Source organism: Aeromonas sp. 602658, from assembly GCF_049173005.1.
Lineage (GTDB): Bacteria > Pseudomonadota > Gammaproteobacteria > Enterobacterales > Aeromonadaceae > Aeromonas > Aeromonas veronii_A.
Genome location: NZ_JAAKRF010000005.1, coordinates 111,265 through 163,431, shown reverse-complemented (window position 1 = coordinate 163,431; position 52,167 = coordinate 111,265). Strand labels below are relative to the sequence as shown.

Annotated in this window: 47 protein-coding genes and 1 pseudogene (1 of these 48 only partly in view); 21 read left to right on the top strand and 27 right to left on the bottom strand. The window is 61.1% G+C overall.

Going from position 1 to position 52,167, the window contains the following annotated elements; translation table 11 throughout:
• Positions 1-470: 470 nt before the first annotated feature.
• A complete protein-coding gene (tmaR, locus tag G5253_RS07190; RefSeq protein WP_216947452.1) occupies positions 471-788 on the top strand; it encodes a PTS system regulator TmaR in 318 nt (105 codons plus the stop codon).
• A gap of 208 nt (positions 789-996) precedes the next feature.
• On the top strand, positions 997-4,080 hold the full coding sequence (locus G5253_RS07185) for a transglycosylase domain-containing protein (protein WP_421203010.1): 3,084 nt from the start codon (positions 997-999) through the stop codon (positions 4,078-4,080).
• Positions 4,081-4,191: 111 nt separating this feature from the next.
• On the opposite strand, the gene yidA is transcribed toward G5253_RS07185, so the two are convergent.
• The 4 genes from yidA to G5253_RS07165 all read right to left on the bottom strand — a co-directional run bounded on the left by yidA (position 4,192) and on the right by G5253_RS07165 (position 9,474).
• Entirely contained in the window at positions 4,192-5,001 is an 810-nt protein-coding gene (gene yidA / locus G5253_RS07180; protein WP_113739910.1) for a sugar-phosphatase, read from the bottom strand.
• Between the two features lie 114 nt (positions 5,002-5,115).
• Complete coding sequence (locus G5253_RS07175; RefSeq protein ID WP_304520483.1) at positions 5,116-6,783, bottom strand: DUF342 domain-containing protein; 1,668 nt, start codon at positions 6,781-6,783, stop codon at positions 5,116-5,118.
• Positions 6,784-7,033: 250 nt separating this feature from the next.
• On the bottom strand, positions 7,034-8,182 hold the full coding sequence (locus tag G5253_RS07170) for a CinA family nicotinamide mononucleotide deamidase-related protein (protein WP_421203008.1): 1,149 nt from the start codon (positions 8,180-8,182) through the stop codon (positions 7,034-7,036).
• A 53-nt stretch (positions 8,183-8,235) separates the two neighbouring features.
• Positions 8,236-9,474 carry an HD-GYP domain-containing protein gene (locus tag G5253_RS07165; protein ID WP_201937853.1) on the bottom strand — a complete coding sequence of 413 codons (1,239 nt, stop codon included), beginning with the start codon at positions 9,472-9,474 and terminating at the stop codon, positions 8,236-8,238.
• Between the two features lie 144 nt (positions 9,475-9,618).
• Between G5253_RS07165 and metA the strand changes: the two genes are divergently transcribed.
• Positions 9,619-10,566, top strand: coding sequence for a homoserine O-succinyltransferase MetA (gene metA / locus G5253_RS07160; RefSeq protein WP_421203006.1), 948 nt, complete (start codon positions 9,619-9,621; stop codon positions 10,564-10,566).
• Here metA and G5253_RS07155 read toward each other — a convergent pair whose 3' ends face one another.
• Positions 10,567-11,085, bottom strand: coding sequence for a cyclin-dependent kinase inhibitor 3 family protein (locus G5253_RS07155; protein WP_421203004.1), 519 nt, complete (start codon positions 11,083-11,085; stop codon positions 10,567-10,569). It lies immediately after the preceding gene.
• A 143-nt stretch (positions 11,086-11,228) separates the two neighbouring features.
• On the opposite strand from G5253_RS07155, the gene G5253_RS07150 reads away from it, so the two are divergent.
• Positions 11,229-11,699 carry an Lrp/AsnC family transcriptional regulator gene (locus tag G5253_RS07150; RefSeq protein ID WP_005336001.1) on the top strand — a complete coding sequence of 157 codons (471 nt, stop codon included), beginning with the start codon at positions 11,229-11,231 and terminating at the stop codon, positions 11,697-11,699.
• A gap of 92 nt (positions 11,700-11,791) precedes the next feature.
• Here G5253_RS07150 and G5253_RS07145 read toward each other — a convergent pair whose 3' ends face one another.
• Entirely contained in the window at positions 11,792-13,756 is a 1,965-nt protein-coding gene (locus G5253_RS07145) for an LTA synthase family protein (protein WP_421203002.1), read from the bottom strand.
• Between the two features lie 259 nt (positions 13,757-14,015).
• Between G5253_RS07145 and G5253_RS07140 the strand changes: the two genes are divergently transcribed.
• Complete coding sequence (locus G5253_RS07140; protein ID WP_005335997.1) at positions 14,016-14,273, top strand: DUF2442 domain-containing protein; 258 nt, start codon at positions 14,016-14,018, stop codon at positions 14,271-14,273.
• Here the strand turns inward: G5253_RS07140 and G5253_RS07135 are convergent.
• Positions 14,270-14,530, bottom strand: a complete 261-nt coding sequence (locus G5253_RS07135; protein ID WP_127006022.1) for a hypothetical protein — start codon at positions 14,528-14,530, stop codon at positions 14,270-14,272. The two genes, G5253_RS07140 and G5253_RS07135, sit on opposite strands and share 4 nt — an antisense overlap.
• Here G5253_RS07135 and G5253_RS07130 point away from each other — a divergent pair.
• Positions 14,519-16,486 carry a TonB-dependent copper receptor gene (locus G5253_RS07130; RefSeq protein ID WP_266134721.1) on the top strand — a complete coding sequence of 656 codons (1,968 nt, stop codon included), beginning with the start codon at positions 14,519-14,521 and terminating at the stop codon, positions 16,484-16,486. The two genes, G5253_RS07135 and G5253_RS07130, sit on opposite strands and share 12 nt — an antisense overlap.
• Before the next feature lie 109 nt (positions 16,487-16,595).
• Entirely contained in the window at positions 16,596-18,224 is a 1,629-nt protein-coding gene (locus G5253_RS07125; RefSeq protein WP_266134722.1) for an alpha-amylase family protein, read from the top strand.
• Between the two features lie 83 nt (positions 18,225-18,307).
• On the opposite strand, the gene G5253_RS07120 is transcribed toward G5253_RS07125, so the two are convergent.
• The gene (locus tag G5253_RS07120; RefSeq protein WP_043826000.1) at positions 18,308-19,747 is read right to left on the bottom strand and encodes a RimK family protein; all 1,440 of its coding nucleotides are present in this window, start codon (positions 19,745-19,747) and stop codon (positions 18,308-18,310) included.
• Between the two features lie 186 nt (positions 19,748-19,933).
• On the opposite strand from G5253_RS07120, the gene G5253_RS07115 reads away from it, so the two are divergent.
• The 3 genes from G5253_RS07115 to G5253_RS07105 are packed head-to-tail and all read left to right on the top strand — an operon-like array spanning position 19,934 to position 21,536.
• Positions 19,934-20,455 (top strand): GNAT family N-acetyltransferase, encoded by a 522-nt coding sequence (locus tag G5253_RS07115; protein WP_421202999.1) that lies wholly within the window; start codon positions 19,934-19,936, stop codon positions 20,453-20,455.
• 31 nt (positions 20,456-20,486) lie between these two features.
• Positions 20,487-20,732 (top strand): DUF3624 family protein, encoded by a 246-nt coding sequence (locus G5253_RS07110; protein WP_421202998.1) that lies wholly within the window; start codon positions 20,487-20,489, stop codon positions 20,730-20,732.
• A gap of 57 nt (positions 20,733-20,789) precedes the next feature.
• The gene (locus G5253_RS07105) at positions 20,790-21,536 is read left to right on the top strand and encodes an SDR family oxidoreductase (protein ID WP_421202996.1); all 747 of its coding nucleotides are present in this window, start codon (positions 20,790-20,792) and stop codon (positions 21,534-21,536) included.
• Between the two features lie 61 nt (positions 21,537-21,597).
• Here G5253_RS07105 and G5253_RS07100 read toward each other — a convergent pair whose 3' ends face one another.
• On the bottom strand, positions 21,598-23,070 hold the full coding sequence (locus G5253_RS07100) for a C69 family dipeptidase (RefSeq protein ID WP_421202994.1): 1,473 nt from the start codon (positions 23,068-23,070) through the stop codon (positions 21,598-21,600).
• Positions 23,071-23,544: 474 nt separating this feature from the next.
• Between G5253_RS07100 and G5253_RS07095 the strand changes: the two genes are divergently transcribed.
• Both G5253_RS07095 and G5253_RS07090 read left to right on the top strand, forming a co-directional pair.
• Positions 23,545-24,000, top strand: coding sequence for a hypothetical protein (locus G5253_RS07095; RefSeq protein ID WP_019446593.1), 456 nt, complete (start codon positions 23,545-23,547; stop codon positions 23,998-24,000).
• A 143-nt stretch (positions 24,001-24,143) separates the two neighbouring features.
• Entirely contained in the window at positions 24,144-25,295 is a 1,152-nt protein-coding gene (locus tag G5253_RS07090; protein WP_421202992.1) for an iron-containing alcohol dehydrogenase, read from the top strand.
• Positions 25,296-25,384: 89 nt separating this feature from the next.
• Here the strand turns inward: G5253_RS07090 and G5253_RS07085 are convergent, their stop codons facing one another.
• The 3 genes from G5253_RS07085 to G5253_RS07075 all read right to left on the bottom strand — a co-directional run bounded on the left by G5253_RS07085 (position 25,385) and on the right by G5253_RS07075 (position 26,842).
• On the bottom strand, positions 25,385-25,843 hold the full coding sequence (locus tag G5253_RS07085; protein WP_005354960.1) for a methylglyoxal synthase: 459 nt from the start codon (positions 25,841-25,843) through the stop codon (positions 25,385-25,387).
• Positions 25,844-26,014: 171 nt separating this feature from the next.
• Entirely contained in the window at positions 26,015-26,491 is a 477-nt protein-coding gene (gene bfr / locus G5253_RS07080; protein ID WP_005354959.1) for a bacterioferritin, read from the bottom strand.
• Positions 26,492-26,635: 144 nt separating this feature from the next.
• Positions 26,636-26,842: a bacterioferritin-associated ferredoxin gene (locus G5253_RS07075; protein ID WP_005335965.1), complete on the bottom strand. Its 207-nt coding sequence runs from the start codon at positions 26,840-26,842 to the stop codon at positions 26,636-26,638.
• A gap of 136 nt (positions 26,843-26,978) precedes the next feature.
• On the opposite strand from G5253_RS07075, the gene G5253_RS07070 reads away from it, so the two are divergent.
• Complete coding sequence (locus tag G5253_RS07070; protein WP_151285844.1) at positions 26,979-27,290, top strand: HlyU family transcriptional regulator; 312 nt, start codon at positions 26,979-26,981, stop codon at positions 27,288-27,290.
• Positions 27,287-29,353, top strand: coding sequence for a tRNA(Met) cytidine acetyltransferase TmcA (locus G5253_RS07065; RefSeq protein WP_421202988.1), 2,067 nt, complete (start codon positions 27,287-27,289; stop codon positions 29,351-29,353). Before G5253_RS07070 ends, G5253_RS07065 begins: the two co-directional genes overlap by 4 nt.
• On the opposite strand, the gene G5253_RS07060 is transcribed toward G5253_RS07065, so the two are convergent.
• Entirely contained in the window at positions 29,340-30,059 is a 720-nt protein-coding gene (locus G5253_RS07060; RefSeq protein WP_421202987.1) for an SDR family NAD(P)-dependent oxidoreductase, read from the bottom strand. The genes G5253_RS07065 and G5253_RS07060 overlap by 14 nt on opposite strands.
• Before the next feature lie 201 nt (positions 30,060-30,260).
• Between G5253_RS07060 and G5253_RS07055 the strand changes: the two genes are divergently transcribed.
• From G5253_RS07055 to G5253_RS07045, 3 genes are all read left to right on the top strand, one after another.
• The gene (locus tag G5253_RS07055) at positions 30,261-31,277 is read left to right on the top strand and encodes a chemotaxis protein (protein WP_005335957.1); all 1,017 of its coding nucleotides are present in this window, start codon (positions 30,261-30,263) and stop codon (positions 31,275-31,277) included.
• Between the two features lie 175 nt (positions 31,278-31,452).
• Positions 31,453-31,932: a hypothetical protein gene (locus G5253_RS07050; RefSeq protein ID WP_421202985.1), complete on the top strand. Its 480-nt coding sequence runs from the start codon at positions 31,453-31,455 to the stop codon at positions 31,930-31,932.
• A gap of 17 nt (positions 31,933-31,949) precedes the next feature.
• Complete coding sequence (locus G5253_RS07045; protein ID WP_421202983.1) at positions 31,950-32,564, top strand: superoxide dismutase; 615 nt, start codon at positions 31,950-31,952, stop codon at positions 32,562-32,564.
• 83 nt (positions 32,565-32,647) lie between these two features.
• Here the strand turns inward: G5253_RS07045 and G5253_RS07040 are convergent, their stop codons facing one another.
• From G5253_RS07040 to G5253_RS07005, 8 genes are all read right to left on the bottom strand, one after another.
• Positions 32,648-33,595, bottom strand: a complete 948-nt coding sequence (locus G5253_RS07040; protein ID WP_421202981.1) for an ElyC/SanA/YdcF family protein — start codon at positions 33,593-33,595, stop codon at positions 32,648-32,650.
• 186 nt (positions 33,596-33,781) lie between these two features.
• On the bottom strand, positions 33,782-36,541 hold the full coding sequence (locus tag G5253_RS07035) for a collagenase (protein WP_421202979.1): 2,760 nt from the start codon (positions 36,539-36,541) through the stop codon (positions 33,782-33,784).
• Positions 36,542-36,760: 219 nt separating this feature from the next.
• The gene (gene menE / locus G5253_RS07030) at positions 36,761-38,188 is read right to left on the bottom strand and encodes an o-succinylbenzoate--CoA ligase (protein WP_421202977.1); all 1,428 of its coding nucleotides are present in this window, start codon (positions 38,186-38,188) and stop codon (positions 36,761-36,763) included.
• A complete protein-coding gene (gene menC, locus G5253_RS07025) occupies positions 38,181-39,110 on the bottom strand; it encodes an o-succinylbenzoate synthase (protein ID WP_005335937.1) in 930 nt (309 codons plus the stop codon). Before menC ends, menE begins: the two co-directional genes overlap by 8 nt.
• Complete coding sequence (gene menB, locus G5253_RS07020; RefSeq protein ID WP_005363149.1) at positions 39,110-39,970, bottom strand: 1,4-dihydroxy-2-naphthoyl-CoA synthase; 861 nt, start codon at positions 39,968-39,970, stop codon at positions 39,110-39,112. Before menB ends, menC begins: the two co-directional genes overlap by 1 nt.
• Entirely contained in the window at positions 39,963-40,760 is a 798-nt protein-coding gene (gene menH, locus G5253_RS07015; RefSeq protein WP_421202975.1) for a 2-succinyl-6-hydroxy-2,4-cyclohexadiene-1-carboxylate synthase, read from the bottom strand. The genes menB and menH overlap by 8 nt, the downstream gene beginning before the upstream one ends.
• Entirely contained in the window at positions 40,720-42,477 is a 1,758-nt protein-coding gene (menD, locus tag G5253_RS07010) for a 2-succinyl-5-enolpyruvyl-6-hydroxy-3-cyclohexene-1-carboxylic-acid synthase (protein ID WP_421202973.1), read from the bottom strand. The genes menH and menD overlap by 41 nt, the downstream gene beginning before the upstream one ends.
• A 32-nt stretch (positions 42,478-42,509) precedes the next feature.
• Positions 42,510-43,832: an isochorismate synthase gene (locus G5253_RS07005; RefSeq protein ID WP_421202971.1), complete on the bottom strand. Its 1,323-nt coding sequence runs from the start codon at positions 43,830-43,832 to the stop codon at positions 42,510-42,512.
• 208 nt (positions 43,833-44,040) lie between these two features.
• Between G5253_RS07005 and G5253_RS07000 the strand changes: the two genes are divergently transcribed.
• Complete coding sequence (locus G5253_RS07000; RefSeq protein WP_064340110.1) at positions 44,041-44,946, top strand: 1,4-dihydroxy-2-naphthoate polyprenyltransferase; 906 nt, start codon at positions 44,041-44,043, stop codon at positions 44,944-44,946.
• 73 nt (positions 44,947-45,019) lie between these two features.
• Here the strand turns inward: G5253_RS07000 and G5253_RS06995 are convergent, their stop codons facing one another.
• Complete coding sequence (locus tag G5253_RS06995; RefSeq protein ID WP_421202969.1) at positions 45,020-46,414, bottom strand: PepSY-associated TM helix domain-containing protein; 1,395 nt, start codon at positions 46,412-46,414, stop codon at positions 45,020-45,022.
• Between the two features lie 270 nt (positions 46,415-46,684).
• Here G5253_RS06995 and G5253_RS06990 point away from each other — a divergent pair, with 270 nt between their 5' ends.
• Positions 46,685-47,092 (top strand): hypothetical protein, encoded by a 408-nt coding sequence (locus G5253_RS06990; RefSeq protein ID WP_421202967.1) that lies wholly within the window; start codon positions 46,685-46,687, stop codon positions 47,090-47,092.
• A gap of 27 nt (positions 47,093-47,119) precedes the next feature.
• On the opposite strand, the pseudogene G5253_RS06985 reads toward G5253_RS06990, so the two are convergent.
• The 3 genes and pseudogenes from G5253_RS06985 to dbpA form a co-directional block, all read right to left on the bottom strand.
• A pseudogene (locus G5253_RS06985) lies at positions 47,120-47,212 on the bottom strand (YkgJ family cysteine cluster protein); the annotation flags it as partial.
• Positions 47,213-47,264: 52 nt separating this feature from the next.
• Complete coding sequence (locus G5253_RS06980) at positions 47,265-47,555, bottom strand: YkgJ family cysteine cluster protein (protein ID WP_005341481.1); 291 nt, start codon at positions 47,553-47,555, stop codon at positions 47,265-47,267.
• Positions 47,556-47,644: 89 nt separating this feature from the next.
• Positions 47,645-49,024 (bottom strand): ATP-dependent RNA helicase DbpA, encoded by a 1,380-nt coding sequence (gene dbpA / locus G5253_RS06975; RefSeq protein ID WP_005335919.1) that lies wholly within the window; start codon positions 49,022-49,024, stop codon positions 47,645-47,647.
• Positions 49,025-49,568: 544 nt separating this feature from the next.
• Here dbpA and G5253_RS06970 point away from each other — a divergent pair.
• Entirely contained in the window at positions 49,569-50,774 is a 1,206-nt protein-coding gene (locus G5253_RS06970; RefSeq protein WP_216952829.1) for a NupC/NupG family nucleoside CNT transporter, read from the top strand.
• Positions 50,775-50,837: 63 nt separating this feature from the next.
• Here G5253_RS06970 and G5253_RS06965 read toward each other — a convergent pair whose 3' ends face one another.
• The gene (locus G5253_RS06965) at positions 50,838-51,338 is read right to left on the bottom strand and encodes a metal-dependent hydrolase (protein ID WP_216980260.1); all 501 of its coding nucleotides are present in this window, start codon (positions 51,336-51,338) and stop codon (positions 50,838-50,840) included.
• Between the two features lie 125 nt (positions 51,339-51,463).
• Entirely contained in the window at positions 51,464-51,913 is a 450-nt protein-coding gene (locus G5253_RS06960; protein ID WP_005335916.1) for a YaiI/YqxD family protein, read from the bottom strand.
• A 140-nt stretch (positions 51,914-52,053) separates the two neighbouring features.
• Here G5253_RS06960 and zntB point away from each other — a divergent pair, with 140 nt between their 5' ends.
• Positions 52,054-52,167, top strand: partial view of a zinc transporter ZntB gene (zntB, locus tag G5253_RS06955; protein WP_162895478.1) — the 5' portion only. It continues 852 nt past the right edge of the window; the window shows 114 of its 966 coding nt (coding positions 1-114); the start codon lies at positions 52,054-52,056; its stop codon lies beyond the right edge, outside the window.

The window sequence follows — 52,167 nt, the reverse complement described above, 5'->3', positions numbered from 1 at the left end:
TTAGAATACCGGCCTGTCACGCCGGGGGTCGCGGGTTCGAGTCCCGTCCGCTCCGCCACTAATTTGAAGGCCTTCCCGATTGGGAAGGCCTTTTTGCTATGGGCTGTTTTTGCCAACTGACCCCGATGGTTGCACACCGGAACCAACACAAAGCCCGGGTTCATAACCGGGCTTTTGTATTTTTAGCGTGTTAAACCGCCAGTGTTAGCATTTATCTGCAGGAAGAGAACTAAAAATCCTGTCATTTCCTCCATTTTCTATCTATATCAAGCCCTTATCTGATGGATTACTGGCTATTTTAACTGGTTTACTTTTGGCCAAACTCTGTTCATGGCGCGCGATTAGGGTTGTATCTCGCTTATAACTCGGTAGAGTAAGGGCATCTTGAGTTTGCCTGTCCCGCGCCGAGTTTGCCGGGTTCCAGGTGTAACTTGGCCAGTTTTTATCAACCTTAAGTCAGTGGTATCGATATGGAACAAGTAAACAAGTCCACCTTCAGCGATGTACTGGAATATGTGCGTATGTCCCGTCGCCAGAACAAACTCAAGCGTGAAATTGCGGATAACGAGAAAAAGATCCGTGACAACCAGAAGCGCGTGCTGCTGCTCGACAACCTGAGCGACTACATCAAGCCGGGCATGAGTATTGATGATGTGCAGGCGATCATCGCCAACATGCGTGCCGACTATGAAGAGCGCGTGGATGACCACATCATCAAGAACGCCGAGCTTTCCAAAGAGCGTAAAGAGCTGAGCTCCAAACTGAAGGGCATGAGCTCTCACAAGTAAGCGTTCAGCTTTTGCTTAAAAGACACCGGCCACTGGCCGGTGTTTTGCTATCAGCTCTGATCTCTGCCACTCCTGCAACAATCGGCTCCCCTTTTTAGAATTGCCCTGTTACCATCACTACAAAGCGGTCAATAGTTTCAAGCCATTGACTTGAAAAGACTAAGCTTGAGTGAAACACAATAAATTGCGCAACCATGGTGGGGCTGATATGGGCGCATCAGAACAGACGGATTTGACACAAGTGGCATCTCAAGATTCATCTGTCCAGACCTCGGACGGGAACCCAAAGCGCAAGCGTCGTCCCTGGTGGCGTTGGCTGTTCTGTTTTCTCTTTTTATTGTGCCTGGGGGCGGTGATCGCTCTGGTTGGCTATGAGATGAAAACCTCGAAGCTGCAATCTCAGGAGATCTCCCGCTATGCCGCCAAGCTCACCTATCAGGTCGAGCCAGGCCAGAGCAAGCAGATCGCTTTCCCTGAGGATGGCCCGTTCGACAAGCGGCTCGGCTATGTGCAACTGCCGATGATGCAGGAGCGTTTGCTGCAGCGGGGCTATGAAGTCAGCAAGCAGGTGCATTTCTCCGACGCGCTCTATGACTACGCCAGTCGTGGCTTCTTCGTGCCCTATACCGAGAAGGTGCAGGCTGGCCTGACGTTGCACGATTGCCGCGCAGAACCTTTCTATCAATTCAAGTATCCGACCCATCACTATCCGGATTTTGACTCCATTCCGCCTCTTGTCATCCAGTCGCTGCTGTTTATCGAGAACCGCGACTTGCTGAGCAACGAAGAGCCGTTGGCCAACCCGGCGGTCGACTGGCCCCGTTTTGCCAAGGCCGCGCTCTCTCAAGTGGGCAAGGCGCTCGATATGCAGGATCAATCTGCCGGTGGCAGTACCCTGGCGACCCAGGTGGAGAAGTATCGCCACTCGCCGGATGGCCTGACCCTGTCGCCGACCGAGAAGATCCGTCAGATGGCCTCTGCCAGCGTGCGGGCTTATCGTCTCGGGCCGGAAACCCTCGAAGCGCGCAAACTGGTCGCCTGGGCCTACCTCAACTCGGTACCGCTCTCGGCTGCGCCGGGATATGGTGAAGTGCATGGTCTGGGAGATGGCCTCTGGGTCTGGTTTGGTGCCAATGTCGATGACGTGAACCGTCTGCTGGATCCCGCCCGCAACCAGAATGCGCCGCTGGCCGAACAGGGACTTGCCCTGCGTCAGGTAGTCTCTTTGATGATTGCGCACCGCCGTCCCTCTTACTATCTGGCTCAAGGGCGAGAGGCATTGGCTACCCTGACCGACAGCTACCTGCGCCTGTTTGTGCAGGAGGGAATGATCACGCCATCTCTGATGGAGGCGGCGCTCAAGGCCAAGATTACGTTTCGTGATTTCCTGCAGTCCCCGGCTATCACCCGGGTGAACAACAACAAGGGGTTGCAGGTTGCCCGTACTCGCCTGAGCCGTCAGCTCGGAGTACAGCTCTATGACCTCGACCGGATGGATCTGACCGCCGATACCAGCCTCAACATGCCGCTGCAAAATGAAGTATCCCGTTATCTGCAGCAGTTGGCCGATCCGGCGTTTGCCGCCCAGGTAGGGCTGTTTGGCGAGCGCCTGCTCTCGCCGGAGAAGACCGGCGATGTGCGCTACAGCTTCACCCTGTTCGAGAAGTCGCCGGAAGGGTTCAAGGTGCGGGTGCAGACCGACAACACTGATCAGCCGTTCGATATCAACGAAGGTTCAAAGCTGGAGTTGGGCTCAACCGCCAAGTTGCGGGTGCTGACCACCTATCTGGAGATCGTGGCCGAGCTGCACGACAACTATGCCGGGATGCCGGTCGAGAATCTGCGCAAGCTGGCTGCCGTCTCTCAGGACAACCTCAGCCGTTGGGCCATCTCCTATCTGATGACGGCTCAGGACAAGAGCCTGCCTGTGATGCTGGAAGCGGCGCTGGATCGCAAATACTCCGCCAGCCCCAACGAAGGGTTCTTTACCGGTGGTGGCATGCACACCTTCAACAACTTCCGCCGCGAGGATAACAATCGTATTCCGACGTTGCGTGACTCTTTGCGTGAGTCAATTAACTTGCCCTTTGTACGGCTGATGCGCGATATCGTGCGATACAGCCTCTACAAGGAGGGCAACCGTGCCCAGTTGCTCAAGGATGACAAGGATCCCCGCCGTCAGGAGTATCTGGCCAAATTTGCCGACAAAGAGGGCCAGACCTATCTGCTGCGCTTCTGGCGCAAATATCGCGGCAAGACTCCCGAGGAGCAGCTCGATACCTTCCTCGACGGTCTCAAGCCGAGTGCGGTACGTCTGGCGGCGGTTCACCGCTACCTGATGCCGGAAGCCAGCGAAGCGGCTTTTGCTGCCTTCCTGGCGGAGCGGTTGCCGCGGGAGAAGCTGAGTGCGAAGCGGGTCAATCAGCTCTATGTGAGCTATGGCCCGGGCAAGTATTCACTGCCGGATCAGGGCTACATCGCCCGGGTTCACCCGCTGGAGCTGTGGTTGCTGGCCTATCTCAAGGAGTTCGACAAGGCGACCTTTGCCGATGCGGTGGCAGCCAGTCGTGACGAGCGGCAGGAGGTCTACAGCTGGCTGTTCAAGACTCGCCATCGCAGTGCCCGTGACAGCCGGATCCGCACCATGCTGGAGGTTGAAGCCTTCCTCGATATCCATCAGCGCTGGGCCAAGCTCGGTTATCCGTTCGACCATCTGGTGCCTTCGCTGGCGACTGCCTTGGGTAGCTCCGGCGATCGTCCGGCTGCACTGGCCGAGCTGATGGGGATTATCCAGAATGGCGGTGTCCGCTCGCCAACTTTGCGTATCGAGCATCTCTCGTTCGCCAAGGGGACGCCCTTCGAGACTGAGTTTGAGCCGCAGCACACCGAGGGAACCCGGGTGATGCCGGCAGAGGTGGCGGCAGCCCTGCGCAGTGCGCTCTCCAAGGTCGTTGAAGGGGGCACGGCAAGACGTATCGCCGGTGCCTTTACCCTGCCGGATGGCACTGTGCTGCAGATGGGGGGCAAGACCGGGACCGGGGATAACCGGATTGAAACAGTGGGCCGTTATGGCAACGTGACCAGCTCGCTGGCGCGCAACCGCACCGCAACCTTCGTCTTCTATCTGGGTGAGGATCACTTCGGTACCCTGACCGCCTATGTACCGGGTAGCCAGTCTGACAAGTTCCGTTTCACCTCGGCGCTGCCGGTACAGGTGCTCAAGGGGATGGCTCCTCTGCTGACGCCTTACCTGCAACCGGGCTCCCATACCCAGTGTCTGGCGAACCAGTGATACGCACGAATTACCGCTCATCACGCAGATAACTAACCAGAGAAAAAATGGGGAGGCTGACAGCCTCCCCGTTTTTATTTCCTTATCGGACGCAGGGGCGCTCGATTGCGATCAGGCATTCAGTACGAACTGCTCGATCACCTGAGCCACGCCATCTTCATCGTTGCGGGCAGTGGTGTGCTGGGCGAGAGCCTTGATCTCGTCGGTGGCATTGCCCATCGCCACACCGAGGCCAGCGTACTCGATCATGTGGCGATCGTTGCCGGCATCCCCGACGCAGATCACCTGAGCGGCGGTCAGGCCCAGGTGCTCGGCCAGTGCGGCCACGCCTGTTCCCTTGTTGCTCTGCTTGTTCATGAACTCGAGGAAGAAGGGGGCGCTCTGTACCACGGTATAGCGCTCATAGAGCTCAGCAGGCAGTCGCTCGATGGCGCGGGAGAGCTGGGGCGGCTCGTCGATCATCATCACCTTCATGATCTGCTCGTCGGCAGGCAGGGTAGCGAAGTCGATCAGATTGATCGGCATGCCGATCAGGCGAGATTCGTGCTCGGTGTAGGTACTGACACGGGGGCTGATCAGTCCACGGGTGACCGAGAAACCATGGACGTTCACCTCCAGCTCATCAGCCAGTTTGGCGACGGCGCTGGCGTCACTGCCGGTCAGCAGCTGGCTGCGGATGATGCGCTGATCGGCCACCTGTTGCACCAGAGCGCCGTTGTAGCAGATGACGTAGTCATGCTCTGTGGTGAGGCCGAGTTCTTCCAGATAGCGGCTCATCCCTTCCAGCGGGCGGCCGGAGGCCAGCACAACGGTTACCCCTTTGGCGCGCGCGGCGCTGATGGCGGCGTGGGTGCGGGGAGTAATCTGGCCCTGCGGGTTGAGCAGGGTGCCATCCATATCCAATGCGATCAGCTTGTACATCTCTCACTACCTGAGTCTGGGTGGCCCGCCCGGTGGGGCCAAGGAAGTGGCGAGTGTAGCGAAAATCGGCGGCGGGATCACGGACGATACAGCGAGCAGTCCGTGCCGGTTGAGCTATTTGTGTCCCTCGTAAGGGGTCATCTCCAGGGTTTCATCATGGATGGTCAGACGGGTAGGGCCTCGGGTGATGGTAACCTTGCGTTTGAAGCTGGCCATCTCGACCTCGATGCCGGAGTAGAGGTGTTGGGTGGCAATGACCTCCATCTGAGCCATCAAGTTTCGCAGCTCCTCCTGGTTGGCGGTGAGCTGCTCATCGAGCTGGGCCAGTTCGGCCAGCTGATGGTCCCGGATCGGTTTGAGCTTGCGCAGGGTATCCGGATTGCGCTTGTCGCTGGGCAGTTGCAGCAACTTCATGACCAGCTCCTTGATTTTCTCCAGCTGGGCCTGACACGCCTGCTGGCGCAGCTTGAGCTGGTGTTCCTGCTCCTTGTGGGTGAAGTAGCCGCCGAGGATCTGCAGCCGGGTATGGTTGGCGGCCTCGGCCCCCAGGCTGGGGGCCATGATCAGGCGATTGGCAATGCTGGTGCCCCCCAGCAGAGTGCCTTTGCGCATGTTGCTATCACCCACCTTGATATCTTGTCCGCTGCGGGAGTAGCAGTGGCTGAGCTGGCTCTGGATCTGGATATCCCCCCCCGCTTCCAGCTGGGCATACTGGGCGTAGCTGGCGTGGATCTCCCCCTGCGCATTGAGTTGGCAAAGGTACTCCCCCTGCTCGTTGCGGCGGCCAATGATGCCGTGGCGTACCGTAATACTGCCCCCTGCCTCAATCCAGCCCCCTTCGATAAAGCCGCCAATCACGATGTCACCGCTGACCCGGATCTTCATTCCCGGGTTGACGTCGCCGCTGACGATTAAGCCTCCTTCAAAATCAATGTGGCCGTGGCGGGCATCAACCTGTTTGACGCTGAGCACCTCGTCCACCTTCATGCCCGCTTTCTCCTGACAGGGCAGGCCAGCCCGACCGGCAATCAGCAGGTCGGGATCATCGGGGGAGATGAAGGTGCCCTCGCCAGCACTCATCGGGCTGTCTTTGCCATCTTTGGCGGGCAGATCCTGACCGGTCACGGTAAAACCGGGTACCCCGACGGTGGCCGGATGACGGCGCATCAGCGGAGCGCCTGCCTTGACGGTGACGATGGAGCCGAGATCCCGCAGGTCGACCTTGCCATTACCCAGCTCCTGCGGTTTGAGGATCCGTTCGGCCGGGGTCTCCACCAGCCGCTCATAGCGAGTGTCCTGACCATTGACGGCAGGCTGGCCGTTGGCAATCACCAGCTTGAGCTGACTGCCGGGGGCGGCCTCCTTGGCTGACTGGATGGCAGCGGTGAGCAGTTGCTCACTCACCCCCTGTTTGATTTCGCTGATGGCGATCGCCTCTTTCAGCTGTTCCAGCGTCACATACTTGCCACCCCAGTCGGCAGTGATCTGGGCGATGGCGCTCATGCGATCCTTCTCCACTATTACGGCGAGTCGGGCATCCTGACGCTTGCCGATGGGGATGGGGTTGGCAGGGACGGGGGCGGCAGGGTTGGTGAGCAGGGTATTGAGCAGGCTGATGGCCTGTTTGATCCCCTCGGACAGCGGCTGATAGCGGCGACAGTTGGAAGCGAGCAGCAGAGCCTGCACATCCTGTTCCGTGACAGGCTTGGTGAGACCGGCGGCAATCCGCAGGCAGACCAGTTCCATATCGCTTGATAGCAGCAACCACTCTTTGCTTAACACCGCATCTCCTTGCTGGATGAGAACGGAACGATCGGCTCGCTCCTCTACTGTCATTTAATCTCTCAATGATTAATAAAGCGAGTCACCAACCCTGAGAGTGGGCAGTATTCAGATATTTCTTCTGAATGGTCAATGAATTGAAGTCAAATCGGTGATGGCGGCCGGATAAATATGGGTGCTGTTTGGCAACGGCGTGAAAAGGCGGATCGCAGCGCCAGCAACATAGGGTCGCTGGCAGGGGCGGTAGTTATCAGCTGCGCTGGGCTGTTCTGGCCAGGGTGAGGTACTCTCCGAGTACCGGCTCACCCAGCATATGGCGGCGCAGCATGTCGAGGGCGGCAAAGGCGAGGATCTTGCGGCGGCTCTCCGGGTCGGGATGGCTGACCTTGACCGTCTGACCGATGTGCATGCCATCGGCGCTGAGCAGCAGTGGCACCCCCTCTGTCCCCTCTCGCCCTATGGTCAGTTGCAGGCCCGCATCGGCGGTCGGCAGTTGCGCCAGCTCATCGGCCAGTAGCGTACTGAAGTTGGCCTCCAGCCGGGAATGGCCGTGACAAAGCGCCAGCAGAGCGCCGCCACTCTCTCCCTCCAGCAGAGCCAGCGGTTTGCCTTGCAGCAGCGCGAGGATCTGCTGCGCCGGTTCCGTATCTCCGCTGCCAACCAGCCAAGGGCGGATCGTGTTGAGCAATCTGCTCTCGGCGCTCTCCATGTCAGCGGCGCTGGCGCCGTGGCCGATCAGTTTCAGCTCGATAAGGGGCATGGAGGAGCGGTAACCCAGCTCAATACCAGCTGGCCAGGGGTCGGCATCCAGCATATCGCTGAGCGCCGACTCCGAGACGCCGAAGGTGTAAAAGCGACGCAGCTCGGTATCGATCTGCGCACCGGCCAGCTGTTTGAGGCGCGGCAGAATTTGCTCGCGCACCATCTGCTTGAACTCGAACGGCACGCCCGGGGTGAAGAAGAGCTGACTCTGGCCATTTCGCACCACAAAGCCGCAGGCGGTGCCAACCGGGTTGTCGAGGATCTCACTCCCCTGCGGCAACCAGGCCTGTTTGGCATTGCTTTGTGCCATGGAGCGGCCACGGCTGGCGTAGCGCGCTTCGATGGTAGCGAGCCATTCGGGGAAGAGGGTGAGCGGTTGTTCAAAGGCTTCAGCGGCTGCCTGAGCAGTGAGGTCGTCGGCGGTGGGCCCGAGCCCGCCACACACCAGCACCACCTGGGCGCGGCTGGCACTCTCTTGCAGCACCGTTTTCAGGTCGGCGAGGTTGTCACCCACCGTCAGGCGACGGCGCACCTGCCACCCCTGTTCCAGCAGCAGAGCGCTGAGCCAGGCCGCGTTGGTATCCACCACCAGGCCCGTCACTATTTCGTCTCCGGTACTGATGATCTCGATACGCATGGCAGGCTCCTTGGATTAAACGGGTGGCAACGGTTGGCCTCGAGCCAACACAATCAGGCTTTGTTGTGCTCGAAGTAGTAGCTGATCCGGGTACGCGGATTGAGGTACTCGAACACGGCGGGTGGCAGCCGTTTGGGGTGGATCACCTTGGCGATCGACAGTTCGGCTTGCTGCAGGTCGATGATGGCGGCTTCCTGACGGGGAATGCGCGGATCGTAGACCAGCACCGAGGGGTAGAGCAGGCGGGAAGCGTTGACCGACATTACCAGCCCCACCTGACCGTTGGAGAGTTGCACCACGCTGCCGGGGGGATAGATCCCCATCAACCGGATCAGCATGCTGAGGTACTCCGGATTGAACTGCGCCTTGCGCTGCTTGTAGAGGCCGCTCAGGGCCGAGTAAGGCACCTTGGCCTGCATGTGGCAGAGGTTATCGTACTCGTTGATCAGCGACACCATCTGGGTGAGCTGATCGAGCTGGCCACCCTTGAGCCCTTCCGGCCCGCTGCCATCGAGATATTCGTGGTGGTGCAGCACTATCCCCTTCGCTTCCGACGGGAAATCCTTGGCCAGATTGAGCAGATCCAGCCCGTAGCGCGGGTGCTGGGCCATCAGGTTCTGCTCCGGCCTGGTGAGCGGCTCGGTCTTGCGCAGGATCTGGCTCGGGATCTTCAGTTTGCCGATGTCGTGGAACAGGGCCCCCATACCGATATGGCGGATCTGGTCGGCCGACATGTTGCACTCCTTGGCCAGCAGCATGCTGAGCACGCTGACGTTGAGGGAGTGGAAGTAGAGGTTGTTGCCATCCTCGCTGTCGGAGACCAGGTGCAGCACCATCTCGTCCACCGAGAGCAGCTGTTCTGTCATGGCGTTGACCAGCTCCTGCGCCTCGCCGATGGCATTGAGGGGGCGGGACTGGAGCTTGCTCATCACGCTGCGCACCTGGGCCAGCGACTGCTGAAACTGTTTCTCGCACTGCTGCAGGTTGCGACGATACTGCTGCAACTGCTCGATGCGGCGGTCCTTCTCCTGCTGCATCTGAGCCTGGCGCTGGGCGGCGTCTGCGCTCTCTTGTGGTTGAGGCTGTACCTGATTGAGGGGCTTGGGCGGAACGTCGCTCTTGTCGGGAATGATGGTGACCAGTTTCAGACCGAGTCGGCGAATGAGCTCGATCTCCTCTTCATTCTTGATCTTGAAGCTGGAAAACAGGAACGGGTGTTCGCGCCACCCCAGTGGCAGGGAGACATAGTTGCCGACTTGCAGTCGATCTACGGAAATCTTGATACCGGTCATTATCTTGGATGCAGGGGAGATACTGAGCCGTATGCTAGTCAAAGGCGAGAGTGAATACAAAAGGTATCTGATGACAGGGTGGGAGCTTTATTATAGGCTTCTGGATGTCCAGACATATTTACCGATGCAGTACAGGGAGTAAGCATGCCGATCAAGATCCCGGATCAGTTGCCCGCAGCCGAAGTGTTGGGGCAGGAGAACATCTTCGTGATGACGGAATCCCGGGCCGTCACCCAGAACATCCGCCCGCTGCGGGTACTGATCCTCAATTTGATGCCCAAGAAGATTGAGACCGAGATCCAGCTGATGCGGATGCTCTCCAACTCGCCGCTGCAGGTGGATGTGGATCTGCTGCGCATTGATGACAGGGAGTCAAAGAACACGCCGCAGGCCCATCTCGAGAACTTCTATCACGACTTCGAGCAGGTGCGTGGCAACAACTACGACGGCATGATCATTACCGGCGCGCCGCTCGGGCTGGTGGAGTTCGAGGAGGTGGTCTATTGGCCGCGTATCGTCGAGATCATCGAGTGGTCCCATCAGCATGTTACCTCCACCCTGTTCCTCTGCTGGGCGGTGCAGGCGGCGCTGAAAGCCTTGTATGGTATGGAGAAGCAGACCCGTGGCGAGAAGCTCTCCGGTGTGTATCATCATCATCGCCTCGATGAGCACGAACCGCTGCTGCGTGGTTTCGATGACGAGTTTGTCGCACCCCACTCCCGCTATGCGGCCTTTGATGGCGATTTGATCCGCGCCCACACCGATCTGCAGATTTTTGCCGAGTCAGAAGAGGCGGGAGTCTATCTGGCGGCGACCAAGGATTGTCGTCAGGTGTTTGTCACCGGGCACCCGGAGTACGATGCCCTGACGCTGGACGGGGAGTATCAGCGGGATCTGGCGGCGGGGCTCGACCCGGCCATTCCGGTCAACTACTACCCGAATAACGATCCGAGCCGGACGCCGCGCGCCAGCTGGCGCAGCCACGGTCATCTGCTGTTTGCCAACTGGCTCAACTACTACGTCTATCAGCTCACCAGCTATCGGGTGGAAGATATCGGCAAGGTCTTTACCTACGACCAGGGAGGCAAGTAGTCAGTCGCCCTGCGCCAGCCGCTCGGCCAGCTGGTCGAGCCATTGGCGGTGGCAGGCCAGGGTAAACGCCTTGGGTCTGTGGGCCTTGATGGCGGCCATCGCCTCTTGCTGTGGCTGGCCGAGGGTCATCAGCAGTGCGGCGGCGACCAGACCGGTACGACCGCTGCCCCCTTTGCAGTGGATGACCAGATGTTTGCCATCCCCCAGCAGCTCGCGCAACTGCGGCAGCACCTGTTGCCAGGCGGCCTCGAAGGCGGCATCGGGGGCCAGATCATCCTCGATGGGCAGATGGAACCAGCGCATCCCTTCGTGCTCGACCTGCTGGCCGAGCTGCGCCAGTTCGAGTCGGATCAACTCGGCGCTTGTCATCAGGGTCACCACCCCGTGGGCACCGGCCAACCGCAGTTGATCGAGCGCCAGGGTCAGCGGCACCTGCTGGGTGCCGGGGCAGGGGGTCAGCAGCAGCTGACCGTCGACACGGGGAACCTCAAGGCTCCAGAAGGGGTGATACGGGTGCATGGCGGATCCTCGCGTGGTGGCCGCAGGGCTGCGGCCGGTGAATGGCGCCAAGGATAGGCGGGGCAGGGGGGATGTCAATGGCCGTTGTGTTTGCCCCGGTTTACGGGCAGAGTCTAAAAAATTGAGCGGTTCAAGGAGTTAAGATGAGAAACCTGGATCAACTGGATTTGGATATCTTGGCCCATCTGTTTCGGGATGCGGGCATGACCAACAAGGATCTGGCCGCGCTGGTCGGTGTTGCCCCCTCCACCTGTCTGGAGCGGGTGCGCAAGCTGCAGCAGGATGGCGTGCTCAAGGGTGCGCACTGCGAAGTGGATTATCAGGCCCTCGGTGGCCACATTCAGGCCATGGTCTCCCTGCAGCTGGCACGTCACAGCCGCCAGATCATCGATGCTTTCCGCGATGCCATTCTGGCGCTGCCCGAAGTGATCAGTCTGTTCCACATGGGGGGCAAGGATGATTTTCTGGTGCACCTCTGTGTCTCCGACACCGAGCACCTGCGCAACTTCGTCTTCGATCACTTCACCTCCCGCGAAGAGGTGGTGCACCTCGAAACCTCGCTGGTATTCGAGCACAAGTTCAGCCGCTCCCTGCCCTGCTTTCCCCAGCCATAATGGCCAGTGGGCCGACGGTATGGATAGATGGAAAAAAACCGCCAGCTGGCGGTTTTTTCTATTCTGCTATGGGTTGAATCTGCACGGGGTGTTCAATTGGCGGCGGTGCGTTCATCCTTGGCCGTCTGATAGAGACTCTTCTGATAGGCCATGCTGCCCCACAGGGCAAGACCAAGCGCATCTTCCTTCAAGGCGTCCGGCTGCGCCGCCAGGGTCAGCTTCTCGCTGGCACCATCGTAGACATAGCCCTCTGCCGCCCGTTCCGGTTGCAGGATCACCACATCCTTGCCGCGCATCAGGGCGAAGTTCTTGTCGTACTGCATGATGGCGCGCCCCGGCCAGTCGGCGGGCATGCGGGTCAGATCCTTGCCGAGCATGGGGTAGTCGGCACTGATCCCCATCAGAGAGAGCAGGGTCGGCGCCATGTCGATCTGGCTGACGATGCGCGGATCCTTTCTCGGTGCAATACCGTCGCCCACGATAACCCCCGGAATATGGAAGCGGGGGATGGGCACCAGACTGGCGCCACCGACCCGGCTGTCGTGATCGGCGATGACCAGGAACAGGGTGTCCTTCCAGTATTCGGACTGTTTCGCCCTCTTGAAGAACTCGCCGATGGCGTAATCCGCATACTTGGCCGCGTTGTTACGGGTCTGTTTGGGTTGCTCGAAGAGTTCGATGCGGTTGTCCGGGAATTCGAACGGATCGTGGTTGCTGGAGCTGAACACCAGACTGAAGAAGGGTTTGCCCTCTTTGTGCAGCGCCTTGAAGGTCTCGTCGGCCTTGGCCATCAGATCCTCATCGGAGGCGCCCCAGGAGCCCTTGAACACCGGATTGTCGAAATCCTTCTGCTCGACGATGGTGGTGAAGCCGTTGCCGAGGAAAAAGCTGCGCATGTTGTCGAAGTGACTCTCGCCGCCATAAATAAAGCTGGTGTCATAACCCCGCTGTTTGAGCAGATCCGCGATGGTGAAGAAGTTGGTCTGGCTCTTGCCGAGTTTGACCACCGCTTGTGCCGGGGTCGGCGTGAAGCCGGTCAGTACCGCCTCGATACCACGCACCGAGCGGGTACCGGTGGCGTAGAGCTGCTCGAAGGCCCAGCCCTGCTGCGACAGGGCATCGATGTTGGGGGTGAGCGGCAGGCCGCCGAGGGAGCCGACAAACTGGGCGCCCAGGCTCTCCTGCAGCAGGATCACCAGATTCTTCGGTTTACCCTGGAAGCTCGCCTGGTTGAAGGTCTGGCTGGGCAGCAGATCGGAGTTGAAATCACTGGCCGGACGGCCACTCTCCTTGCGCATGACCTCGAGCACCTTCTGAGGGGTCATCTCGCCGTAAAACTGGCCGGCATCCTCCTCGGCGCCCATCTGTTTGATGGCAAAGAAGAGGGAGTAGGCGGAGTTGACTGTGAGCGAGTTGACCAGCGGATCCTCGGCAAAGGCGACCATGGCCGGGTTCAGGGCGCGGTGGCCGAGACTGGAGCGGGCACCGAGAAAACCTATGGCCAGAATGAGCAGGGCGAAGGCCGGACGCAGATACCAGCGGGGGAAGCTGAGACCACGTACCAGACGGCTGCTCAGCCACCAACCGCCGGTCAGCACGGCGCCACTGAAGAGTAACGCCAGCAGCAGCTCGGCTTTGCGCCCCGCCCACAGCATGGCGAACACCTCTTTCGGATAGATGAGGTACTCCACATAGAGACGGTTGGGACGCACGCCATACTCGGTGACAAACGAGGGGGTCGAGATCTCGAGGAACAGCATCAGCCAGAGTCCGACGGTCAGCCAGACGCGCATCAGTTGCAGCCAGCCTCGGCCGATGGCATGGGGGCCTGCCAGCAGCAGAGTGAGCATGGCGGGGACACCCCAGACCCAGCAGAGGGTCGCAAAGTCGACCCGGATCCCTTGCAGCAGCATCTCCTGCCAACCGGCCACGGCATCCATTCGTTCCAGTTGCCAGAGACCGAGGGCGATTCGGCTGAAAGAGAGAGAGAAAAGCGCGAGCGCGCAGAAGACGGCGAAGGGCCAGAACGGGCCGAGTCGCTGTTTTAGATCTGTCATGTTTGTTCCTGAATGAGACTCTAAACGTCTGTCCACAGACGTTTTTTTAGTTGTTGTGAGGTTATGACAGATCGAATTGGTTAAGGTTGCATTCAAGTTTGTTAAAAGTCGGCATTAACACATTTATCATCCAGAAGTGTGATGTCACGCCACTAATGAGCACAGCATAATCTGCTGGGTAAAATGTGAGCCACAGCGTGTATGGATGGGGAGTTGGTGTTTATAATTGCCGCGAATTATCTCAATCGGAGCCGAAGGGATGCCGGTCTTTATCGATGTCGAGTATGTGCGGGGATGGCGCCTGTTTCTGGTGTTATCGGATGGCACCACGGGGGTGCTGGATCTGACCCCCTGGCGAACCCAGCCGCTGTTTGCAAAGCTGGAGAGCGAGCGTCACTGCGCCCGGGTCTTCATCAACCGTCACCACCAGCTGGAGTGGCCTGTTGGCTGCACGCTATCCGCCCATGAGGTCTATCACCTCATCTCTCCCATCGATGAGCGGGAAGCCTTCAGCTAATCCCCATTTTTTGTGAGCCAACGCCAGATTCCTGTTGCTGGAATGTTTGCCCGTTTGCCTTTCTGAGCCAACTTGGGTAAAACCTGCGCAACATTTTGCCAACTTGCCTTCGCTTCACCTGACAGAGGCTTGCCGCTTTCGCGCCGCAGGCCTTTTTTGCGGCCTGACGGCAAACCTTTCCCTTGCTGAAATGTTTGGTTGGTTGAATGAAAATAACAGAACAAACAAATACATAAGGAAAATGTATGGCTTGTCATATGCGCACACCTCTTGCCCTGCTGGTGGGCGGGCTCGCCTGTCACGGCGCTGCCGGTCAGGAATCGGTGCAACAGCTGGATCCCATGGTGGTGGTGGCAACCCGCCCCGCCAGCACCCTGGAGGTGACACTGGATCCCAAGAAGCCCGGTTCCCCCATGCCCGCTGCCGACGGCGCCGGTTATCTGAAGAATGTCACCGGCATGAGCATGGTGCGCAAAGGGGGGCTCGGTGGCGACCCTGTGCTGCGGGGGATGGGGATGTCCCGCCTCAACGTGCAGATGGATGGCGGCATGCTGGCCGGTGGGTGTGGTGGCCGGATGGACCCGCCCACCGCCTATGTGTTCCCCCAATCCTTTGACCGGATCCGGGTGCTGAAGGGGCCGCAATCCCTCGAGCTGGGTGCTACCTTGGCGGGAACCGTGCTGTTCGAGCGGGACAGGCCCGAGTTCACCGCGCCGGGTCTCAAGGCCGATGCCTCGGCCCTCTATGGCAGTTTTGGCCGCGATGACCAGATGGTGGATATGACGGCGGGTTCGACCGATGGCTATCTGCGCGGTCAGTTCACCCACTCCGATAGCGACGATTACCGCGATGGTCACGGCAACGAGGTGCGATCTTTCTATCGCCGCGAGAACGGGACCGCCCAGCTGGGCTGGACGCCGGGGGAGCACACCTGGCTGGAACTCACCGCCGAACGCAGCAATGCCCGTGCCGCCTATGCGGACCGCACCATGGATGGCCCCATGTTTGATCGCGAATCCTTCGGGCTGAAGCTCAAGCAGGAGCAGATCACCACTCACTGGCAGCGCAGCGAGCTGACCCTGTGGGACAACTACATAGACCACATCATGGACAACTTCAGCCTGCGGCAAAACAGCGGCATGAAGATGCTCTCCAACCCGGATCGCCGCAATACCGGCGGGCGCTGGGCCAACGATATCGCCCTGCCTGCCGACTGGCTGCTGACCGCCGGGCTCGACAGCAACCGGGATCAGCACCGCAGTCGGAGTGGGGTCGACTATGCCACCAAGGATCGCCAACGCACCCTGCGTTTCGAGCAGCAGGGCGGCTTCGCCGAACTGGGTCGTCAGCAGGGGGCTCACAGCTACAAGGGAGGTTATCGTCAGGATAGGGTCGAGACCACCCGTTATGGCGCCGGTGAACAGACCCTTTACAGCGATACCCTGACCCTGAACAGCGGGTTTGGCCGCTACGAGTACCAGTGGTCGCCCCGCTGGTCCAGCTATCTGGCCTGGGGGCAGGCAGAGCGGGCGCCGGACTACTGGGAGCGCAGCAAGGACAGCACCCCGTTCACCCTCAACCCGGAGCGCAGTCGCCAGTGGGATGCGGGGCTGGCTTTGCGCAGTCGCGAGCTGGACCTGACCCTCTCTATCTTTAGCGCCGACATCAAGGACTACCTGCTCTACAACAGCAAGTCGAACAAGGTGCGCAATATCGATGCCCAGACCCGGGGTGGCGAGTTGGAAGGGCGCTGGCAGTTTTCCGAGCAGTGGCGTCTCGATGGTGGTATGGCGGTGGTCTACGGCGAAAACCAGAGCGACAACAAGCCGCTGGCCCAGATGCCGCCGCTTGATGGCAAACTGGCGCTGGGCTGGCAGCCGGACGAAGCGCTGAGTTTCACCCTGCTGGGGCGCGCCGTGGCGGCGCAGGATCGGGTGGATGTGGGCTCCGGCACGGTCGCCGGTCAGGATCAGGGGGAGACCCCGGGCTTCTTCACCATGAACCTGAGCGGCGCCTGGCAGTTTGCCAAGGGGTGGCAGCTTTCGGCCGGGGTGGACAACCTGTTCGACACCTTCTACTACGAGCACCTCTCCAAGTCGGTCCACAGCAGTCAGGCCGGGCTGGGCTACGAGCAGAGCGGCCGCATCCCCGAGCCGGGTCGTTCCTACTGGCTCTCGGTCAACTACCGCTTTGCCTCGGCCGGTGTGCTCTAACCAGTTGAGTCAGATAACGTTTTCAGTCACAGACACCGCTGTGTGAGCATCGCTATCATGGTGAAAAACAGGCGTATCAGACGCCTGCTCTCACAGCGGGAACATAACAATGAAACAGGGAACGTTACGCTATGGCGGCCTGCTCGGGGCCGCCCTGTTACTTGCGGCTTGCGGCGGCAGCGGTAGTTCAGGAGGGGAGAGCCCTCCCCCCGTCGTCAATCCGCCGGTCACCCACCCTCCGGTCGCCACGGCCAGTCGTGCCTGCTATGGCGACGATCAACCCGCCTGCAACCTGCGCATCTATCAGGTGATGGTGGAGTCGTTTGCCGATGGTGACGGCAGCACCAACTACGGCGTCGGCTATGGCCCCTCCGAGCACAACGGCGATCTGCAGGGGATCATCGATAGTCTCGACCACATCAAGAGTCTCAACGTCAACGCCATCTGGCTCACCCCGGTGTTCGACTCCTGCGCGGGGCAAGGCGGCGATAACAAGCTCGATGCCACCGGCTACTTCGCCTGCGACTTTTTTACCGTGGATCCCAACTTTGGCAGCAATGCCAAGCTCAAACAGCTGGTGGATGCAGCGCATCAGCGCGGCCTCTACGTCTTCCTCGACGGGGTGTTTGGCCACGTCAACAAGGTGGGGGTGAGCAAGCCCTCGCCAGAGGGGCGTCTGCCAGCCCTCACCAGCGGCGGTGCGGGTTATCCCGGCCAGCTGGTGGATTACAGCAAGCCGGAGAGCCTCGCCTACTTCAAGGAGGTCGCCCGCTACTGGGTCGAGCAGTACGGCATCGACGGCTGGCGCCTCGATCAGGCCTATCAGCTTGGGCTGGATGATTGGCGCGCCATTCGCAGCGAGGTGGAGCAGGCCAGCGCAACGCGCAAGGCGGCAGGGCAGCAGTGGGGCACCCTCGGCTACATGGTGGGCGAGGTGTGGAAGGGGGCTGACGACATTCGCGCCCAGGCTTACGGCAGCAGCGACAATCCGGCACTTTCATCTGCGTTCGACTTCCCGCTACGCTACGGCATCGTGCAGGCGCTGGCGGTGGAGGAGTCCGGCAAGGGCGGGCAGGGGGCCAGCGTACTTGACGCCAGCTGGAACAAGGTGGAGAACTACCCGAACCACGCCATGCCGAATCTGATGCTGGGCAACCACGATCTGGTGCGTTTCGGTGATCTGCTGGAGCGTGGCAATTTCAAGTCGACCGAGTACTGGCAGCGCCACAAGGCGGCCTTCAGCTTTATGGCTGCTCGCTCCGGCCCGATTACTTTCTACTATGGCGAGGAGTTTGGCGACGAGGTGCCGGGTTTTGCTGCCAAGGTCAGCGGTGACTGTGCGGCGCAGGGCTTGTGCGACGATCATGTGGCCCGCAGCGACGGCAAGGTGCCCGCTGTCACCGGTTTTGTGCCGGGTAGCGAACAGGCCGAGTTGAAAGAGTGGCTCGCCCAGCTGCTGGCGATGCGCACCGTCCACCCCGCCCTCTATCAGGGAGAGCGAGTCAAACTGGTGGCCGAGGGCAGCCTCTATGGTGACATCAAGCAGACGGCAGGCGAGCAGATAGTCTACCTGCTCAACCTCTCCACCACGGCGCTCAGCTACAACCTGCCGACGGGAAAACTGCGCAGCGGTAGCGCGCTGGTGGATCTGCAAAGCGGCGAGAGTCTGGCCATCGGCGGCAGCAGCGTGACGGTGGAGATACCGCCCTTGAGCGGGCGTTTCCTGCGTCTGCAATAAGTCAGCCACAGCACGCTTTGATATGAGAGAGGGCCCCATCGCGGGGCCCTCTCTGTCATTGTGGGCGACAAAGTCATGGCGGGTTATGCGGTGGTCTGGCCCCGGTTTTCCAGCCGCTGGCGGAAGGCGCGGGCCAGTCTCTCGTAGAGATCCTGCGCCTCCTTGTCTTCGATATCACCGCGGATCCAGGGGTTGTCGACGATCTCCAGCAGCACGCAGTCACGCCCTTGCTGGCGCAAATCGAGCCCGTAGAGGCCATTGCCGAGCTGATGCACTGCACGGCGAGCGGTCTGCAGTACCCGCTCCGGCACCTCGTTAAGCGGCAGCGCCTCGATGCGGCTCATGTCGAGGGGGTGCTTGCGGCGGCGGATGCGGTTGCCCGGTTCGGGCCGGTAACGGCGGCAGGCGAACAGCGGCGAGCCGTCGAGAAAGCCGATGCGCCAGTCGAACTCGGCGGGGATCCGGCTCTGCACCAAGAGCAGGGCGGAGCGGCCCAGCCCCTCGTCCAGCAGGCGGGCCAGCTGTTGCTCGTCGCTGGCCATGGCGAGATCGCGCCCCTGTGCCCCGTCGGGTACCTTCACCATCAGCGGCAGGCCGAGCCGCTGTACCAGCTCGTCCACATGGTGGCGGCCGCGGCGGGTCACCACCATGGTGGGCGGCATGGGCACGCCGCTGCGCACCATCAGCTCGTAGAGATAGAGTTTGTTGCTGCAGGCGAGGATGGCGCGGGAGCTATCGATCACCGGCATCTTGAGCTGCTCGGCACGGTGGGCAAATTCGAAGGTGTAGTGGCCGACTGCGGTTTCGGCACGCAGCCAGAGGGTGTCGAACTCCGGCAGCCGCTCGATGGCCGACGGTGGCAGGATCTCGGCCCGGATGCCTTGGGCGGCAGCAGCCCGGATAAAGCGCTCCAGCGCCAGCCCGTCACTGCTGGCACGGCCATCATCGGGGTCGACCAGAATGGCGAGCTGGTAGAGCGGCGCTGCCTGCTCCTCGTCGCCGGCCCCCACCAGCGCCTGGGCGTGGTGCAGCATCAACTCTTTCTCGCTTGGGCTCAGCGCCAGTGGTGACAGGCTCTGCTGCTGGCGCACCGACCAGCCGTGGCGACCGCGCTTGAGGGTCAGCTCCTGCAGCGGCAACTGGCTGAGGCCATAGTAATAGCGCGCCAGCCCCGCCAGCTCGCTCTGTTCACACTGGCCGAAGATGGCACGTACCCGGATCCGATCCTCGCTCTGCTGGGCCAGCCACCCTTGTGCCTTGCGCCACAGTTTGGCCGGTGGCTGCTGGGGTTGCAGCCGGCTGATGGCCTGCAAACCCGGCAGGCAGTGGTGGCCGCGGGCCTGGGCCAGCAGCGAGCAGTAGTAGCCTGCGCTCAGGTGCTCGAGATTGCGGCAGAGGTTGATGATGCGGGGTCGGCCGCCGGTGGTCGGCACGCCATGTTGCAGATAGGTGCGGGCGGTCAGCAGATAATCGGCATGGCAAGGCCAGTCGCCCAGCTCTTCGACGATGACATAGGTACTCATATTTTCGGCTCCACAGATCAGACTGCCTGAACAGGCAGGATCCCCAGTGGGCTTCGATGCACCGACAAGCACGACAATGGCGCGAGGGGAAACAAGAGGTTACAGTGCCTAATATGACGCCTTGGTAACTTGTGATACAAGTCGCATTTTTGGTGCTGAGGATAAATAACCGAACAAGGACTCCCCGTGTTGACCGTACGTGCGGCCCGAACCGATGATCTGGGCGCCATCGTTAATCTGGAACGCTACTGTTTTCCCCCTGAAGTCGCCTTTGGCCGCAGCCGCTGGCACTATCTGCTGGCCCATGCCAAGGGGCGCACCCTGTTGCTGCTGGACGAGAAACATCAGCTGATGGGCTATCTCTGCCTGCTTGAGCACAGAGGCTGGGATCGGCTGGTCATTCAGGCGCTTGCCATCCGCTGGACGGTGCGCCGTCTGGGCTGGGCCCGCCGTCTGCTGGAGCAGGTGATCCGCGAGGGCAAGGCCGCTGGCTGGGGGGCGATCCGGCTGGAGGTGGCTGATGCCAACGAAGAGGCGCTGGCGCTCTATCAGGGATTGGGATTTCGTCCCCAGCAGCGGCTGGCGAACTACTATGGCCGCGACCAGCACGCCCACCGACTGGTGCTGCCGCTGGTGAGCGACGATGAGCGTGAGCGGCGCAGAGTGGCTCGCTCTCAGGCACGCAAGCCATCTTCACAGGCCAACTGATCATGTTGCACGAGCAGAATCGAGGAGCAGGATGAGCTGCGACAACTGTCTCGCCACCGCCATCAGGGCAAAGCTGGGGCGCTGCCCGATCTGTGCCATCCAGACCTTCATCATTGGTCTGAGTGGCTGGCTGGTCTGGTGGTGGTGCGGTGCCGACACCTCGGTCAACGCCCTCACCGGCCTGTTGTTTGCGCTGGGTGGCTCGGGCTTGTTGCTGCTCCATCTGGTGGTATTTGTCTGGCGCAAGGCGACCGGACGTGAATTGAGCGATGAATAAATCAGATTGGTTTCAACAACATAAATAACAATATCGGTTGAGATAATGGAGGTTCAGATGATTGCAATGGTAACGGGCGCCTCGTCCGGGTTTGGTGAGTCCATCAGCCGTCAGCTGGTGCAGGCAGGCTACAAGGTGATCGGTACCGGTCGCCGTGCCGAGCGGCTGGCTGCGCTGGCTGACGAGCTGGGCGAGCAGTTCCTGCCGCTGGTGTTCGACGTGCAGGACAAGGCGGCCACCCGCGCTGCCATCGCCGCTCTGCCGGCCGAGTGGAGCGAGGTGGAGCTGCTGGTCAACAACGCCGGTCTGGCGCTGGGGCTGGAGCCGGCCCACAAGGCGGATCTGGAAGACTGGGAGCAGATGATCGCCACCAACATCAGCGGTCTGACCCTGCTCACCCGATTGCTGCTGCCGGGGATGGTGGCGCGCAATCGTGGCCACGTCATCAACATCGGCTCCATCGCCGGCACCTACCCCTATCCGGGCGGCAATGTCTACGGCGCCACTAAGGCGTTCGTGAAGCAGTTCAGCCTCAACTTGCGCGCCGATCTGGCGGGCACCGCCATCCGCGTCACCAACGTGGAGCCGGGCCTGTGCGGCGGCACCGAGTTTTCCAACGTGCGCTTCCACGGTGACGATGCCAAGGCGGCCACCGTCTATCAGGGGGTGGAGGCGATCCAGCCGGAAGATATCGCCAATACCGTGCTCTGGATCAGCCAGCAACCGGCCCACGTCAACATCAACAGCATCGAGATCATGCCGGTGGCGCAGACCTTCGGCCCGCTCAATATCAGCCGTCGCTGATGGCGGCAGCTGACGAAATAAAAGAGGCTCCCGTGGGAGCCTCTTTGCGTTGGCGAGCCGATTACAGGCTCATGATCTTCTTGAACTCCTCCGGCGAATACTTCTGCTCGGTGCGCTTGGTGAGATCCGTCATCAGCTTGTAGCGCAGCTCTTTGGCCATCTGATAGGTCTGCTCCAGCTGGCCATAGGAGTAGTCGGCGGCCAGCCCGATGGCGGTAGCCTTGTCGCTGGCATAGGCCTGCTTCAGGCTCTTGTCGAGCAGGGCCACCTCCTTGTAAAGCTTGCTGCTCTCCTTGCTCCAGACGCCGCGCAGCAGCGGCAGGTACTTGTCCGGATCGGCGCTGGCCAGCGCGGTCAGGCTGCGGAACTGCCAGTAGGCAGAGTCATCGGAGTAGCTGTCGCTGCCGGTGCGATAGGGCAGGGGGTAGGATTCCAGGGTGTTGTAGAGCGGCACCATCACAGATTCGGCCAGCACGCCGTAGCTCTGCCAGATCAATCCCTGCAGCTCTTTGGGCATCTCCTTGCGCAGCTGGATGACGTGGGATTCCAGCTGGCGATCGATGCGGATCGGCCGCTCCGCCTTGCCCGCCAGCGGCGTACCGTCATAGGTGGCGCTCAGCAGCCTGGCCACGTCCGGCACGGCGATGGGGGCATCCGGCTTCATAAACAGCGGATATTGCGCCTGCCGGGTCGGCTGCGGATGGCTGGCGGTCAGCATTTTCTGGCCGAGCCACTCCCGATCCACGTTATACGGGTCAGCGATGACCCCGAACGCCTTGGCGAAGTTGAACTCTTTCGGGTCGGCGTTATCCAGCAGTTTGTGTTCGCGTACGAACTCCAGCAGCTTGGGCGAGTGCAGCACATCGGCGCTGTCGAGATTGACGCCGTGGATGCGCAGGCCGTTGGCCACCATGGCGTAGCTGTCGTCCGGCACCCGCACCGCGATCCAGTGGTGGCCGGAGCCGATCTCCATCAGCCAGGCCTCGTTCACATCCGCCAGATAGAGGCTGTTGCCCTCACCGGCGCCATATTGCTCCACATAGCGGCCAAGCAGCTCGACTCCCTCTTTGGCCGTCTTGGCCTGCGGCAGGATCAGGGTGGGGATGATGGCTTCAATCACTCCCTTCTCGATCAGCGGATCGGCTTTTTGGGCCTTGTCGTTGACCTCGGCACTGGTGGTGGCCGAAATGGCGACGTTGAACTCGTTGATGCCGCGCTCCTCGTAATACTTGCCGTCCGGGTCGCTGGCTGTGGCATCCCAGTCACGAATGGCGGAGTAGGCGAAAAACGCCTTTGGCATCGGCACTTCCAGTCCGTTGCCCAGCTTCCAGACCTTGCCCTCGTTCTGCTGCGCAGGCCGGAAGGCGAGGTACTTGTTCCAGTTGTTGACGCCAAAATCCTCGTTTCTGGCGATCATCACGCTGCCATCGGTACTGGCCCCCTTGCCGACGATAAGGCCGGTACAGGCGTCGGCACTGGTGCCAAGCAGGGTGAGCAGGGTGGCAGAGAGAAGACTCAAGGTGTGTTTTTTCATAGGTGTACCCGAAGGGTTGCGGTGAGTGAGAGTCAGACGAGGGGATGAGGTGTGGGGAGGCTGCAGCTCCGAACTGGCAGCGGAGTGAGCACGGCAGATTGGTCTGCCTGTTATTGGTTTTTCGAACAGATCATCCATGACAAGGCTGGCTGGTTGTGATGTGCGCCAAAATTGTATTCCTGAGTGGTTGTTTGTTTTGTGATCGAGCTGCTGTTCCTGACTTTTCTCTGGCGTCGTGGCGCGTGGACGGCGAAATGTGCCAAAACAGCGAGAGCCGGCAGCAGATGAGTCATGATTCTGACGCCAGCCTTGCGTGTGGGGCGTGGTGAGATCCGCCATAGCGCGGGATCTTGCAACATATGACAAGTTGGCCTGTAACTTGCTGGTTTAATTGATAATGGTGGGGCCTGACGCCCCATGTGACCGGATCAGCCTGTGCCCATTGCCGCAGATGCGCACTGAATTGGAGCCCCCATGGATATCAAACCCTACAGCCAGCAGCTTGCCCAGAGCGCATCCAACAACCGTGCCCTCGCTACCCTCAACAGTGCCAGTAGCGGCGGTCAGGGCGGTGGCTGGGAGGAGATGGTCAGCCTCTCCACCCAGCGCATGACCGGCCAGGCCCAGCAGGTGCTGACCTACGAACATCTGGCCAAGAACAACAAGTTGCCACCGGCGCTGGATATGAGCTCCGACAAGGGGGGCGTGGTGCAGCAGCTGGTGGACAAGGCGCTTGGTTTCGATCGCAAGAAGTTCAACGAGATCGAAGAGAAGCTCAAGACCATCGCCGATAACAAGAAGCTGACGCCGGAAGAGCGGGCGGAGCAGAGCAAGCCGCTCAACGAGCAGCGAGAGGCGATGCTGAAAGAGGCAATGGATCGCCTGACCGGCAAGAAGAGCTCATCCAAAGATGAGGCCAAAACTGCCTGATCCTGCCGCTGTTCTGAGATCTACCCGGTCGGCACTGATGGGCCAGTGTCGACCGCCGATGGGCAAGCTTCTGCCACCTCTTTTGACCTCACCTCCCCACAGGCGCACAATGTCCGCGCATTGAGCCAGTCGAGGAGTCCGCCGTGTACAACTTCCAATATGCCAATCCGACCCGTATCTGTTTCGGCGAGGGGCAGATCGCCAGCCTGCCCGAACTGATCCCGCCCGGCAGCCGGCTGCTGGTGCTCTATGGCGGAGGCAGCATCAAGCAAAACGGCGTCTATGAGCAGCTGACCCGGGCCCTGGAAGGGGTGACGTGGCAGGAGTTTTCCGGCATCGGCGCCAACCCCAGATACGAGCTGTTGATGGAGGCGGTGGCGCAGGTTAAACGCGATCGCATCGACTTCTTGCTAGCCGTCGGCGGCGGCTCGGTAGTGGATGGCACCAAGTTTGTCGCGGCGGCCGCCTGCTACGAGGGGGATGATCCCTGGGATATCTGCGGTAAACAGGCGAGTGTGCACCAGGCGCTGCCGATGGGCTGCGTGCTGACCCTGCCCGCCACCGGATCCGAGAGCAATCCCACCTCGGTGGTGAGCCGGGGAGATGTGAAGATCTCCTTCAGAAGCCCGCTGGTACAGCCGCAATTTTCGGTGCTCGATCCGGCGACCACCTACAGCCTGCCTGCCCGTCAGACCGGCAACGGGGTGGTGGATGCCTTCGTCCATATTGCCGAGCAGTACCTCACCTTTCCGGTGGGAGGCGAGGTACAGGATCGGCTGGCGGAAGGTTTGCTGCAGGTGCTGGTGGAGAACGGCCCCAGGGCGCTGGCGGAGCCGACCAACTATCAGGTACGGGCCAATCTGATGTGGGCCGCCAGTCTGGCGCTCAACGGGCTTATCGGTTGCGGAGTGCCGCAGGATTGGGCCTCTCACGCCATCGGCCATCAGCTGACGGCGCTCTACGGGCTGGATCATGGCCAGAGTCTGGCGGTGGTGCTCCCCTCACTGCTGCGTGAGCGGGCGAGCCAGAAGCAGGACAAGCTGGCCCAGTTTGCCGAGCGGGTGTGGCATTCGACCCGCGAGGACAAGGCCCTGCGCATCGAAGAGGCGATCATCCGTACCGAGCAGTTCTTCCAGAAGATGGGATTGGGTACCCGGCTGGCTGACTATGGCCTCAGCGAAAGTTGCATTCCGGCGGTCTGCTCTAACCTCAAGCGGGTGGGGCGCACCGCGCTCGGTGAGCAGCAGGATATCGACCCGGATCGGGTGGCTCGCATTCTCGCCCGCGCGCTATAAGCCGGCGCCGGTGTGTGTCCCTGGCTGATTCATTTTCCCAATTAAAGAGGGCCGCTTGTAGCGGCCCTCTTGCATGACGGGTTAGCCGATCACTCGGTGCGCGCCTTCAGATAACCGGCGTAATCCGGGATCTGTACGCTGAATGCCTGCCGCATATGGGGGCTGTCCATGATGAAATCGGCGGTCGCCTCGTTGGTGGCGACTGGGATGTTCCACACCGCAGCCAGCCGCAGCAACGCCTTCACGTCCGGATCGTGCGGCACCGCATTGAGGGGATCCCAGAAGAAGATCAGCACGTCGATCTTCCCTTCGGCGATCAGGGCGCCGAGCTGCTGGTCACCCCCCATGGGGCCGGAGAAGAGGCAGGTGATGGGCAGTTGTGCCTGCTTGCCGAGCATGGTGCCGGTGGTGCCGGTCGCATAGAGATGGTGGAGCTTGAGCTCCTCCTTGCGGCGCATCACCCAGTTCAGCAGAGGGGTCTTCATGTTGTCGTGAGCCACCAGTGCCACCCGTTTGTGGGGCGCCATCTCGCGTGCAATCTGTTCCATGGAAATCGTCCGTAGCATTGTTATTGGCAGAGAGTCGTATCCTAATCGAAAGCCATGACAGATGCTGCGTCGGGCGTATTAACTGTGATCCTGTCGAAAAGTTTTCGGGTCATGGCTGCTCAAATGAAGAGACCCGCGCTGGCGGGTCTCTTTGCTTGCTGGCCTGCTGGCTCAGGAGCCGTGGTGCAGTTGCGACTGCTGGTAGTTCTCCAGCCCGATGCGATCGATAAGATCGAGCTGGGTCTCCAGCCAGTCCACATGCTCCTCCTCATCCTCCAGGATCTCCTGGAACAGGTCGCGGCTGATGTAGTCCTGCACCGACTCGGCGTAGGCGATGGCTACCTTGAGGTCTGGGATGGCATCCATCTCCAGCGAGAGGTCGCAGCGCAACATCTCTTCGACGGTCTCGCCGATGCGCAGCTTGCCCAGATCCTGCAAATTGGGCAGCCCTTCCAGAAACAGCACCCGCTTGACCAGTTCGTCGGCGTGTTTCATCTCATCGATAGACTCGTGATACTCCTTGTGCCCGAGCGCCTTGAGGCCCCAGTCATCGTAGATGCGGGCATGCAGGAAGTATTGGTTGATGGCAATCAGCTCATTGGCCAGTACCTTGTTGAGGTGGGCAATGATCTTGGGATCTCCTTTCATCGACAGTGCTCCTTGGTTCGTGCCTGAGGCTTCGATCGTTAGAGCTTAGTCCAGAAAAGTGACAACAAGAGGTCTGGCGAGCCAGCTCGCCTGAGAAAAGGGGTGACCCTGTTGGCGGGTCGCATCAGAAAGGAGGTGTCCGGATCAGGCCACTTCGTAGTAGAGCACGGGTTGCTCCTGCTCCATCTTGTCGAGCTCGGCGGCGATAATCTCCATGGTCATGCGCACGCATTTGCCACATTGGGCGCCCACCTCGAGCGACTGCTTGAGCTGGCGGAATTCGCTTTTACCTGACTGCACCGCTTTGCGGATCTGGGTATCTGTGATGCCGCGGCACAAACAGACGTACATGATGATCACCTCTTGTGGAATGAGATGAAATCTAAATGAGAATGGTTCGTAGTGCAAATAACCATTGGTAATAAGATCCCCTGCTTGCCACTGTGCAACCCCTTGGGGACAATGCTGGCAACCAGAGGAGATCACCATGCTCAAGAAACTGTTCAGCGCCCTGTTCGGGGGCGAGCCGACCAAGGCGCCGGAAGTCACTCCCACCGAATATGCCGGCTATCTCATCTATCCGGAGCCCATGGCGGAAGGGGGTCAGTATCGGTTGGCTGGCCGCATCACCAAGGAGCTGGACGGCGTACTGCTGACCCACCGCTTCATCCGCTCCGATCTGTTTGCCAATCCGGCCGATGCCGAGCGTTTCATGGTGCAAAAGGCTCACACCTTTATCGATCAGATGGGAGATCGCATGTTCGAGCCCCGCAAACCGGCTGACAGCCAAGCTTCATGACTCTACAAGAGGTCCCCCTGCTGCGCGAGGCGCTGGCCCGCGCCGGTGAGCGGCGCCTGATCTGGTTGGAGGGGGAGGAGGCCGACTGCATTGCCCGCGCTCAACCCTTGCTCGGCGAGACAGTCTTTTGGCTGGGCGTCGGGCCCGAGCATTATGCTCCGCAACCCGCCGCCAAGGCGCTGCAGCGGCTCGGCCAGGAGTGCGACACGCTGGTATTCAATGCCTTTAGCGGCTTTCACCCCGACGCCTTCGGGGCGCTGGCAGGTACTCTATGCGCCGGTGGCTTGCTGTTGCTGCTGACCCCACCCAGAACACAGTGGCCTGCATGGCCGGATCCTGACCGGATCCGGCTGGTGGCCCAGCCGGAGGAGGTGAGCCGGGCCGGTCACGGCTTTATCGCCCGGCTGGTGCGGTTGCTGGCGGGGGATCCTGCCCTCTCTCTGGAGCCGCCGGTTTGCTCGCAGCCGTGGCAACCGATTGGGCCCGAACGCAGGCTGAGCTGCGATCAGACACGGGCACTGCCCGCCATCCACAAGGTGTTGCACGGCCATCGTCGTCGGCCACTGGTGCTGAGCGCCGACCGCGGCCGAGGCAAGAGTGCGCTGCTGGGGCTGGCTGCCGCCGAGCTGCTGCGCCAGCAACCCTCGCTGAACATAGTGGTGACGGCCCCCTCGCAGGCAACGGTAGCGACCCTGTTTGCCCACGCCGCTCGCGGGCTAGATACTACGCCGGAACAGCTGACCGGACTGAGCTACTGCTCGCCGGATCGGCTGGTGCACGAGGCGATGAATCCCGATCTGCTGCTGGTGGATGAAGCGGCCGCCATTCCGACCCCGCTGCTCGAGGCCATGCTGGCCCGCCACAGCCGCATCGTGTTTGCCACCACCGAGCACGGTTACGAGGGGACGGGGCGCGGTTTTCACCTGCGCTTCAAGCGGGTGCTCGATAGCCAGACCCCGGAGTGGCAGGAGATCCGCCTCTCTGAGCCCATTCGCTGGAGTGAGCGTGATCCGCTGGAGCCGCTGATTTTCCGCCTGCTCGGCCTCAATGCCGAAGTGGCGGCGCCTATGTCGCCGACCAGCCCGAGCTGGCGTCTGGTCAGTCAGGAGGCGCTGGAGAGCGATGAGACGTTGCTCAACCAGCTGTTCGGCTTGCTGGTGCTGGCTCACTACCAGACTACGCCGAGCGATCTCAGATCCCTGCTGGAGAGCCCGGATCTCGACATCCATCTGCTGGAGCAGGATGCGAGCCTGCTGGGAGTGGCCTTGGTGGCGCGGGAAGGGGGAATAGAACCCGAGCTGGCCGAGGCGATCTGGGCCGGGCGTCGCCGTCCGCGCGGCCATCTGCTGCCCCAGTCGTTGCTGGCCCACGCCGGTTTCAAAACGGCGGGGGGGCGCAGCTACGCCCGGGTGATGCGTATCGCCATCCATCCCGAGCTGCACCGGCACGGTCTGGGGTCGCTGCTGCTTGGCAGGCTTGAAGAACATTATCGTCAGGCGGGGATCGATTACCTTGGCTCGGCTTTTTCGGCCAGCGCCGACCTGCTCCCCTTCTGGCGCAAGGCAGGACTGACGGTGCTGCGCATCGGCCTGCAACGGGATGCCGCCAGCGGCTGCCACGCAGCCCTGCTGCTAAAGGCGCTGAAACCCGAACATGAGCCCGAGTTGGATCAGTGGCAGCAGCGTTTCATTCGCCAGTTGCCGACCCTGCTGGCGGGCGAGCTGAAAGGATTGGAGCCCGAGCTGGTATGGCAATGCCTGCAAGGCAGCACCGTCACCGCGGCTGAGCTTGACGAGTTCGAGCGCGATGAGGTTGAGTGCTTTGCCCTGCATCACAAGCCGTTCGAACTGAGCCAATCCAGCTTGCAGCTGTGGCTGGCACGCCATCTGGCTGTGCTGGGTTCACTGACTCCTGAAGAGCGTTATCTGCTGATTGCCACCATCTGGCAATACGCAGAGTGGGGGGCGCTGGCTGCTAGGTTGCAACTGGCGGGCAAGCCCGCCGTGATCAAGAGTTTGCGGGCGCTGCTGGCGCGTCTCCTGATCTCCTCTACCACTCGATAGGTTTGCCCTGCCAGTCGAGAAAGCTCAGCTCGCCATCCGGTTGCAGCCGGTTCATCAGGTTAATCAGATGGTCGGCTACCAGCTCGGGACTCTGCACATTTCCCGCCGGTACATTGGCGTGAAACGGGCGAGAGAGTTGTGTATCCACTGTGCCGGGATGGAAGGCCAGCAATTTGACGCCGGGGGCCCGTCGGGCCAGCTCGATGGCGGCACACTTGAGCAGCATGTTGAGGGCGGCCTTGGATGCGCGATAGCCATACCAGCCGCCCGCTCGGTTGTCACCAATGCTGCCGACCCGGGCGCTGAGAACGGCCAGAGTGCAAGGCTCGCGGCCAAACAGCGGTAACAACTGGCTGATCCAGCGCAGCGGCAGCAAGGCGTTGGTCTGGTAGAGGCGGGTCATGGCATCGAGATTGATTGCTTCGAGCCGCTTCTCTGGCTGGATCTCCCCCTGATGCAGGATGCCGTTGCAGATCACCACCCGATGCGGTTTCGGCGCCAACTCCGCGATGCGGGCCACCACTTCTGTCATCTGCTCATCGCTGTAGTCACAACATAGCCAGTGCAGGGCCGGCGAAGAGGCCCCTGCTGGTGCGGGCTGACGACTGATGGCAATCACTGGCCCGACACCCGCCGCCAACCAGTGTGTCACCAGAGCCGCCCCGATCCCGCCAGAAGCGCCAATCACGACGATACCTTCACTCATCTCAGCCCCCTTGTGAGTACATGATGGATTTCACCATCTGCCAATGTTGTCCTGAGTGGCAGATACGAGCCCGCCAGCCTGCGGGATCAAGCGGTTAACGCTGCAATCTTGCCGAGATCCGAGCCGCTGGGTGAATTCCATTCCTATACTGAGGGAAAACCGCAGCGGTCTGCTGCCCGCGCAACCAGAATGAGAGTCACCATGATGTCCAAAGATGGGGAAGAGCGTAAATCTATCCTGACCGAAAGTGGCACCAACGAGCTTGAGATCATCGAGTTTCACCTCAAGAAGCAGCTACCGGACGGTCGTGAAAAAACCGCTTATTACGGGATCAACGTCGCCAAGGTACGCGAGGTGATCCGGGTGCCGGAGACCACAGATTACCCCAACGCCCAGCGTCATATGGTGGGGGTCTTCTCCCTGAGGGATCGCCTCATCCCGCTGGTGGATCTGGCGGGCTGGCTCGGCATCAAGACCAACCCCGACCCCAGCCACAAGGTGGTGATCGTCACCGACTTCAACAAGATGGCCAACGGTTTTCTGATCGACAGTGTCAGCAGGATCCACCGGGTCTCCTGGGAGGATGTGGAGTCCCCCAGCCAGTTTCTGGAGGCGGGGGAGAACGACTGCGTGGTGGCCGTGGTCAGGCGCGATGGCAACCTCATCATGATCCTCGATTTCGAGAAGATCATCGCCGATATCAACCCCGAGCTCAGCATGGAGAAGTACGACGTCACCCAGGATCGCAAGGTGCTCATTGACGATCGCATGATGGCGCTGCGCCAGGGCAAAACCATTCTGGTGGTGGACGACTCGGCCTTTATCCGCAAGATGATCGAGACCACCCTGCGCACCGCTGGCTACAACGTGATTACGGCCAAGGATGGGGGCGAGGGACTGGAGATGATGACGGATTTCGATCGCCTGGCCCAGGAGGAGAGGATGCCGGTGACCGGCTTTGTCAACGCGGTGATCACCGATGTGGAGATGCCGCGCATGGATGGCATGCACCTGCTCAAGCGTCTGCGGGATACCCCCTCCTACAAGGAGATGCCCATCGTGATGTTCTCCTCCCTGATGAGCGATGACAACCGTCAGAAAGCGCTGCAACTGGGGGCCAACGATACCATCACCAAGCCCGAGATAGGGCGCATGGTGGGGATGATGGACCATATGCTGCTGGGGATTGCCCCGCCCTCGCCAGCCAACAACATCTGACTTGCCATTAACTTCCAATTGGCCGGTCGAATCCACTGACCGGTTGCCTCAAGCGGCCACTCCTTGCCAAGGGGTGGCCGCGCTGTTTTGGCTGTTTGCTGCGATCCCGACGCCCCTTGTCTCCCGGATATGATTCATGTAATGATAATTATTATCATTTATTGGTGTGAAGCATATGACAGCAACCTGGGTGAAGGGGTGGGTCGAGTCGACCGAAGGTGGCAGCAGCATGAGTCACTGGAAACAGCAGACCCGAGAGGGCAACCGGCTGTTTGATTGCGGCGAGTATCATCATGCGCTGGCTCATTATCAGCAGGCGCTCTGGCTGGCTCGTCAGCAATTGGTGCAGTGGCACGATGCCGATGAGGCGGTGGCGGCGCTGGTTGTGGCTCACCACAATCTGGCGGATCTGCTGGTGGCCATGACTCTGCCCGATCGCGCCGCCGACCTGCTCTGCTATGTGCACGACTGCCTGCTGGCGACCTGTCACTCCCCCGCTTGCTCCTCTCGCCTGCGTGAAGCCGCGTTGCGCCATACCCGCACAACCCGTGCCGAGTTGCTGACGTTCGTACAGCGCCACGGCAGCCACGCCGGGATCATGCGTTCGCTCGGGCACTGCCTGTGTCAGAGCGAGCGCTCATCCCGGCTCCATTAATCCGAACAGAGGTCATCATGATCCATACCCTACCAGCTCTGAACTATGCCTACGACGCACTGGAACCCCATATCGATGCCCTGACCATGGAGATCCACCACAGCCGTCATCACCAGACCTATATCAACAACCTCAACGCCGCGCTGGAAGAGGCGCCAGAGCTGGCCGCACTGCCGGTAGAGGAGCTGCTGCGCCGCTTCGATACTCTGCCTGCCACCTTGCAGGGGGCGGTCCGCAACCATGGTGGCGGCCATGCCAATCACTCTCTGTTCTGGCTGGTGATGAGCCCGCAGGGGGGCGGTGAGCCGGGTGGTGAGCTGGCTCTGGCCATCGAGCGGGAATTGGGGGGATTCGATGCCTTCAAGCAGGCCTTCACTCAGGCGGCTCTGAGCCGCTTTGGCAGTGGCTGGGCCTGGCTGGTGGTGGACAAGGCGGGCAGATTGCAGGTGGAGAGCAGTGCCAATCAGGATAGCCCCCTGATGCATGGCCATACCCCGATCCTGGGGCTGGATGTGTGGGAGCACGCCTACTATCTCAAGTACCAGAACAAGCGTCCTGACTATATCGCTGCCTTCTATCAGGTGGTGGATTGGGCCGAAGTGGCCCGCCGCTATCAGGCGGCACGAGGCTGACTTGGCCGCTGGGAATGGGTGTACAGGTCACCGCCACAACCTGCGCTGTAATAACAAGACCCGCCAGTTGGCGGGTCATCTGTTTATGGTGTGGCTGTGCTGGCGCTGGCGGCTGAAGGGGCCACCGGCAATGTGGGCAAGGCCGCGCTGGGCGTCTTGGCGGTGGTTTGTGCCGCAGGTTTGGTGGGAGTGACTGGCTCAGTGGCTGCCGCTGCGGATAAAGCAGGAGTGACTTGTTCAGTCGCGGCCGAGGCAGATGGAGTAGCCGACTCGGTGGCAACCGCGGCAGAGACTGCCGCTGGCTTGGCCTCATCCACCGCCGGTTTGGGCTGTTTGAGGCAGGGTTGCAGGCTGCCGATGGTGCTCAGTGACTGGCAAGGCACAGGCAGACCGATGGGGACCGGTGCCCCGAGGAACTTGGGCCCCTTGTCCAGTACATAGAGGTCGAGCAACCCCATCAGGCGGGCAAAGACTTCCCGCACCCGGGTGCGGATCCCCTGATAGGCGCTGGGATCCTCGGCATTGAAGCCGACCGCATCGATACCGAAATGGCGGGCGATGAAAATGGCCCGCTCGTTATGAAAGCCCTGGGAGACCACGGTAAAGCGCTCCTGGCCGAACACCTCCTTGGCGCGAACCACAGAGTCGAGGGTGCGGAATCCGGCGAAATCCATATAGATGGCGGAGGCGGGGATGCCCGCCTTGATCAGGGCGCGGCGCATCTGGCGTGGCTCGTTGTACTGCACGGTGGCGTTGTCACCGGAGACGATGATGAAGTCCACCTTGGCATTGTTGTAGAGCTCGGCCGCCGCCTTGATGCGGTATTTGAAGTAGTGGTTGGGGCCGCCACCGGAGAGATATTTGGAGGTACCCAGCACCACCGCAACCCGGTTGTAGGGCACCTTGTCCACCTGATCGTAGGTGTAGTGACGGGCATCCGAGACGATCCACTCGCTGTAGCCCAGCAGCATGGCAATCAGGGCCAGCAGCAAAACGAGGCAGGCGAGGAGGATCTTGGCAAACTTCTTCATGCGCGGTGCGGTCAGGGTCTGAAGTTGGGAGTGGCTATCGGCATTCTATTACAACTCGGCCGCTGGTGTCAGACTTGATAACGGGCGGGCACCTCATTCGGGCAGAGGTTGTCGCAGCAGAGGCGGGAGTGCGGGGGGATAAAGCGAGGGGCTGCGGTGGCAGCCCCTCTTTGTGTTGGATGTCTATCAGTGGGCGGAGTCGTTACCCTTGCAGGCGTCTGACTCCTTGTTTGCTTGCCACCAGGGCAGCAGATCCCGGGCGAGCCACGCCTGATAGGCATCGCTGTCGTTGGCGATCAGCCGGTCCAGCTCCCCTTCGAAGTCGCTCATCGCCTGCTGCCGATCCGGATTGCGCAGCGCCTGTGCCAGCGCCAGCCAGCTGGCGCCGCGACCGGTATCGTTGAGGAAGCGGTGCACGGTATAGGACCAGGAGTAGACCATCTCGCCACCCTGGTCGTAGTCAAGGTGGAGGATCGCCGCCAGTGTCGGACGCTGGTTGGCGGGGCGGTTTGCCACGTTATCCAGACCCCGGGCAAAGCACTGGCCGTGGGCGATGTACTCTGCAATCCCCTCGGCCCACCAGGTAGTGCGGTTGAGTGGATAGTGGCCGAAGCTGCCGTACTGGTTGAAGCGGCCATCCAGATAGTGAACGTACTCGTGGCGCAGGTTCCACACCTGGAAGGCAGGGCGTTTCCACTCCGCCTCATAGGCGAAGAAGCGGGCCTGATTGCCGGGGCGAGCCGGATCCCCCTCGATATAGATGCCGCCATTGTCGGTAGAGACGCCAAACAGCGCGCTGCCGTAGCGGCCCCAGTCGGCGGAGGAGTTGAAGATCACCAGTTCCAGCGCTTCGTTGTGATCATCGGCCACCGGTTGCCAGCCAGTCTCCATCTGCTGGTGGAAGCGCTGCTCTTCATCACCCAGCTCGCGGCAGATCCCTTCGGCCTGAGCCTGAGTCAGATCCTGGGCGCGCAGACGCAGGGTGGGCGAGCAGGTGTGCTCGAACGGCAGAATATCTTCCATGCGGATCGGGGTACAAAGCCCGGCGAACTCGCCACTGACACAGGCTTCGCTGGTGCGATCCGTGTAGGTGAGGTAGTAGCTGGAGAGGGTCAGAGAGACCTCTTCCAGCATGGCAGCCGGATGCTGTCCACCCGGGATCAGCCCCTGCTGGCGCATGATGGCGATGACATCGCGATCCAGCTGCTGGCGATAGGCAATCGCCTTATCCGGGCTGGTGTGATGGAGGTAGCGCATCATCTGATAGAGGCGGCTGTGGGCATCGAGGATGTTGTTGAAGATAAACAGATCCCGTGAGCCATCGCGCTGTTTCCAGAGGGCCAGCTCGCTCAGGCCCAGTTGCAGCAGGCTCTGGCGCAATGCCGCTTCCTGTTGCAGCACAACTGCGCTGAAGTCAGCCTGCTGACCATAAGAAGCGCTCTGATCGACCAGATTGAGCAGCTCGAACAGGCCATCGGCCCAGGGTTTGTGGCCATTGATCTGCGCCGCATGTTGCACCGCATAGCCGAACGCCTGGTTAAGCTGGGCCAGCATGGGGGCGGCACTTTGGCGGAAGGCGGCTTGGCCAAGTTGTCCCTGCGCCGCTACGCTCCAGGCTTCCAGCACTGTGCCAGCCTGATCCTGTGGTTCAGCTCCCAGCAGCAGGGGATGGTTAAGCAGATCAATCATCACCCCGGCCAGTGCCCGGGCAGCCTGATCACTCTCTTTACCAACGCCGCCGTGGTAGTTGTGGGCGCGCACATAGTAGAGCAGCTTGTCCATTGCCGGATGGGTCGGTTGGTTGGCCGCCAGCAGGGCACGCATGCCGCGCACCACCGCCATCAGCTTGGCATCATCGTGGCCGTAATCCGCCTGCCAAGCAGGACTGTTCTGGCCGCTCACGTCGGCCACTAGTTTGGCGGCATCGCTGTCGAGCAGATCCACATCGGGCTGCTCTGGCTCGGAGCAGAGACGACCGTTGGCGCGGCGGCACTCCAGCTGCTCCTCCTTGCTGGCCAGCACGATGGGGCGATTGAGCACCCGACTCTCCTGCCACTCTTTGCTCTCTGGCAGGGGCTGCCACTCGCCGCCGGCGACCGGGTATTGGTAGCCGCTATCTTGCAACGTTACCTGAACCTCGCTGCCAGCGGGGATCACCTGACGACAGATGCGATAGCGGATGGTGTTGCTCCCCTCCTTGCGCTCCTGCGGCTCATCACACTCCTGCTGAGGCGTGAGCTGATCCAGCTGCCACTGATAACGGCGCCAGACGTGGATCTCGCTGACCTGAGCAGCAGCCTGACTGCCTGCCACCGGCTGCAGACGGAAAAAGATCTGCTCCAACCGGCCATCCCGCTCACTCGGGGTCTCTTCAAGTACCTGCAACTGCTGCCAATCCTGCGGCTGATAGTGCCACTCCGACTCGGTGCAGCGGCCCTGTGCGTTGAGTTCACAGCGATCCAGCTCCCTTTCGTTCTGACCCAGGATGATGGCTTGTGGCAGTGGCAGGCGATCCTGCCGTTGGGCGGTCGGCGTGCCCGCCAGTTGCTCCCAGCGACCCTGCTTGAGGCCATAACCAAAGTCATAACTGCTGGCCGGGATCAGCTTGCCCGCCGGAATCCGATCTTCACAGCGCACGAAGCGGATCTGCCAGCCCGCATCTACCTTGAGCTGCGGCTCGCCACACTGCTGTTCGGCCAGTGCGGCGAGATCGCTACTCTGCCAGTCGAAGCGACGGTAGACCCTGAGCTGCTGGTAAGGAGCATTGCTGCTGCGCGCCTTGAGCTCGTAGGTGATCTCGGTGATGCGCGCGGCCAGTTGCCGGCTCGATTCGCCAGTCAGCTGATACTGTCGCCAGTCATTGGGGGAGTAGTTGGCTTGCGCCGAGGATGTAGCCAAAAGCAGGGGGCCTGCCAGCAGCAGCCACCCGGTACCTGAACGGTTCATTTTTATCCCTTTGTTCTTGTTTGTGTATTGTCTTGCGAGTAATCGCAAGGCAATTTAAACAGTTCCAAAGGGATATCAATTGCCAATTAAAAATCAGATAAATCAATAAGATGGTGACTTTTTGAGTCTGATCGAGATATCGTGGGTTGGCGCCGCAGTGAGGACTCACATGTTTCTTTTTTTGTTTTCAAAGAAGATCGGGAAATTGTGAGTCCGATCTCATTCAGCTTGTCGTGCCCGAGTGGTCTGTTGTCGGGCTACCTTGCCCAGCAGTTGGCGAGAGGGCTTGAGATTGCCGCCAAGATCGGGCCAGGGGAGCCAGTGGTCGGGCACCATAAAGCCGGGCAGGGTGCTGCGGATCCAGGCTGCCAGTTCGGAGTCGGGAACCGGCTCACCGTGCCAGTCGATAAAGGCGGCGGGGCGTTGGCCCCACTCGTCGCTCGGCACCGGCACCACCAGCGCCTGGGCGACAGCGGGATGATCTACCAGTCGCTGCTCTATGGTTTCGGGCTGGATGTTTTCGCCACCCGAGATAAAGAGGTTGTCGAGCCGCCCCTCTACCAGCAGTTCCCCTACCGCAGTGAACCTCCCCTTGTCGCGGGTATGAAACCAGCCTTCGTCATCGAGCGGCAGTTCCAGCTCGCCATCTTGGTAGTAACCGGCAAACAGGGTGGCGCCGCGCACACAGATCTCCTGCTCCCTGATACACACTTCCCGTCCCGGTAGCGGTTTGCCAACTACGCCTGCATCGCCGGGGATAGCGGTGCAGACCTGACTGCCCATCTCGGAGAGACCATAACTCACCTTGGGTTCGAGCCCCATAGCGCAGAGGCGGCTCACCAGCGGCTGCGGGATGGCGGCACCGCCGAGCAGCAATTCGCGCAGGCGGGTACGGGCGGGATCAAAACCCTCTGCCAGCAGGCGCCAGAGCTGGGTCGGCACCAACGAGAGGTGAGTAATGGGCTGGCACTCCAGCCGCTCCTTGAGGGAGCGTTCACGTTGATCCAGTACCAGCGTGGCGCCCGCCAGAAAGACCCGAAACAGGATGGCGTAGCCGCCCACATGGAACAGCGGCAGGGAGAGCAGCCAGCCGCAGGCCTCATCAAGGGGAATGAGGGTGGCAGAGCCGCGTGCCGAGGCCAGGTGGTTGCAGAGCAGGTGCACTACCGCTTTCGGCGTGCCGCTGGAGCCCGAGGTGAGGATCATATTGTTGAGCTGGGTCGATTCCAGCGGCCACGCTTCCTCGCTTGCTGGCAGTTCGCGCGTGAAGTCGAGCTGCAAGGGCTGCCAGTTGCCTGCCGGGATCTCCCCTGCCGACCAGAAGGCATCGGCATCGAGTTGTACCGCCAGCTCGCGCTGCTTTTCGAGAGGAAAGGCGGGGTTGAGCGGGCAGAACACCACGCCGCTGCGCACGCAGGCCCATGCCAGCAGCACATCTTCCAGCGCACCGCGCACCACCGCCGCCAGATGAGCGCCACGACGCACTCCGGCTTGTTCCAGCTGTTGGCACAGGCTGTTGAGGCGGGCATCGAGCTGGCGGTAACTGAGGGGGGAGGCTGCGTGGATGGCAATGCGGTTCGGGGCTGTGATTGCCCGGTGGCGTACCGGGCAAGGAGTCTGTTCGGGTGAACGTGTGGGTTCAATCACGGTAATACAGTTGCTCCAGTCGACTCAGATCCGGTTTGCCATCTTCCCCCAGCAGATTGCCCGCCATCCAGCGGCGGGTATCCAGCCCCGGCGCCTGTTCCGGTGCCCACTCGCCTGCCAGATGAAAGAGCTGGTTCAGGCCCAGATCCGATTCGAAGCAGGAGGAGATGATCACCTTGAGCCGCAGTTCGCGGGCGCGGGCGATCAGCGCTTCGCAGTTGGCGAGTGAACCGAGCAGGGTAGGCTTGAGCACCAGCGCGCGCAGTTGCGGGATCGGCTCCCACGGCTTGCCTTGTGCCAGCAGCTCGTCCAGCGCCACCGGCATGCCGGTGCGGTTTGCGACAAAGGCGATGTCGGCAAAGTCTGCGCAGGGGTCTTCCAGATACTCGATGCGATTCGGGTCGAGGTGGCCGCAGAAGGTCCAAGCCTCCTCGCGGGTCCAGCCCTGGTTGGCGTCCAGCACCAGCTTGAGGGAGGGGAGGCGGTCGCACAGCAGGCGGATCAGCGCCAGCTCGTCACGCATCGGGTAGCGTGCCACCTTCAGCTTGGCCTTGCCGGGCGTGCGGTGCAGCCACTCTTTCCAGTTGCGCAGCAGCTCCTGGGGGGAGCCTTGAATGAGGGGATAGGGCTCCGGCAGCGGGTTGCGCTGCTCGGGCCATGTCCGGCGTGCGCAGTCGAGGCCAAATTGCACCGACGGCAGCACGGGGTTCGGGGTGTCGCCAGCGGCCAGGGCCGCCAGCGTGGCAAGGGCTTCTGCCTCTGCCTGTTGCAGGCTCTCTTTCGAGAAGCCGGGCAGGGGGGCGATTTCCCCCCAGCCGTCGTTGATGCGCACCAACAGCCCCTCTCGCGCCACCTCCACCTTGCCGTGAAAGGTCAGGGGCTGGGTAAAAGGCAGTTGATAGCGATACAGGGCTAGTGTCATCAGGGGTTCCGCTTGTATTTGGAGAAGTCGGGGCGACGCTTTTCGTTGAAGGCGTTGCGGCCTTCCTGACCCTCTTCGGTCATGTAGAACAGCATGGTGGCATTGCCCGCCAGCTCCTGCAAGCCCGCCTGACCATCACAGTCAGCGTTGAGGGCGGCTTTCAGGCAGCGCAGCGCCATCGGGCTGTTTTGCAGCATTTCGCGGCACCAGCGCACGGTTTCGCGCTCCAGTTCCGCCAGCGGCACGACAGTGTTGACCAGACCCATGTCGAGGGCTTGCCGGGCATCGTACATGCGGCAGAGGAACCAGATTTCGCGGGCCTTCTTCTGGCCGACAATGCGAGCCATGTAGGAAGCACCCCAACCGCCATCGAAGGAGCCCACTTTCGGGCCGGTCTGGCCAAACTGGGCGTTGTCGGCGGCGATGGTCAGGTCACACATCATGTGCAGCACGTGGCCGCCACCGACTGCGTAACCGGCCACCATGGCAACCACAGGTTTCGGGCAGGTGCGGATGTCGCGCTGGAAGTCGAGCACGTTGAGGTGGTGAGTCCCCTCGTCATCCCGGTATCCACCGTAGTCGCCACGGATCTTCTGGTCGCCGCCGGCGCAGAAGGCTTTCTCGCCAAAACCGGTCAGGATGATGGTGCCGATCTGATCGTCATAACGGGCATCGGCCAGCGCCTGCAGCATCTCTTTGACGGTGCGGGGGCGGAAGGCGTTGCGCACCTGGGGACGGTTGATGGTGATCTTGGCAATGCCATCGTTGGACTTGTGATAGAGGATGTCCTCGTAACCGGCGGAGCAATCTTGCCATTCAACAGGTGCATACAGTTCAGCTTCCGTCATTGCTTCAATCATGACTCGTCTCTTCTTGTTGGTTGACCCACTCCGCGAGGAGTCGGGCAAAGTTATCAGGCTGATGGGCGTGCAGATTATGGCCGCCATCCAGCACCAAGTGGTTGATTCTGCGATCTTGGTTCGTCAGCTGGCAAGCCAGCTGATGGAATTTGTGATCCCGCTTGCCACTCACATAAGTAACCGGCAGCTGGCTCGCCATGAGCCAGGGGGCGAGATCCGGCTGCTTGCCGAGCGAAGTGGCGCGCAGCATGGTGGCGATGCCCTGACCGTCGTTGCCAAGGCGGCGGGCGATCTGGCTGGCCCGGGCCGCATCGTCAAGATCGGCAAACACCCCTTGCCGGTACCAGTCTGCCAGCACGTCAGCCAGTGGTTCCTGCTCAAAGCGCCGCGCCCACTGTTCATCGTGCTGGATGCGGGCGGCCCGTTCACAGGCCGGTAACCCCGGGTTGCAGTTCTCCAGCAGCAGCCCCCGCAGCCCGGTGGGCTCGCGGCTGGCGTGGTAGAGGGCCAGTCGCCCCCCCAGCGAATAACCCACCAGCAGATAGCGTTCAATGTTGCGGCTGGCCAGCTCGGCGACCAGCCACTGGTGGCTCTGCTCAAAGTCGCTGACGGTGAGAGCACTATGCTGACCATGACCTGGCAGATCGAGGGCGATGCAGCGGATGGCGGGCAGCCGGTCGATCACCGGTTGCCAGTCGCCGCTATCCCCCAGCAGGCCGTGCAGTAGCACCAGTGGTACATTGGCATCTTTATTTGCCACGGATGGCGGCCCCCAGCGCCTTGAGATCATCGGCCACCTGCTCGCTCGGTACCCGGATCTCGATCAAGGTAACGCCATGTTGGAGGGCGGCGCGGTAATCGCGTTCGAACTCGGGCAGGGTGGTCGGCGCCCGATAGGCGAGGCCAAACATGGCGGCGGCATGTTCAAAGCTGAGGCCGTGGGGCAGCCGGTAGTAGCTCTCCAGCAGCTCCCCTTCGGTGGGCACCGGCAACATACGAAAGATGCTGCCGCCATCGTTGTTGAGCAGGATCACCACCAGCGGTCGGCTCGCCTTGCTGAGCAGGGCGAAACTATTGAGATCGTGCAGGGCGCTGAGATCCCCAAGCAGCAGGGTAGTGGGCTCATCACTGTCCTGCTCGATTGATTGGGCAAACCCGTAGGCGGTGGCGATCAGGCCATCGATGCCGGAGGCGCCACGGTTGGTCATCACCCGGCTCGGCCCCTTGCCCGTTTCGCCGAGCATATCCATTAGTCGGGCAGGCATGCTGTTGCCGACAAACAGTTGCCCTTCGATCAGGCGGTTGAGGCGATGGCAGACCCCAAGCTCGGAGAAGTGCTCGCAGGCAGCGGCGATCTGCTGGCTGGCGTTGTGTTGCAGCTCGGCCAATGTGTGCCAAGGGGCTTGTGTGGTGACCGGATGGGCCGCAGCAAAGGCGCTGGCACTGCAGAGCAGCCGGTTGCGCAGCCGGTAGTCGGGATCGAGCCGCGCCGGTTGCGGATCCACCAGCCAGTAATCCTGCCATGAATGGTGTTTTATGAACTGGCCGAGCCGCTTGGAGACAAGCCGCGCGCCAAATTGCAGCAGCACCTCGGCGCGGCCGAGCTCGGCGACGAATTCAGGGTCGTTGAGCGCCATATCCATATGGATGAGGTTACGGCAATCGAAGCGGATCTGGCTCTGCAGATCCGCCAGCAACGGCCAGCCGAGTTGCTCCGCCAGCGCGGCGGCGGCCTGTGCCTGCTTCGGGTCGGTAATGCGGCCAGCTACAACGATGCCGCGCTGTTGGCGAAAGGTTTCCCACTCCGCCTGAGGTGGGCAGCTCGGCTCGTTTTGCTGCCACGGGCTCCATGGCTTGTGCGAGCCGAGCCAGTCGCCGAGGGGGGCCAGATAGTCGGAGAAATCCTGATAGTGCTCGCCCGGGTAAAGGGGCTCGGGGTACATGCAGTTGAAGTGCACCACTCCGGGAGTGAGCGCCTGTTTGGCCAGCGCCTGATCCACCGAGCTCAGCACAAACGCCGCCGGAATGGTCGGGGTGGGGCTCGGCAGGTTCTGTTGATAGACGGGGTAGCGGCCGAAGATCCCCTGCTGGTCGATCGCCTGATTGGCGCCGTTGTCGATAAGCTCGTGAGGGCGATCGGCGGAGAGAATAATCAGCGGCACGCCGGTGAGCTGGGCCTCAGCCACGGCGGGCCAGAGGTTGGCTACCGCGGTGCCCGAAGTCATGATCACCGCCACCGGCCGGTTGCTCCCCTTGGCCAGACCCAGCGCCATAAAGCCGAGGCCGCGCTCGTCAAAGTGCAAGTGACGACGAAAGCCCTGATGGGCCGCGGCTGCCATGGTCAGCGGCGCGGAGCGGGAGCCGGGGGCCAGCGCGATGTCGCGCACCCCGAGGCGAAAGAGCTCCTCCAGCAAGAGGGAGGACCAGACGTGGTTGAAGGTGGCGTGCTGGCTCGAAAACGGGGGGCAGGCAAACTCTTCGCTGGCAGGCTCTTTACGGGTGGGCATAGGGGCTCTCGAAGCGTGAAAAGGGTGAGTGACTATCCCAGCAGGGAGAGCACATTGGCGATCTTGTTGTCGAGTTCGGCCCACTCGGCGACAGGCTCGGAACCGGCGACAATGCCGGCACCGGCAAACAGGGTGACGCTGCCCGGCTGAATGCGGGCGCTGCGAATGGCGACCGAGAACTCGGAGGTCTCCCGGCTCAGCATGCCGCAGGCTCCGGCGTACCAGCCCCGATCATAGGGTTCGAACTCGCGGATAAAGGCGAGCGCTGCCTCGCGCGGGGCGCCGCCCACCGCCGGAGTCGGGTGGAGGGTGTCGAGCAGCTGCCAGTCGCAGACCCCGGGCTTGAGCTCGGCTTCGATATCGCACTTGAGGTGTTGCAGCAGCCGCAGTTTGAGAATGCGCGGCTCGGTCAGGGTGGCATCGTGGGTCAGTGGCGCCAGACGGCTGAGTATGTCGGCGTGTACCAGCCGGTTCTCCAGCCGGTTCTTGCTGTCGGCCAGCAGCTCGGCGGCAAGTTGGGCATCCACCTCTTCATCGCCGGAGCGGCGAATGGTGCCCGCCAGCGCCTCGGTAAAGAGGTGGCGATCTTCCCGGCGGTAGAGCCGCTCGGGAGAGCAGGCGATAAAGGCCTGTTCGGGGGAGAATTGAAAACCGAAGTGGAAGCAGTCCTGGGCGTGGCGGGCCCACTGGTCGAGCATGGCCCAGGGATTGATGTCTGCATCATGGTTCGGACTGGTCAGCATACTCTCCCGCGACAGCACCACCTTGGGAGTGTGGGCCTGAAAATCGGGGGCAGTGACGCGCTCTACCAGCGTTTGCCACTGGGCGGGGGCGGGGCAATCCTGTCGCTGCCAGGACTGCTTTTGCAGGGCGGGCAGCGGGTCTTCCGGGCGCAGGGCATCGAGGGCGGCTTCGGCCGCCTGCAGTTCGGCCTCGAGATTGTTTTCATCCAGCCAGAGGTTGAGGCAGAGGCTGACGCATTCGCCACGGCGCACCAGCTCGATGCGGGGCAGCACGAAACGGCAGGGGCCAAACCCTTGCCAGCCGGACTGGGCCGGATCGAACGCCAGTCCACCATAGTAGCGAGGGCTGTCGTCATGATGCTGGTTGGCTGTGTTAGTGCACACCTGCTTGATGGCGTGCGGTTCGGTCAGTTCATGGATGGCGCCTAGCGCGACATACTCGGGACGAGCCTCTCCACGGGCCTGCCAGTAGATGCGGGGATAGAGGGTTTGCGCCGCGAGCCAGCCCAGAAAGGAGCGGATTTCGATCGCCACTCGCAACCGTACGAAGCCGCTGACGTTGCTGTGACGCAGGGCGTCCAGTTGTTGCTTGATATGGGTCTGAGCCAACATGGATTCTTGTCTGAGCCGGGTAGTAACGAGCGATCCGGTAGCTGGATGCCGTAGGTTTATGCCAAAGGGCGATGATTTCCTATATATTATCTGCCCATTCGTCCATGTAAATCGCCCGCGGGAGCTTCACTCTCCGGGGCCAAGTATACCCAAATCCGGTTCGATAACCCTTAACACGATCAATATCCGATTGTTTGGCCATCACAAAATGACAAATACCTTCTCTGTTTGGTTGCTGGCGGCGCGTTTGCGAACATTGCCGCTCGCCTGCTCTTCCATCCTGCTGGGCTCGGGGCTGGCAGCCAGTCGTGGTGCCTTCGATGGCACCATCATGGCGCTCTCCCTGCTGACCGCCATCTTGCTGCAGATCCTCTCCAATCTGGCCAACGATTACGGCGATGCGGTTTCCGGCGCCGACAACGGCGAGCGGATCGGCCCGCAGCGGGCAGTGGTCTCCGGTCTTATCACCAAAAAGCAGATGTGCGTGGCGATGGGGCTGACCGCGCTGGCGGCGGTGGCCAGTGGCCTGCTGCTGCTGGGCTGTGCCTTCGGCGGCCAGTGGCTGCAGATTTTGGCATTTGTGGTGCTGGGTGGTGCTGCCATTGTCGCGGCGGTGACCTACACCGTCGGCAAGACTCCTTACGGCTATCGCGGGTTTGGCGATATCTCTGTGTTCCTCTTCTTCGGCCTGCTCGGGGTGCTCGGCTCCTACTACCTCTTCACCAAGAGTCTGGAGTGGGATCTGCTATTGCCTGCCACCGCCTGTGGCCTGCTGGCCACCGCCGTGCTCAATATCAACAATGTGCGCGACATCGAGACCGATGCCGCCAGCGGCAAGATCACCCTGGCGGTGCGCCTTGGCCGCAACCGCGCCATCGCTTATCACTGGGTACTGTTGGGGGCGGCGTTGCTGGCAACCATCGCCTTTATCCTGATCCAGCCCGCCAGTTTCTGGCCGTGGATCTTCCTACCCGCCATGAAGCCTCTCAGCGATGCGGCCAAGACCCTTCGCGAAAGCTACGATGGCGAGGTGCTGACCGGTGCCCTCAAGAAGACCGCCATCAGCGCCTTTCTGTTCAGCCTGCTGCTCTCCATCGGGTTGGCGCTCTCCTGACCTGATGGATGGAACCGCGATAAATGAAAAGGGCTCCCGAACGGGAGCCCTTTTTGGTCGTTATCGAGGTAGCTCAGCTGGCCTTGGCCAGCGCCGGAGTCCGGCGGGAGAAGAGCAGGGTATCGAGCAGCCAGATGGCGACCATGGAGGCGCCCACCAGCGGGAAGGCGATCCCCAGCAGGATCAGCAGGGCGATGGCTCCGTGCATCGGCGGCAATTTGGCGGGCAGTGGCGGCGCGGCGAGACGCCCCTGCGGACGGCGGCACCACCAGATCCACAGGCCGCTCATGGCGCTGGCCAGCACCATCAGGCAGATAAGCAGTATGGCGAGCTGATGGGGCCAGCCGTAGAGCTTGCCCATGTGCAGCATAACGCCGCTCTCTACTGTCTTGGCGACCGGGCCGTAATCCTGCCAGCACACATCGGCCAGCACCTTGCCGCTGTATTGATCGATATGCAGGGTGGCGTCGTTGCGCGGATCATCGGCAAACAGGGCGATGGTGTAGACGCCGGTGGCGCCGACCGGCGGGGTGATGCTGTAACCCGGTTGGACTCCCCGCTCATGGGCGATCTCGACCACCCGTTGCAGCGGGATCCGCTGGCTTGCCATCACCACTCCCTCGTGCTCGCCGTGGTTCATGGCACCGTGATCGTGCCCCTCATCAACTGGCTGCGAGCTGGGCATGGGGGTGTTCTCCACCGCCCAGGGAACCGTCTGCTCGTGGGCCTGATTCAGGGTGCGGGCCAGCGGTGCCGATTTGGGCACCTCGTTCCACATGGCGGCGGGGAAGCGGTTCCAGACCGCGGCAAACTGATCGCCCCAGAAACCGGTCCAGGTCATGCCACTCAAGAGCAGCAGCAACAGGAAACCTGCGCCCCAGAAGCCGATAACGGCGTGCAGATCGCGCCACCAGAGGCGGCCACGCTGGCTGACTCTGGGCCAGAGAATACCGCCCACGCCGGGCCCCTTGCGCGGCCACCAGAGATAGAGGCCGCTGATGAGCAGCACTATCCCCCAGCCGGCAGCCAGCTCGATCAGCCGATCTCCGGTGGTACCGAGCAGCAGGTCGGCGTGCAGGGAGCGGGCCACCGCTTGCAGATTCCACTTGTTATCCATGGTGCCGAGCAGAGCGCCGCTGGCGGGATCCATAAACAGGGTCAGTTCGCGATCCCCCTGATTGACGATGAACTGGGCGCTCAGGTCGGGAGCGGCAGGCGGCAGGTATTTACGCAGGCTGGCATCGGGCATGGTCATCATCGCCTTGGCCAGCAGTTGGTTGGCACTCAGGGTCTGGCTGGCGGGGGCGACCTTCATCAGCTCGGGGTACATCAGGTTGTCGAGCTGGGGTTTGAACAGATAGACGATCCCGGTCAGTGACAGCAGGATCAGGAAAGGGGCAACAAAGAGACCGGCGTAGAAGTGCCAGCGCCAGATCCGTTGGTAATGACTCGAGTCCCTGTTTTTCATTGCACATCCTTGTTGGGGGGGGGCAAACCTTTCGGCAGGTGGAATGTTTGTGGCGGCGCGGATAATAGCAGTAACGTTTCGTTAACTGCAATCGCACATCTTGAGATCGATTCAGTGCGGGATGTCGGTAACATAAGGTGCCGACGGTTTGCTGGATAGGATGACTACGCTTTGGGGAAAGCCTGTTTGCTGCTGGACTTTTCCTTATAAATTATTACCTTGTGGTAACAATTTGCAGGCGATGGTGGTGGTAACGGAATGGGAGCAGTCATGCAGCCACATGGGCAATTTGACATGGAGCGCAGGGGCCAGATGCTGATCTGCCGCCCGAGTGGCCCCTTCAATCTGGCAGGTGCCATGGCCTATGAGGCGCGCTTTCGTCACGAACTGGCCGGATTGATGGATGGCCCCTGGGGGATTGTCGAGGTCGCGACCGAGTTTGAAGCGGCCGGGCCCGAGGTGCTGGCCCGTTTTCGTCGCCAGTTTGGCTGGTGTGCCGAGAGTGGGTGTCAGTTTCTGGCGGTGGTCTTCGTAGGGGGCTTCAAGCGCTATCTGGCGGATAACATCTTCAAGGGATTACCCTTTCGGGCGGTACGTTACTTCGAGCAGGAGGCAGCGGCCATCCAGTGGCTGGGGGAGCAGCTCAACACCGCTCCCTGTGAACCTGCGAACGCTTGACCACCTCGCTCACCGTTTGGACGGGTTTCACTCCAGCTTGATAAACCACTTATCCCGCTCGTCAACGCAGTCGGGTTCACCCATTTCGAATTCGCGGCAGATCAGCGGCCGTACCTCGTACTCGTACATGGATGGGGCACATCATCGTGGTGAGTGCATTCGAGGATCCTGGTCAATCCAGCTTGATAAACCACTTGTCCCGTTCGTCAACGCAGTCGGGTTCACCCATTTCGAATTCGCGGCAGATCAGCGGTCGCACCTCGTAGATACGGCACATCATGGTGTTGCGGTCGAGGGCGGCGCACCAGCCATCGTCCAGCCGGCGCATGACCGGTATCTCGCCATCCCGTTCCAGTACATAACGGTCCGGCACGCCGGTATCGGTAAAGAGCATCACTTCGAGGCGGCAGCAGCAGGCTTCGCAGTTCTGGCAGCTCACATCGGTTTGGATTGCTTGGGTCATGGTGCCTGCCTTGCCGCATGGCGGCATCGGAGATATGAAACAGGCGCCTGTCAGGCGCCTGTGGTCTGGCTAACGGCTTGCAAAGAACCTTAGCCCAGTTTGCGGGCGCGGTAGCTGCGACCCTTGATCTTGCCTTCCTGCAACCGCTTGAGGGCGGCGCTCGCCACGCTGCGCTTCACGGCGACGTAGGAGTACTGCTCGGAGATCTGGATCTTGCCCACATCGGCACCAGCAATGCCGCCTTCACCGGTCAGGGCGCCGAGAATGTCACCGGCCCGCACCTTGGTCTTGCGGCCTGCATCGATGGAGAGGGTCACCATCTGCGGGGCGATCGGCTTGATATCGCGGCCGATGCTGTCGAGATCACCCAGCGGCATCGGAGCCTGCTGGTACTCTTCGATAAAGTTGACGCGCTGGGCCTCGTTCGGCTGATAGAGGCTCAGGGCCAGACCCTGCTGGCCGGCACGACCGGTACGACCGATGCGGTGCACGTGCACTTCCGGATCATAGGTCAGCTCGTAGTTGATGACGGCGCCCAGCTCCTTGATGTCGAGGCCGCGGGCCGCCACATCGGTGGCCACCAGAATGGTGGCGCTGCCGTTGGCAAAGCGCACCAGCACCTGATCCCGCTCGCGCTGTTCCAGATCGCCATTCAGCGCCAGCGCCGAGAAGCCCTTGGCGGCCAGATGGTCGGCCACGTCGTTACAGGCGCGCTTGGTGTTGCAGAACACCACGCAGGAGCTGGGCTGGTAGTGACTCAGCAGCCAGGTGAGGGCGTCGAGGCGCTGACCGGCAGGCACTTCGTAGAGCTTCTGTTCGATGGCGCTCCCCTCGTGCAGGGATTCCACGCTCACCTCGACCGGATTGCGCTGCACGCCGCGGCTCATCTGGGCGATCCCTTCCGGATAGGTGGCGGAGAAGAGCAGGGTCTGGCGCTGCTGGGGGGCATAGCTGATGACCCGGTTGATATCTTCGCCAAAGCCCATGTCCAGCATGCGATCCGCTTCATCCAGCACCAGCGTCTTGAGGCCGGATAGCTCCAGCGTGCCTTGCTCCAGATGCTTGAGAATGCGACCCGGGGTGCCGACGGCGATGTGGGCACCAAAGCTCAGGGTGGCGGACTGAGGTGCTGTCGGGGTACCGCCGCACAGGGTCACCAGCTTGACGTTGGGCAGGGCGCGCGCCAGACGACGGATCTCCTGAGCCACCTGGTCCGCCAGTTCGCGGGTCGGGCAGAGCACCAGCGCCTGCACTTCGAGGCGGTTGACGTTGAGCTTGGCCAGCAGGCCGAGGCCGAAGGCGGCGGTCTTGCCGCTGCCGGTTTTTGCCTTGGCAATCAGGTCTTTGCCATCGAGCACCAGGGGCAGGCTCTGGGCCTGGATCGGGGTCATCTGCAGGTAACCCAGGCTGGTGAGGTTCTCTTGCAGGGCGGGGGAGAGATTGAGGCTGCTAAATTCGCTGTTGTTCACAAAAGGACTCTATTTCGGAGAAAACGGGGATGCGCGAGCGCTAAGGCCGCGCATCATACCAGAATGTGGCACCGGATGTGGCGGATTTTTGAACGGCTGGCCATGGGGGGCACATTATGGGGGTATTTGTTGCCAGATTGGTTGTGAGCAATATGTGAAAGGATATCGGGGTAATTATTCAAACATGCATGTAATTATTTATTGCGGATAAACGTTTGCCATTTCTGTTGTTTAAATATAATGGTTGAAAAATATTCTATTGGCGAGTGTGGCATTAAACACAATGTTGCGAAAATGATATCAAGATATTTTGGAGGGCCATGAAAATGCCATTTTAATTATGTAATATCATGTTTTTTAATGAATTTGTCGTCGTCAAAGTTGTGCGATTAATATCAGGTTGTTGCGTAATTAATTTAAAAACGTTTGTATTATCCTGCATGCATATTATTACACGGGATTGTGATGACTCTCTGATTTTTAAATGTGCAAATGTCTATGATGGCGCCGGTCGAAAATTACAATTCACTCAGGTGCTACAGGTATGGAATACGTTCACTTTGTGCTCGGACTGGTGATGGTCCTCGCTCTTTCTCTGCTGGCTAACCGCCACAACTGGAGACAGATCAAGCTGCGTTATATCGGCCAACTGCTGGTGGTCGAGCTGGCGCTGGCCTGGTTCATGTTGAACTCGGAAGTGGGTCTGGCTGTGGTGGGTGGCTTCGCGGCCGGCTTCACCAAGCTGATGGAGTTTGCCAAGCAGGGAACCGACTTTGTATTTGGCGGCATGATGAATGAAGGTTCATTTACCTTCTTCCTGATGGTGTTGATGCCCATCGTCTTCATCTCCGTGTTGATCGGTATTCTGCAGTACATCCGCCTGTTGCCGCTGGTGATCCGCGGTATCGGTACCGTGTTGGCCAAGATCAACGGCATGGGCAAGCTGGAGTCCTTCAACGCCATCAGCTCCATGATCGTCGGTCAATCCGAGAACTTCATCGCCCTCAAGAACATCCTGCCGCACCTGAACGAGAAGCAGATGTACACCCTGGCGGCGACGGCGATGTCCACCGTCTCCATGTCCATCGTCGGTGCCTACATGCAGCTGATCGAGCCGCGTTACGTGGTGGCTGCGCTGGTGCTCAACATGTTCAGCACCTTTGTCGTGCTGTCGCTGATCAACCCCTACGAGCCGGACAATACCGTGACCGATGCCAAGGCGCTGGCCGAGGGCGACGAGCACCATACGCCGAAGAGAGAGAACTTCTTCGAGATGCTGGGCGAGTACATCATGGCCGGTTTTTCCGTTGCCGTTATCGTGGCGGCTATGCTGGTGGGCTTTATTGCCCTGATCGCCCTGGTCAACTACCTGTTCGAGCTGGCGTTTGGTGTCAACTTCCAGTACGTCATGGGCTACCTCTTCTATCCAATCGCCTGGATCCTGGGTATCCCGAGTGGTGAAGCGCTGCAAGCGGGCTCCATCATGGCGACCAAGCTGGTGACCAACGAGTTCGTGGCCATGATGGATCTGGGCAAGATTGCTGCCGAGCTCTCCCCGCGTACCGTCGGCATCCTCTCCATCTTCATGGTCTCTTTCGCCAACTTCAGCTCCATCGGCATCATCGCCGGTGCGGTAAAAGCGCTGAACGAAGAGAAGGGCAACATGGTTTCCCGCTTCGGTCTGAAGCTGGTCTACGGTTCAACTCTGGTCAGCCTGCTCTCTGCTGTTATCGCAGGCATCATGATCTGATCCTCAGTGGCATCTGCCACGGTTTGAGCCCCTGACCTCGTCAGGGGCTTTTTTATTTCTGGCTTACAGGCGCCAGCCGCACCACCAGCCGGCAACCAGCAGGGTGAGGGTGCAAAAGCCGGTTTCGATGGCGCCGCCACTGCGCAGCGACCAGCCCGGCAGGCGGTAACGGCGCTTGATGGGCCAGAAGAGCGGAATGCCCGCCGGGGTGAGCCAGTCCCCCAGCAGATGGCTGAGGTAGCCGACGATCAGGGCATCCTTGACCCCCATGGGCAAGGTGTCCGGCGGCAGGCTCTGGTTCAGCCCCCAGACGGCAGCGGCGACCGCCAGCAGACTGTGGGTGAAACCGCGATGCCCGAACAGCCGCGACAGAGGTTTCGAGATCCACGGCAGTCGTTGCCCCAGCACCGATTTGGGGTGGTCGAGGTCGGGCAACAGGGCGCTGGCCAGCGCGGCAGGGATGGTCTGCCACAGACTGGCATCTGCCAGGGCCGGAGTGAGCTGCAGTTTGTGGGCGATCAGGGTGCAGGTAACGGAGAAGAGCAGGTGCCCTTGGGCGGTCATGATGATTACGGCGTGGACAAGATGGCGGCGCATCTTACCAGCCTGACGGTTGTGGTCAGCTCTTATTTTAAAAATCAGGATGTTACGGCGAAAAAGCGCCCAAATTGGGCGCCTTTATAGCCTATTTATAACTTGCCTTTGACCAGCCACTTGTCGAGGGCGTTGGCGAAGCGCTGCTTGTCGGCGGCATTGAAGGGGGCCGGGCCGCCGGTTTGCACGCCGGCCGAGCGCAGCTCTTCCATAAAGTTGCGCATGCCGAGCCGCGCCTTGATGGTTTCGCGGGTGTAGATCTCGCCACGGGGGTTGAGCGCCTCGCCACCGGCATCGATCACCCAGGAGGCGAGGGGGATATCACCGGTGATCACCAGATCGCCGGGCTGAACCTGCTGGGCGATGACATGATCTGCCACATCGAATCCCTTCTCCACTTGCTGGGTTTTGATGAAAGGCGAGGGGGGCACCCGCAATCCCTGATTGGCCACCAGGGTGGTGACGACCTGGGCGCGGTGGGCGGCGCGGTAGAGGATCTCCTTGACCGGAATGGGGCAGGCATCGGCATCAACCCAGATGGGCATGGCATGGTTTCCTGTAGTGAAAGCGGATGGAAAACGAGAGCGGCCATGTTAACACAGGCCTCCCCTTCCCGGCGCGGGGCTGAGTCGGCCCCGCCTTTGGTGTAAGCTGGGGCCAGCACATGAAACGAGAAGGAGACGAGATGGATCGGGTGCCCGGTGAAGTGATTTATGCCCTGACCCTGGATGGCAAGGGGGGCATGGCGCCGCTGATGGCGGGAAGCGAAGTCCCGGCGGGACATCCCGGCTGGCTGCAT

What these genes read in the sequence shown, in the direction of transcription:
- tmaR (WP_216947452.1), top strand. Translation starts at nt 471, where the DNA reads ATGGAACAAGTAAACAAGTCCACCTTCAGCGATGTACTGGAATATGTG.
- G5253_RS07185 (WP_421203010.1), top strand. Translation starts at nt 997, where the DNA reads ATGGGCGCATCAGAACAGACGGATTTGACACAAGTGGCATCTCAAGAT.
- yidA (WP_113739910.1), bottom strand. Translation starts at nt 5,001, where the DNA reads ATGTACAAGCTGATCGCATTGGATATGGATGGCACCCTGCTCAACCCG.
- G5253_RS07170 (WP_421203008.1), bottom strand. Translation starts at nt 8,182, where the DNA reads ATGCGTATCGAGATCATCAGTACCGGAGACGAAATAGTGACGGGCCTG.
- G5253_RS07165 (WP_201937853.1), bottom strand. Translation starts at nt 9,474, where the DNA reads ATGACCGGTATCAAGATTTCCGTAGATCGACTGCAAGTCGGCAACTAT.
- metA (WP_421203006.1), top strand. Translation starts at nt 9,619, where the DNA reads ATGCCGATCAAGATCCCGGATCAGTTGCCCGCAGCCGAAGTGTTGGGG.
- G5253_RS07155 (WP_421203004.1), bottom strand. Translation starts at nt 11,085, where the DNA reads ATGCACCCGTATCACCCCTTCTGGAGCCTTGAGGTTCCCCGTGTCGAC.
- G5253_RS07150 (WP_005336001.1), top strand. Translation starts at nt 11,229, where the DNA reads ATGAGAAACCTGGATCAACTGGATTTGGATATCTTGGCCCATCTGTTT.
- G5253_RS07145 (WP_421203002.1), bottom strand. Translation starts at nt 13,756, where the DNA reads ATGACAGATCTAAAACAGCGACTCGGCCCGTTCTGGCCCTTCGCCGTC.
- G5253_RS07140 (WP_005335997.1), top strand. Translation starts at nt 14,016, where the DNA reads ATGCCGGTCTTTATCGATGTCGAGTATGTGCGGGGATGGCGCCTGTTT.
- G5253_RS07130 (WP_266134721.1), top strand. Translation starts at nt 14,519, where the DNA reads ATGGCTTGTCATATGCGCACACCTCTTGCCCTGCTGGTGGGCGGGCTC.
- G5253_RS07135 (WP_127006022.1), bottom strand. Translation starts at nt 14,530, where the DNA reads ATGACAAGCCATACATTTTCCTTATGTATTTGTTTGTTCTGTTATTTT.
- G5253_RS07125 (WP_266134722.1), top strand. Translation starts at nt 16,596, where the DNA reads ATGAAACAGGGAACGTTACGCTATGGCGGCCTGCTCGGGGCCGCCCTG.
- G5253_RS07120 (WP_043826000.1), bottom strand. Translation starts at nt 19,747, where the DNA reads ATGAGTACCTATGTCATCGTCGAAGAGCTGGGCGACTGGCCTTGCCAT.
- G5253_RS07110 (WP_421202998.1), top strand. Translation starts at nt 20,487, where the DNA reads ATGAGCTGCGACAACTGTCTCGCCACCGCCATCAGGGCAAAGCTGGGG.
- G5253_RS07105 (WP_421202996.1), top strand. Translation starts at nt 20,790, where the DNA reads ATGATTGCAATGGTAACGGGCGCCTCGTCCGGGTTTGGTGAGTCCATC.
- G5253_RS07100 (WP_421202994.1), bottom strand. Translation starts at nt 23,070, where the DNA reads ATGAAAAAACACACCTTGAGTCTTCTCTCTGCCACCCTGCTCACCCTG.
- G5253_RS07095 (WP_019446593.1), top strand. Translation starts at nt 23,545, where the DNA reads ATGGATATCAAACCCTACAGCCAGCAGCTTGCCCAGAGCGCATCCAAC.
- G5253_RS07085 (WP_005354960.1), bottom strand. Translation starts at nt 25,843, where the DNA reads ATGGAACAGATTGCACGCGAGATGGCGCCCCACAAACGGGTGGCACTG.
- bfr (WP_005354959.1), bottom strand. Translation starts at nt 26,491, where the DNA reads ATGAAAGGAGATCCCAAGATCATTGCCCACCTCAACAAGGTACTGGCC.
- G5253_RS07075 (WP_005335965.1), bottom strand. Translation starts at nt 26,842, where the DNA reads ATGTACGTCTGTTTGTGCCGCGGCATCACAGATACCCAGATCCGCAAA.
- G5253_RS07070 (WP_151285844.1), top strand. Translation starts at nt 26,979, where the DNA reads ATGCTCAAGAAACTGTTCAGCGCCCTGTTCGGGGGCGAGCCGACCAAG.
- G5253_RS07065 (WP_421202988.1), top strand. Translation starts at nt 27,287, where the DNA reads ATGACTCTACAAGAGGTCCCCCTGCTGCGCGAGGCGCTGGCCCGCGCC.
- G5253_RS07060 (WP_421202987.1), bottom strand. Translation starts at nt 30,059, where the DNA reads ATGAGTGAAGGTATCGTCGTGATTGGCGCTTCTGGCGGGATCGGGGCG.
- G5253_RS07055 (WP_005335957.1), top strand. Translation starts at nt 30,261, where the DNA reads ATGATGTCCAAAGATGGGGAAGAGCGTAAATCTATCCTGACCGAAAGT.
- G5253_RS07050 (WP_421202985.1), top strand. Translation starts at nt 31,453, where the DNA reads ATGACAGCAACCTGGGTGAAGGGGTGGGTCGAGTCGACCGAAGGTGGC.
- G5253_RS07045 (WP_421202983.1), top strand. Translation starts at nt 31,950, where the DNA reads ATGATCCATACCCTACCAGCTCTGAACTATGCCTACGACGCACTGGAA.
- G5253_RS07040 (WP_421202981.1), bottom strand. Translation starts at nt 33,595, where the DNA reads ATGAAGAAGTTTGCCAAGATCCTCCTCGCCTGCCTCGTTTTGCTGCTG.
- G5253_RS07035 (WP_421202979.1), bottom strand. Translation starts at nt 36,541, where the DNA reads ATGAACCGTTCAGGTACCGGGTGGCTGCTGCTGGCAGGCCCCCTGCTT.
- menC (WP_005335937.1), bottom strand. Translation starts at nt 39,110, where the DNA reads ATGACACTAGCCCTGTATCGCTATCAACTGCCTTTTACCCAGCCCCTG.
- menB (WP_005363149.1), bottom strand. Translation starts at nt 39,970, where the DNA reads ATGATTGAAGCAATGACGGAAGCTGAACTGTATGCACCTGTTGAATGG.
- menH (WP_421202975.1), bottom strand. Translation starts at nt 40,760, where the DNA reads ATGATCTCAAGGCGCTGGGGGCCGCCATCCGTGGCAAATAAAGATGCC.
- menD (WP_421202973.1), bottom strand. Translation starts at nt 42,477, where the DNA reads ATGCCCACCCGTAAAGAGCCTGCCAGCGAAGAGTTTGCCTGCCCCCCG.
- G5253_RS07005 (WP_421202971.1), bottom strand. Translation starts at nt 43,832, where the DNA reads ATGTTGGCTCAGACCCATATCAAGCAACAACTGGACGCCCTGCGTCAC.
- G5253_RS07000 (WP_064340110.1), top strand. Translation starts at nt 44,041, where the DNA reads ATGACAAATACCTTCTCTGTTTGGTTGCTGGCGGCGCGTTTGCGAACA.
- G5253_RS06995 (WP_421202969.1), bottom strand. Translation starts at nt 46,414, where the DNA reads ATGAAAAACAGGGACTCGAGTCATTACCAACGGATCTGGCGCTGGCAC.
- G5253_RS06990 (WP_421202967.1), top strand. Translation starts at nt 46,685, where the DNA reads ATGCAGCCACATGGGCAATTTGACATGGAGCGCAGGGGCCAGATGCTG.
- G5253_RS06980 (WP_005341481.1), bottom strand. Translation starts at nt 47,555, where the DNA reads ATGACCCAAGCAATCCAAACCGATGTGAGCTGCCAGAACTGCGAAGCC.
- G5253_RS06970 (WP_216952829.1), top strand. Translation starts at nt 49,569, where the DNA reads ATGGAATACGTTCACTTTGTGCTCGGACTGGTGATGGTCCTCGCTCTT.
- G5253_RS06965 (WP_216980260.1), bottom strand. Translation starts at nt 51,338, where the DNA reads ATGACCGCCCAAGGGCACCTGCTCTTCTCCGTTACCTGCACCCTGATC.
- G5253_RS06960 (WP_005335916.1), bottom strand. Translation starts at nt 51,913, where the DNA reads ATGCCCATCTGGGTTGATGCCGATGCCTGCCCCATTCCGGTCAAGGAG.